The organism is Cohnella sp. GCM10012308, from assembly GCF_042649185.1.
In the GTDB taxonomy this organism is placed as follows: Bacteria; Bacillota; Bacilli; order Paenibacillales; family Paenibacillaceae; genus Cohnella.
The window spans coordinates 633,326-690,996 of sequence record NZ_JBHRYU010000001.1; the positions used below are offsets into that span (position 1 = coordinate 633,326).

Sequence of the window (57,671 nt, forward strand, 5' to 3'; positions counted from 1 at the left end):
TTCTGCCGCGAAGTCCGGGACGATCCGCCCCCGTTCTCCGCGCGGAACGGCTTTTCATTTGCCGACTCGAAAACTACGATTTGTCGTTTGACCTCCGGACTTCTATAATAGAGAGAAGCGCGATCGGATCAGATCGCCGATATTACGATGATTATTCATCCGGAACGAAGGGGTAGAGCGTATTGGACAAGGCACAGCGGAAAAAAGAAGAACGGTTGAAACGGGAAGCGCAAGCTCTCAAGAGGCGCAAGCAGTCCCGAATCTGGGTTTGGACGACGGTCGTGGCCGCCGTCGCGATTATCGTGCTGGCGATCGTATTTCGTCCCGAGCCCGAGGATTTGAATTTTAATTACGACACGCTGCCGACGGTCGGCCAGACCGATGCGCCAGTCAAGCTCGTCGAGTTCGGAGACTTTAAATGCACGACCTGCAAATATTTCAACGACGAGATCTATCCGAAGTTAAAAGCGGACTTTATCGATACCGGCAAAATATCGCTCAGCTTCATGAACTTCACGATCATCAGCCCGCAAACGGACTCGAGGACCGCAGCGCTCGCCGCGCAGGCCGTCTATCATCAGAACAACGACGAGTTTTGGAAGTTTTATCATGCCGTCTACGAGAACCAGGGCGCCGAGAGCGCGACATGGGCTACCTCCGACTTCCTCGTCAAGCTGGCGCAGGATAAGTCGCTGAATCTCGACTTCGACAAGCTTAAAAAGGATATCGACGACGCTACATACCAGTCCGAAGTGGACAAGCACAACAAGATCGCGCGCGACAACAATTTTACAGGCACGCCAACGCTGGTCCTGAACGGCAAAAAGCTGTCCGACAGCCAGGCGCTGACCTACGAAAATCTGAAAGCCGAGATCGAAAAGGCGCTGAAGGAGTCGCCGGAAGCACCGGCCGCCTCGTCCGCGACCGCTTCCGCCTCGGCCTCCTAAGGGGGACGTCAAGCGATGCGCTCGTTTATCCGGGCTAACTTCCTCTACCTGGCATGGGTCGTCTCGCTCGTCGCGACCGGCGGCAGCCTGTTCATGAGCGAGGTGCTTAATTACGCCCCCTGCAAGCTGTGCTGGCTGCAGCGGATCTTCATGTATCCGCTCGTGCTGCTGCTCGGCCGCGCCGCCATCCGCGGCGACCGGCGCATCGTAGGCTATGTGGCGCCTCTGATCGCCATCGGCGGATTGATCTCGCTCTATCACTACGGCGAGCAGAAGGTGCCGGGCATGGCCAACATCCTCCCTTGCACGGTCGGCGTTCCTTGCAACGAAGATTACTTGGATTGGTTCGGCGTCATCACGATTCCGCTTTTGGCGCTTACCGCATTTATCCTGATCGGTCTGCTGCTTTGGTTCGGAAACAGGAAACAAAATCAGGAAGGCTGGGCCGATGCCGACGACTCGGAATTCGACGAGCGTTAATCGGAGGCAATCGCATATAGCTGAAACGAAGCCGAAACAGCAAAACGGGACGAAGCAGAGGAATTCCTTGCATCGTCCCGTTTGCGTTTATGGTGATTGTCAGGCCCAATTGCCGCCTCTGAAAATAGGCACGACCGTACCGTCCTCCCGGTAACCGTCGATATCCATCTCCGCAGAACCGATCATGAAGTCGACGTGCGTGATGCTCGTATTGACGCCGCTGGCCGCGAGCTCCTCGGGCGTCATCGTCTTGCCGCCTTCGACGTTAAAGGCGTAGCCGCTGCCGATGGCGAAGTGATTGGACGCATTCTCGTCGAACAGCGTGTTGTAGAACAGAATATTCGACTCGGAAATCGGCGAGCGATGCGGGACGAGCGCCATCTCCCCGAGATAATGCGAGCCTTCGTCGGTCTCGACGAGCTGCTGCAGAATCGCTTCGCCTTCTTCGGCTTCGGCTTTTACGATCCGTCCGAGCACGAACGTCAGCTTAAACCGGTCGATAATATTGCCGGCATAACTGAGCGGCTTCGTGCTGCTCACATAGCCGTTCACCCCGTCGCGCCGCGGCGCCGTGAACACTTCTTCGGTCGGCATGTTCGCCATAAAGTCGACGCCGCCCGGCGCGACGCTCGAGGCGCCTACCCACAGATGGCGTTCCGGCAGCTCGACCGTCAGATCCGTGCCTGCAGCCTTATAGTGCAGCTTGCGCAGGCGCAGTCCGTTCAGCCAGTCGACCTTGCCATGCAGGGCACGATCGTGCGCGCGCCAGGCTTCGACCGGGTCGTCCGCATGCAGGCGCACCGCATCGAAAATTGCCAGCCACAGCTTGCTGAGCGCGATCTCGGGCTCGTCGCCGGGGAATACCTTTTGCGCCCAATCGTTCGAAGCCGCGGCCGCGACCGTCCACGCGACCTTGTCGGATTGAATGGCCCTGCGGAATTCGGCGAGCCCTGCGCCGGCCGCTTTTTGATAATCGCCGATCCGTTGCGGGTCGACGCCCTTCAGCACGTCCGGTCCGGACGAGACGAACGAGATAAAGCAAGCGCCCTTTTCCACGAAGCTGTCCCGCTTTAACGTCTCCCATACAGGGAATGCGCGGAAAACCTCGGCGTCCGCATGATCGTATTTGAGCCGTGACACCGCGTCGTCGCTCCAGTCCACGTGCACGTTGGACGCGCCGGCCTTATAGGCGGCAGCGGCGACGAGACGCGTCAGTGGCGCGATCTCGACCTGGCTGACGACAAATACTTCCTGACCTTGCTGTACGTTCGCGCCGACCTTGACGATCAGCTCCGCATACCGGGCCAACTGCTGCTCAAATGGTTCCACAGGATCATCCTCCGTATCGTACAAATGTTGGTATGCGCAAACGCGTCAGTCCGCCCAATTCCCGCCGCGGAACACAGGCACCGCCGTGCCGTCCTCCCGAATCCCGTCAATATCCATGTCGGCCCTTCCGACCATGAAGTCTACGTGGACGACGCTCGCGTTGACGCCGGCCTCGCGCAGCTGCTCGGGCGACATCGTCTTGCCGCCTTCGAGCGTGAACGGGAAGCCGAGTCCGATCGCGAGATGGTTGGATGCGTTCTCGTCGAACAGCGTGTTGTAAAATAAAACGTTCGCATTCGAGATCGGCGATCGATGCGGCACGAGCGCGACTTCGCCAAGATAATGGGAGCCGTCGTCCGTCTCGACGATCTGCCTGAGAATCTCCTCGCCTTCTTCGGCCTCGACGCCGACGATACGTCCGTTCTCGAACGTCAGCTTAAAGCGGTCGATGAGCGTGCCGCTATAGCTGAGCGGCTTGGAGCTGCTCACATATCCGCTGGCGCCGTCGCGGTGAGGCACCGTGAACACTTCCTCGGTAGGCATGTTTTTCATAAAACCGACGCCGTCAGGCTTCGTTCCGCCGGCCGTCATCCACAGATGACCCTTGGGCAGACCGATCGTAAGGTCCGTGCCCGGCGCCCTGTAGTGCAGCTTGCCGAAGCGTTGTTCGTTCAGCCAGGCCGCTCTTTCCTGCAGCCCTGCATCATGCGCGCGCCAATTTTCTACCGGGTCTTCCGCATGCAGCCTTACAGCGTCAAAAATCGCCTGCCACAGCTTGCGGACGGACACTTCGGCAGACTCGCCCGGGAACACCTTCGCCGCCCAAGCCTTCGTGGCGCTGCCCGCGATCGTCCAAGCGATCTTGTCCGACGCCGTTGCCTGCCGGTACACGGCTAGCGCTTCCCCGGCCGCCTTTTGATATTGACCGATTTTTTGAGGGTCGACGCCGCTTAACAGATCGGGATTGGAGGCATTCAGAAAAATAAAGCAGCCTCCGCGCTCCACGACTTCGTTGCGCCGCAGCTTCTCCCATTCGGGAAACTGCGCGAATATTTCCGGCGCGGCATGGTCGTACTTGAGACGGGTGAGCGCATCGTCCGCCCAATCCACGATTACGTTGCCTGCCCCGGCCTTGTAAGCATGCTTCACGACCAGACGGGCCAGCGGCGCGCCTTCGATCTGGCTGGAGACGTATACGTCTTGGCCTTGCTGAACATTCGCGCCAATCTTAACGATCAGTTCGGCGTACTTGGACAAATCGCGTTCGAATTCCGACATGTCTCACGCTCCGTTTTCAGAATGCAAACCGTTTTTTATATTGTACCGAATTCGCAGATCGATCACAAATTGAACTGACCAGTCATTTTAACGGCGAGGCAGACAGGACTTTACGGACAAACAAAAACCCCGGGGTGTCCGGGGTTCGGAAGCGAGCGGAGATCGCCCGATATTTTAAAGCTTTGTCACGCATTTAACGCATTGTCACGCATTCAGCGCTTTCTCGAGCGCAGTTAAATTTTGGTTCATCAATCCGATATAATCGAGCCCCTGCGCTTTGTCGTCCTTCGTCAGTCCCTCGATCGGATTCAGTACATCTGTCTTCGCTCCCGTCTCGCTCGCGATCGTCTCCGCGATCTTCGGGTCGACAAGCTCCTCGAAAAAGATCGTGGAGATGCCGAGCGACTTGATCTCCTTCACGACGGAAGCCATCTGGGCAGGCGTCGGCTCCTGCTCCGGGGACAAGCCGGAGATCGGCAGCTGCGTCAAGCCATACTCGCGGGCCAAGTAGCCGAACGCGGCATGCTGCGTCACGAACGTCTTATGCGACGCTTGCCCAAGCGCCGCGCGAAAGTCCGCATCGAGCTGCCGCAGCTTGGCCATGTAAACCTCGGCATTCGCTTCATAGTCTGCGCTGTGCGCCGGATCCGCTTTTGACAAGCCGTCACGGATATGTTCGACTTCCCGCTGCGCAAGCACCGGACTCAGCCATACGTGCGGGTCCATGCCTGCGTGGTCGCCGTCCGAAGCTTGTTCGCCGCCGGTGGCATCGCGTTCGAGACCGGCAGAAGCTTCGACGTCGACGCGATCTCCGCTTCCCGCGCTTGAGAGCGCCTGCTCGGCCCAGCCCTCCACGATCCCGTTGTACACGAAGACGTCTGCCTTGGACAGCAGCGCCATATCCTTGGGCGTCGGTTCCCAATCGTGGGGCTCTACGCCGGCCGGCACCATCAAGGACACCTCGGCAAGGTCGCCGGCGACCTGCCTGGCGAATTCGTACATGGGATAAAAACTCGCCGCCACCTGGAGCTTGCGCCCCGAGCCCGCGTCGGAATGCGCGTCAGTGGCGGTGTTTGTGCCGCTGTCGGAACCGCAGCCCGCCAGCAGGATCGAGACGGCCAGCGACGACAGCGCCGCCTTGGCCCATAAAGCCTTCATCCTCGCGATTCCCCCTTATCGGCGACACGCGCCGTGCTGCTGAATCGCGCAGCTTCGTACAGCGAATCCGGATCGTCGCCGGTTACGGTATGGCCGCGCCTGCTCTTGCGCTTTGCCGCGCGAAGCGCTCCCTTCTTCAGCCCGATGCCGACGAGCAGGATCGCGAGCAGGATGAGCGCGATCGTCGCACCGGGCGGCGTGCTGAACGCGTAGGAGGCGGCCAATCCGGACCATACGCCGCCAAGGCCGAACGCCATCGACAGGCCGATCGCCATCGCGAAGCTCGAGGCGAGCCGGATCGCGAGCGCCGCGGGCAAGACGACGAGCGACGAGACGAGCAGCACGCCGACGATCGGCATCGCCGCCGCGACGATCATCCCGGTGACGACGCTGAACGCAAGCGACAGCCAATTGACCGGGAGTCCGGACGTCTTGGCCGTATCTTCGTCGAACGTCATCTGGTAAAGCGGACGGCGCATCAAGATGAAGAACAAGGCCGCAAGCACCGATACGGCCAGCATGAGAATAAGCTCGGTCCGGTTGACGGCTACGACCGAGCCGAACAAATAGGACGAAAAACTTTTGTTCACGCTCTGGTTCAGATTCATGATGATGACCGCGCTGGACAAACCGCCCACCATGATGATCGCGACGGAAATCTCGCTGTATGTCTTATAGGAGCGGCGCACATATTCGACGGCGACCGCGCCGACGATGGCGATGGCAAATCCGGTCAGGGTCGGATTCCAGTGGAGATAAGCGCCGGCCGCGATGCCTGCCAGCGAGACGTGAGAGAGCATGTCGGCCATCAGCGCCTGCCGGCGAAGCATCAGATAGACGCCGAGCGCCGACGCAACGAGCGCTATGAGCGCGCCGGCGAGAAATGCCCTCTGCATGAAGTCGTAGTGCAGCATCTCCACTTGCCATCCTCCTTCCGTTCCAGCTCGACGATACGATCCAAATAAGGCGATACTTCGTCCAGGCCGTGCGTAACCATGACGACGGTGCGTCCGTACTGCTCCGTCTGCGTCTTCATGAGCTCATAAAAGCCGAACCGGCTCTCCTGGTCCATGCCTGTCGTCGGTTCGTCCAGCACGAGCAAATCAGGCTCCATCGCCAGCGCCCGCGCAATGCAAATCCGCTGCTTCTGGCCGCCGGACAGCTCGCCGATCTTGCGGTGGCGCAGATGCCACATCCCCACCTGCTTAAGCGCCAGCTCCGTTTGCTCATGATCCCGTGCATTCATTCTCCTGAGCCAAGAACCCTTGGTATATCGGCCCGAGCGCACGAACTCCAGAATGCTGCTCGGAAAACCGCTGTTGAACGCAGCGATCTGCTGCGGAACATAACCGATCGTAAGCCTCCCGCCCCCCGTGCCGCGGGAAGCCAGCTTGATCTTGCCCTTCCAGGGAGCCAGCAGGCCCATCATGAGTCGGAGCAGCGTCGTCTTGGAAGCGCCGTTCGGTCCGGTTACGGCGACGAACTCGCCTGCGCCAATCTCAAGATTCACGTCCTCCAGGCTCGGTACATCGTCATATCCGAACACGACCTGCTCCATCGCTACGAGCGCCATAGTATCTCCTCCTCGTCCTTTATCGTAAAAGTTACGCTTATATCGCATAACGAAAGCCCGCTTCTCAGCCGGCTTCGGATTGCTATCCTCATTTTATCCGTAACAATTACACTTTAACAATATAGCAGTAGGCCGCAATAGCGTCAACACGCATTATTGATGCAGCGGTTAACGGGCGATCGTCTTGACGCCTTCCTGCTGGCATTCCTCGCAGACGCCATAAATCTCAAAACGGTGGCTCAGCACGCGATAGCTGCCGGGCAGCTCCAGATCATCCTTCATCGGACAATAGTCGAACGAAAGCGTCTTCTCGCAATTCGTGCAGATGAGGTGGTGATGATGGTGCTTGGCGCAATTCGCCCTGAACTTGAGCCCGCCGTCCATAAAATAAAATTGCTCCAGCACGCCCATATCGCTGAGCATCCGGAGATTGCGATAAACGGTATTGAAGCTGACGCTCGGATACTTAACGGAGAGCTGATCGTATACGTCCTTCGGAGACAAATAGCCATCGGTATCGGCGAAAATGCGGGCAAGCGTCCGGCGCTGGTCGGTAATGCGCCATCCGGCCCTGCTCATCATGGACACCATCTCTTGGACCGTTGCGGCTTCGTTATCCGTATCAACGTCATGACCGCATGCTTCATCGTGCTCGTGTACGCTCACCTGTGTCAACCTCCTATCCTTTATGTAAAAAGCAAGGACGGATTCATTAGCGCATAATCGGAAAGCGCAACGTAAGCCGGGTTCTGTTCTTCCGGTGGTAAGACGGACCTGGTGGTCCTCCCACGGATGGAAGCGACAATCATCTATCTAGGCCGTACGTTGCCGCACGGCTCAAGCGACCAACCCGAACGCGCCCCGGGCAAGGGCCGCGGCTCAAGGCCGCTGCGTTCCTCTTCGGTCTTGCTCCGGATGGGGTTTACCAGGAGCAAAGTCGCCAGTGCTCCTCGTGGTCTCTTACACCACGGTTCCACCCTTGCCTGATCCGCGACGAGTCGCGGCCATCGGCGGTCCATTTCTGTGGCACTATCCTTCGGCTCGCGCCGACTGGACGTTATCCAGCATCCTGCCCTGCGGAGCCCGGACTTTCCTCTCGCGGTGCGAAGCCGCCAGCGATTGTCTGTCGAACTTTCCGATATGCATCGATAAGTATAACTAAAATCTCGCTTCGACACAATGGCAGGCGAATCCACCGCCGGGCGATTAAGCACGATGAGCGCAAGAGCATGCGAATTATCGGCGCTCAGCGGACCGATCGTGCACTTTTTATGTGCACGATCCTGCTCATACGCGAGTTGTCGTCATCCAACGGGCCGAGCGTGCACATTTTTTGTGCACGATTCCCACACACACGAGTTGCTGCGACTCAACAGACCCATCGTGCACATTTTTTGTGCACGATCCTGCTGACACGCGTGTTGCGACCGCTCAGCGGAACGATCATGCACATTTTTTGTGCACGATCCCCTCACACACGAGTTGCTGCGACTCAACAGACCCATCGTGCACATTTTTTGTGCACGATCCCCACACACACGAGTTACTGCGACTTGTGCACGATCCTGCTCACACGCGAGTCGTGGCCGCCCCATGTACCTTGCACGGAGTCTCAGCCATCCACTTTTTCCTTCGCACGCTCTTCCTTTCTCTGGCCGGCGTAAGCGGGGGAGGCGCGGCGACTGTTGAAGACGGCTACTTCAGCCTAAAAGGATCCGTGTGCACCTCGGAGGCGAACACTTCCGTCGCATAGCCCTTCTCGGCAAGTCGCTCGCGCAGCCACCCCGCCGTCTTGGGACGCATGATCTTCTCCGCGTAGTGTCCCGGGTCGACGATCGCGAGACCGCCCGCATCGGCGTCCTGCGCGGAATGGAAGTCGATATCGCCGGTAACGAGCACGTCGGCGCCCATGAAAATCGCCCGCTTGATATAGCTGCGGCCCGAACCGCCCAGAACGGCAACCTTGCGCACTTGCCGATCGCCGTCCCCGACGATGCGGACGAACGGCATGCCGAGACGCTCCTTGACCAGCTCGGCGAAGTCGTCCAGCGGCATGGCCGCAGGGAGCTTGCCAACCCGTCCGAGCCCAAATGAGCGGCCCTTCAAGTCGACGCCGTACAGATCGTAGGCGACCTCCTCGTACGGATGCGCCTTCAGCATCGCCTGCACGACCGCCTTGCGCGCGCTCTCTGGAACGATGATCTCGATGCGCGTCTCCTCCGCGGTTGCCAGCTTCTCTTTTTCGCCGATGAAAGGATCGCTCCCTTCTCGCGGCATGAAGGTGCCGGTGCCTTCCACGTTAAAACTGCAATGGCTGTAATTGCCGATCCATCCGCCGCCCGCACGGAACATGGCGTCGCGTACGGCCTCGCCGTGCGTGCGCGGCACGAATACGGCCAGCTTGTACAGCTTGTCCGTGTGGACTTCCTCCAGCACGTCGCGGCCTTCGAGGCCGAGCGCCTCCGCCAACCAATCGTTGAGCCCGCCCTCGGCGGTATCCAGGTTCGTATGCGACACGTAGACGGCGATATCCCGCCTGATCAGCTCGGCGGCCAGCGCGCCGGCAGGCGTATCCGTCTGCAAATGGGCAAGCGGCCGGTAAATGACCGGATGATGGGCGACGATAAGCTCCGCGCCTAAATTGACGGCTTCCTGCACGACGTCCGGATTGACGTCGAGCGTCACCAGCACACGCTTGATTTCCTTGCGCAGCGAACCGACCTGCAGGCCGATTTTGTCTCCTTCGACCGCAAAGTGCTTCGGCGCAAGCCGCTCCATTAACTGGGCGATCGTTTCTCCCCTAGCAAGCATGCCAATACCTCCTCGATCTCGGCCGTCGTGCGCGTCCAGGCTTCCAGCTTGGCCCGGGTGTCCGCAGCGTCCGATTGCTTCATGCCATTCGCGATCCGCTCCCGCTTCGTCAGTTCGCCGCGCCATTTGGCCATGAAAGCTTCGTCCGCCGAACGGAGCAGCAGCGGGCCCATCTCGTACAGCAAGGCGTGCGGGACCGCCCGGCACTTCGCACCGAGCAGCGCCGGATCGTACAGCTCCTTGTGTCTGGCTTCGGACTCTTCCGCGCTTGCCGCACGCTCCGCCCGAAGCAGCGTATAAATCTCGCCGTCTTCTTCGATAAGACGTTCCAGCGCAAGCACGTAGCGATTCGTTTCAAGCCAACGGCGTACCTGGTCCTCGGCCACATGCGGGGAGAGGATGAGCGTCGTCACGCCGGACAGCGCTTCGCCCGCCTCCTCAAGCAGGCGCACCATCAGACTGCCGCCCATGCCGGCGATGCAGACGGTGTCCACCTCGCCCGGCGCAAGCACGGACAAGCCGTCGCCATGACGGACCGACACGATGTCGCCGACGCCGGCGGCCCGCACCTGACGCCTCGCGGCTTCGGCCGGGCCGGCATTCACGTCGCCCGCGACCGCATACGATATCGTGCCCGCCAACGCCAGGTGCACGGGCAACAGCGCGTGGTCGGTGCCGATGTCCGCGAACCGCGCGCCTTGCTTCACGAGACCTGCCAGTGAGGCGAGACGCTTCGACAGCCTTGGCGCTTCCATCGAAAGCTTGCCGTTATTTTCGTTCATGCTCATGCAACCCATTCCATCCATTGTCTGCGCAGCCGGAACATAAGCGTGCCGACCAGCGCGATTTTTACGAGCAGCTCGACCTGGATCCAGTTCCGGTCCACGCCGAAAAGCGCCGAATAAACTTCGGGCATAAACCATAAAATCAGCGCCGTCGCGAACAGCACGGCGCCGGTCGCTTTAAACTTCACGTGCGAGAACCAGCTGAGCCAGGCGAACAGCAGCGCTGCGGGCACCCAGAACACCTGCACCTCAAGCCAGCTCGGATCGGGCACCTGGCGGGACAGCACCGCCGCATAGAGCGCGATGACGCCCATCCACCCGAGCCAGTGCAGCACCGCGAAGCGTTCCGCGATGCCGCATACGATCCAGATGATGGCGCTTGCGAGCAGCAGCACGAACACCCCCGGCCCGTCCAGCCAGCCTTGAACGCGGAGGATGGCCATCCCCGCGGCCGGCAGCAGCAGCATGCCCGTGCTGAGCAGCGCCAGTCCGCGCGCAGGCAGACGCTCCCTGTAGCGTGAGCCAAGACCGACAAGCCCCCCCGTACCGATGACCGCGACCGCTATTTGCAATGCCAGCGGAAACGCGCTAAAATGAAGGACAACAAGGCAGATCAAGGAAAATATGCCAATGACATACATCCATTGTTTTCCGGAAGCCTGACCGATCTGACGCAGTTTTTCGCCTGTCGCGCTCTTGGGCCGGACCGTCAGATCGTCCAAATACAAATTCAGCAGAAAATCGCAATACTGTTCCGGCAGCATTTTTGCCCGGCGCCAGGATTCGATTTCCCGCACGACCCATTTCCTCTTGTCCTCATCCAATGGAGGCATGTCGATAGCTCCTCTCGCTACGTAGCACCCCGGATGCCAAGAGGACCTTGCTGCCCATGAATCGGCGCAAGGTCCTCTGCATGAACGCAGTCCGGCGTTCGGCGCTTATTCCAGGAAGTCCTTCAGACGCTTGCTGCGGCTTGGATGGCGAAGCTTGCGAAGCGCCTTGGCTTCGATCTGCCGGATCCGCTCGCGCGTAACTCCGAATACTTTGCCGACTTCCTCCAGCGTGCGGGTACGCCCGTCGTCGAGGCCGAACCGCAGCCTGAGCACGTTTTCCTCGCGTTCGGTCAGCGTGTCCAGCACGTCCTCCAGCTGTTCCTTCAGCAGCTCGTAAGCCGCCGCATCAGCCGGCGCCAGCGCCTCCTGATCTTCGATGAAGTCGCCCAGGTGCGAGTCGTCCTCTTCGCCGATCGGCGTCTCGAGCGATACCGGCTCCTGCGCGATCTTCATGATCTCGCGAACCTTGTCCACGCTGAGCTCCATTTGCTCGGCGATTTCCTCGGGAGCCGGCTCGCGTCCCAGCTCCTGCAGCAGCTGCCGCGACACGCGGATCAGCTTGTTGATCGTCTCCACCATATGCACGGGAATCCGGATCGTCCGCGCCTGGTCGGCAATCGCCCGCGTGATCGCTTGGCGAATCCACCAGGTGGCGTACGTACTGAATTTGTAGCCCTTCGTATGGTCGAACTTTTCGACGGCCTTGAGCAGGCCCATATTGCCCTCTTGAATCAGGTCGAGGAAAAGCATGCCTCGTCCCACGTACCGCTTCGCGATGCTGACGACCAGACGCAGGTTCGCTTCGGCAAGACGCTTCTTCGCTTCCTCGCCGCCTTCGCCGCCAATCTCGATCTTCTTCGCCAGTTCGACCTCGTCGTCGGCGCCCAGAAGCGGCACGCGTCCGATCTCCTTCAAGTACATGCGAACCGGATCGTTGATCTTGATGCCGGGCGGGAGCGACAGATCGTCGTCGAAGTTGAACTCGTCGCGTTCTTCGTCTTCGCGTTCGCGGTCGCGGCCGCCTCCGATCTCGTCGTGGTCGTTAACGACCTCGATGCCGTGATCGGCCAGCTGCTCGAAGAAATCGTCGATTTGTTCGGCGTCCTGGTCGAACGGAGACAGCTTCTCCATGATGTCTTTGTAGGTCAATCCGCCCTTTTTCTTGCCTTGTTCGATGAGCAGCGACTTGACCTGCTCCAGCGAGCTCTCCGTCTCGAGTCCGGTGTGTTGATCGTTCGCCATTTCCGACTCCCTCCTCCCTGCAGCGGCGGCATCAGCTTTCCTTCTGCCGTCTCTCCAGGGCGATAATCTCTGTCAATATTTGCGCGGCGCGCAGTGGATCACCGGTACGCTCCGCTCGATTCATTTCTTCGTACAAGCTTTGCAAATCGTCCTTTTTCGTCACCTGACGTTCGACCGTACGCATGCAATCGGCAAGCTCGCGTTCCCCGAAAGGCACTTCGATCAGCGCGATGGCGCTGGTCGCGCGCTCTAGCCGGTCGTCCTGCAGCGTAGCGATAAAGCGTCCAATGTCAGGAGGATTGCCGTTCGCGTAGTAGGCATATAGATAAGCAGCGATTGCCGCGTGATCCTCGACATGGAAGCGATCGCCCAACCGTTCCTGGACGACGCCCGCCGTCTCGCCGTCCTGCAGCATCCAAGACAAGAGATACTGCTCGGCCTTGACATAGTCGACGGATACCTTGGGAAGCTTGGCCGAACTTCGGTTATCATTCCATTCATTATTCCACGATCCGCCCGGAATATCCCCAGCCGTTCCCAATTTCTCCTGCTGCCTGATCTTAAATACGTCCTGCTTCAAACTGTCCGTCGAAGCCCCGAATTCCTGCGCCAGCTCCTTCAGCATCAATTCCCGTTCGGTAGCCGACTCGCGCCGGGCGACGAGCTTGATGGCGTCTTCGAGGTATCGGAGCTTCCCGTCTTCTTCTAGCAGTATATGGGATTTCCTCAAATAGATGAGCTGAAATTTGAGGGCGGACACCGCGCCTTCGACGATCTCCCGCATGTAGGCTTCGGAGCCGTATGCCGAGATGTATTCGTCCGGGTCCATCTTGCCGGGCAGCACGCCCACCCGCACTCTGAAGCCGGCATTCTCCAGTAGCGGGATGCTCTTGCTCGCCGCGGCCATCCCCGCATCGTCCCCGTCGTAGCACACGATCGCCTCGTCCGCATAACGCTTCAGCAAGGACGCGTGCTCGCCGGTGAGGGCGGTTCCCATCGTCGCGACGCCGTTGTGCACGCCGGCCGACCAGGCCTTGATGACGTCCATGTAGCCCTCGAGCAGCACGACCTGCCTCGTCTTGCGGATCGTGCCCTTCGCCGCGTGGAACCGGTACAGCGTCCGGCTCTTGCTGAACAGCGGCGACTCGGGCGAATTCAGGTATTTGGGCTGGCCGTCCGACATCAGTCGCCCCGCGAACGCGATAATCTTGCCGTCGCCGTCGTGAATCGGGAACATGACGCGATCGCGAAAACGGTCCACGAAGCCCTCGCCTTCGTGTCGCCTCGAAAGCAGTCCGCCCCGGTCCATCTCGGCCAGGTCGTAGCCTTTCTTGTCCAGGGCCTGCGTCAGGGTATCCCACCTGGCCGGCGCGTACCCGAGCCCGAACTCCTCGATCAGCTTGTCCGTCATGCCGCGGTCCCGGAGATAGTTCATCGCCCCGGTACCGGCCGCCGTATTGCGCAGCACGGCATGATAGAACTTCGCCGTGTAGGCGTGCGCCTCCGTCATGACGGAGCGTTCCTTCTGGCGCTCGGATTGCTCGCCTTCGGGCGCCTGCCAGGAGATCGGAATTCCGGCTTCCTCGCACATGCTCCGGATCGCTTCGGGGAACGTCTCGTTCTCGATTTCCATGACGAACTTGACGACATTCCCGCCCTTGCCGCAGCCGTAGCAATGGAAAATCTGCTTCTCCGGCGTCACCGTGAAGGAAGGCGTGCGCTCGGAATGAAACGGGCACAGCCCCTTCAAATACTTGCCGTTCCTGGACAACTGAACGTAACGACCGACGGTCTCCGCAATGTCGTACCGCCGAAGAACCTCGTCGATCGTCTCTTGTGGAATCATGCCGTTATTCATATTAAGCCATCCGCTCTGCCGTTCAATTTCGGCACGTAATACAATTCGCTAAGCGAACGAATTCTCCTGCAACCTCCGAAGCAGCAATGTCAGTTTTTGTTGAAATCGGTCGCGATCCTCGTCCGTGAAAGGCTTGGGCCCTCGCGTCCGCATGCCTCCCCGTCGCTGCTTGGCCGAAAAATGCCGCTGCGCGAGCAGCCCGTCGATATCGTCCTCGCCGATGACTTTGCCGCGCGGCGTAAGCACAGCCGCCCCGCGCGCCAGGCCGAGCGCAGCCAGGCCGTAATCGCCCGTGACGAGAATGTCGGAGCTTTTAAGCGCATTGGCGATGTAAAGATCCGCAGACTGATCGCTCGCGTCCACCGTTACGACGTCGACGCCTTCCTCGGCATGGAGCACGTGCGCGTGCGAAGACACGAGCAGAGCTCTTGTCCCCGCGGCTCTCACGCATGCGGCGATCTCCGGCTTCACCGGGCAGGCGTCCGCGTCGACGACGACCCGGACCGGATGTTGCAGCATTCGACACCACCGCTCATCGATTATGTTGTGAGTCCCTATTATATACGCTACCGGCGCGATAAATCCTTCCTGCAGCCCAAAATTTCAGGCCTTGCGCCCGTAAGAAAGCAACAACCAGCCGCCTCGAAGGCATGCCGGTTGTCCGCCATTTTTGTCGAAATCCGTCTATTTCTCCAACTGCTCCATAATCAGGCTGGCCGTTTCTTCAACCGCCTTGTTCGACACGTCGATGATGACGCAGCCCAGTTTTTTCATGATGCCGTGTGCATACTCGAGCTCCTGCTGGATCCGCTCCGCCGTCGCGTACGAGGCCGTATTCGGCAGGCCGAGCGCCTTGAGCCGTTCGACGCGGATCGCGTTCAGCGCGTCCGGCCGGATCGTCAGGCCGAAGATCTTGGTCTTCGGTACGAGGAACAGCTCCCGCGGCGGCGTAAGCTCCGGCACGAGCGGTACGTTCGCGACCTTGTACGTCCGGTGCGCGAGCACCATGGAGAGCGGCGTCTTCGACGTGCGCGAGACCCCGGTCAGCACGATGTCCGCCTTGCTGACGCCCGTTACGTCGCGTGCGTCGTCGTAGCGGACCGCAAATTCGACCGCCTCGACCTTGCGGAAATATCCGGCGTCGAGCACATGGTTAAGCCCCGGCTCGTGCCTGGACTGACAGCCGAAGCGCTGCTCCATCTGGTCGATGAGCGGGCCGAGCAGGTCGATGGCCGAAATGCCGCGCCGCGCGGACTCCGATGCCATGTAGGCGCGGAGCGCATCGATGACCAGTGTGTACAGCACGACGGCACGCTCGCTCTGCGCCGCCTCGAGCACGGCGTCGATCGCCGCCTCCCGCTGGATGAAACCGGCGCGCCGGATCTGCACCTTGAGCGGGTGAAATTGGGCGGCCGCCGCCCGCACCGCGAGCTCTCCTGTATCGCCGGCGGAATCGGAGACGACGTAGACGGTTACGCTTGTTGCTTCCATGGTGCATCCCTCCGTTCGAATTGCCGCGGTGCGGCCGGCATCAGCCCGCGAGCTTGGCGAAGTCGGCGAAGCCGCGAACGTCGTCCGCGATCAGTCCGAGCAGCGCCAGCCGGTTGCGGCGGATCGCCTCGTCGTCGGCCATGACCATGACCGCCTCGAAAAACGCTGCGATCGGTCCGCTAAGCGCGGACAGCGCCGACAACGCATCGGACAGCCTTGCCTCGGCCGTCGCGGCCAGAATGTTGCCGTGCGCGTTCATCCATGCCTCGTGCAGCGCGCCTTCGGCAGGGTCCGCGAACAGCGACGCGTCCACCTGGCGCGAATCCCCGCCCTTGGCCGCGAGATTCGCGACGCGTCCGAACGCTTCCGCAGCCGGACGGAACGCCTCTCGGTCTTCGCCGATTGCTGCGGCCTGCAGCGCCTGCGCCCGCAGCACCGTGCGGCGGACGTCGTCGCAGCCCGCGCCGAGCACCGCGTCGGTGACGTCATAGCGGATCTGCTGCTCCGTCAATACGTTCTTTACCCGCAGCGCGAAAAATTCGCTCAAATCCCGCGACGCTTCGAAGGCTTCGCGCTTGCCGAGGCCTGCGGCGGCGTATACGTCCAGGGACAGCTTGAACAGGTCCGACAGCTTGAGCTCGAGCCCGTGCGCCAGCAGCGTCGACACGATGCCGGCGGCCTGGCGGCGAAGCGCGTACGGATCCTGGGAGCCCGTCGGAATGATGCCGATCAGGAAGCAGCCGACGATCGTGTCTAGCTTGTCGGCGATGCCCACGATTGCGCCCACGAGCGAGGACGGCGGATTGTCCGACGCGTTGCGCGGCGAATAGTGCTCGTTGATCGCCTTGGCGACTGCGGCCTCTTCGCCGAATTTAAGCGCGTAATCTTCGCCCATGATGCCCTGCAGCTCGGGGAATTCGTACACCATCTGCGTCACCAGGTCGAACTTGCAAATATCGGCGGCGCGCGAGGCCTGCGCCCGAACCGTATCGTCGGCCCTCAGCAGCCCGGCGAGCTTGTCTGCGGTCACGCGGATGCGGCGCACCTTGTCGGCGACCGTGCCGAGCTCCTCGTGATAGACGATGCTCTCAAGCTTCTGCAGGAAGGCATCGATTCGTCCCTTTTGATCTTCGGCGTAGAAAAACTTCGCGTCGGACAGCCGGGCGCGCAGCACCTTTTCATTGCCCTTGGCGACGGCGTCGAGCGATGCCGCGTCGCCGTTGCGCACGGTGACGAAATGCGGCTGCAGCCTGCCCTGCGCGTCAAGCACCGGGAAGTAGCGCTGATGCTCGCGCATCGACGTTATCAGCACTTCCTGCGGAATGTCCAGGAATGCCGGATCGAACGACCCCGACAGCGCGGTCGGCGTCTCGACGAGGAAAAGCACCTCTTCGAGCAGATCGTCCTTGATCGCGATCTCCCAGCCGCGGGACTTCGCCAGGTCGCCGAGCTGCGACAAAATCGCTTCGTGGCGCTCCTCTACGTCGGCGATGACGTGCTGTTCGCGCAGCTTGGCCACGTATTCTGACGGATCGGCGATCTCCGCGTCGACGCCGAGGAAGCGATGTCCGCGGGTCGTGCGGCCGGTCTCGACGTCCGTGATCGCGAACGGCACGACCGCTTCGCCATGCAGCGCGACAAGCCAGCGGATCGGACGCACGAAGCGAAGGTCGTAAGCGCCCCAGCGCATGTTTTTCGGGAACGTCATCGAGGTGACGATCGCGGGCAACGACTCCGGCAGCAAGCCGGCCGTCTCCACGCCGACGCTGGACTTGTTGGCGTAAACGTACTCGACGCCGCCGAGCTCCTTGAAGAACAGCGCCTCGGGCTCCACCGCGTTGCTGCGGGCAAAGCCGAGCGCGGCTTTGGTCCATGCGCCGCTCTCGTCAAGCGCAATCTTGCGTGCCGGTCCCTTGACTTCCTCGCTGACGTCCTCCTGGCGGTCGGCCAAACGACTTACGATGACAGCCAACCGGCGCGGCGTCGCATAGGCGGTCACGCCTTCATGCGCAAGGCGGTTGGCGTCGAGCCATTTTTCGATCTTGTCCTTGAGTTGCTCCATCGCGCCGCGCACGAACCGTGCGGGCACTTCCTCGAGACCGATCTCGAGCAGCAGATCCTTAGGCATGGTCAATCGCCTCCTTCTTCAGCAGCGGGAATCCGAGTCGCTCGCGCTCCTGCAGGAACGTCGCGGCGACCGAGCGCGCCAGATTGCGCACTCTCCCGATATAGCCCGTGCGCTCGGTGACGCTGATCGCGCCGCGGGCGTCGAGCAGGTTGAACGTGTGGGAGCATTTGAGCACGTAGTCGTAAGCCGGGAAAACGAGATTTTCGTCCATCGCGCGCTTCGCCTCGGCCTCGTAGGTCGAAAACAGATTAAACAGCATCGATACGTCCGACACCTCGAACGTATACTTGGAATGTTCGTACTCGGGGTGCTTGAATACGTCGCCGTAGGAAACGCCACCCACCCATTCCAGATCGAATACGTTTTCCTTCTCCTGGATGTAGGAAGCCAGACGCTCCATGCCGTACGTAATCTCTACCGCGACCGGATGGCAGTCGATGCCGCCGACCTGCTGGAAGTACGTAAATTGGGTGATTTCCATACCGTCCAGCCACACTTCCCAGCCAAGGCCCCAGGCGCCGAGCGTCGGCGATTCCCAGTTGTCCTCGACGAAGCGGATGTCGTGCTTCAGCGGGTCGATGCCGAGCCGCTTCAGGCTCTCGAGGTACAGCTCCTGGATGTTGTCAGGCGACGGCTTCATAATGACCTGGAATTGGTGATGCTGATACAGCCGGTTCGGATTTTCGCCGTAGCGCCCGTCCGCCGGACGGCGGGAAGGCTCCACGTAAGCGACGTTCCACGGCTCCGGTCCGATCGTGCGCAGGAACGTCATCGGGTTCATCGTGCCCGCGCCCTTTTCGGTATCGTACGGCTGTACGACGATGCAATCCTGCTCCGCCCAGAATTGCTGCAGCGTCAATGTCATCTGCTGAAAATTCAAGTCCGCCACTCCTTCGTAAATTGGGATCGAATCCGCTACTTTCCGCGGCGCCGGAACAAGGCAAAAAACTCCCGTCCCACGTCTGCCGCGCAGACATAGGGACGGGAGCTAGATCCCGCGGTTCCACCCTACTTGACGCCCGAAGCGACGCCGAGCAGGTCGGATCCGTCCGAACCGGATCGCCCTCGCGTGTCTTCGTTTGCCCGCTCTTGTAATGACTGTTCTCTCCGGAGCGCCCTTCGCCGATTCGTCGCGCCGGGCTCGCACCGCCCCCGACTCGCTTGCAGCTGCCGACAGGCAACCGGCTACTCTCTCCTTCAACGAGACCCATGTCATCGATATGCAACATTTTAGCCGATGGACGCTTCCCCTGTCAAATGCCGGCGTTTACTCCCTGATCGCGACCTTCACCGGCGAATACTCGGCGATGACCGTCTGGCCGTGCACCGAGACGCTGCCCTCTGGGGACAGATCCTTCTCGGTCATGATCCCGAGCGCGATCGTAAAGCGGTTCATCTTGACCGGCACGTTCCGCTCGCGCCGCACCTCGGTGCCGTTCAGATAAAAGACGACTTCGTCCTCGGCGCGATTGTATACGATTTTGTACGTGTTGAATTCGCGCGCCTTGAAGTTCGTATCTTCCTGGAACACGCAAAAAAACCGGGTCTTGTCCGACTTCGGCACCTCGACGCCCGGAAACGGCAGCACGGCGTAAACGGAGGCGTACTTGTCGTTGCCCGCGAAAAAGTCTAGCGCGGCGCCCGTCGTAAAATCGAGCAAATTCAGCGATACGTAGCCGTCGTACAGATCGCCTGGCGCCGTGCCCGTGCTGCGCGCGCGAATATCGAGCTCGAAGCTGACCTCGCCGTTTTCCGGCACGACGACCTCTTCCGCCGAATAGTACATATGCTTCGCATTGTCCAAAATCTGCACGCGGTCGTGACTGCGGCTGAGCGGCGCCCGGACATAGAGGATGCCGTTGCGGACGATGACGACCGCGTCTGGCTCCCGGTACTCCCAGAACGTGCCGTCGGGCAGCGGAAATCCGCCGATTTTCCAAGTCTCGCCTTCGGATAGGATGCGGTGAAAATCACCGAATACCAGCTGCTTTTCCATTGAAGCGGTCACTTCCCGTCATTTTATTGGATGAGGCCCTGGATAATGAGACACACGATGAGAACGGATCCGCAGCGATTGGCGGCCCGCACGGAAGCGCCCATGAGCGGCAAATACGCCCGCGAGCTATTCTGGTCCTGCAGTCGGCCGTACGTCAGGTACAGCGGAATCGCGGTGATCAGACCGACCAGCGCATAGGCGGGCAGTGCGCCTGCAAGCGCCGCCCCGACCAGCGACAGCGCCGCAAGGCCGAGCAGCAAACGGGAAAATTGCAAGGCGCGGCGTTCGCCCCACACGACGACCAGCGTCCGCTTGCCCGCCGCCCGGTCCGCCTGCCAATGAAGAAAATGGTGGTTAAACAAAATCAGCGTCGTCAGCAGACCGATCGGCAGCGACAGCAAGATCGCCCTGTAGTCGAACGTGGACGTTTGCACATAATAAGAGCCGAGTACCGGCAGCACGCCAAAAGCAAGCAGAATCGCAATCTCGCTGTAGCCTTTGCCCCGGTAGCCGAAGCGAATCGGAGGCGCCACGTAGAAATAAGCGATGAGACCGCCCATCGCGCCGAAGACGAACGCCCAAATCCCGCTGAGCAAAGCTAGCGCAATCCCGCTGGCGGCGGCGACCGCGAACAATCCCCAAGTGACCGCGGCGAACGTGCGCATGCTCCATACGCCGTTCGTCAGATAACCCGAATTCGTGCCGATCGCGTCCGCCGTATTTTTCGCAGCTTCGTCGGTGCCGTTTTTATAATCCCAGAGATCGTTGATCATATTCGAAAACAGATGGGCCGCGCCCGAGCCGATCAACGTAAGCAGCAGCAGCCAAATGTCGAAGACGCCGTCCCATACGTAAGCGCCTAGCGCCCCTAGCGCGACGGGCATGAGCATGACCGGGATGACGCGCATGCGCGAAGCCTTCATGAACCGTTTGAATACGTCCATCGTGCCGCATCCTTTCCTCTTTTAGTTGGCTAATTGCCCATAAGAAAACGGCTTCGCCGATCCGTCCGAATCCAGCGAACCCGTATCTTGGCTTGCATCGTGTACGTTACTTACTATATTATAGCACACTTTGTCGAATCAGGGTACCGGTTTGAAGAAATCTTCGCCCCGTTCCCACTGATCCAAAAAATGACGGGACTTCAAATTCAGCGCCAAATGGTGGTCGAACCACCTGCGCATCGCGGTCGCCAGCTGCTTGGCCGTCGATTCCTTCACGGCGACGTTGCCGAGCCTCCGCATATCCATCGCGGAAAAGACGCGGAGCAGCTTCCATACGCCGTCCTCCAGCTCCATCGCCCTCGGATCGCGGTGCCGGCATAACGAGCATAAAGCGCCGCCTCCCGCGGCGCTGAAATAAAAGGCGCCGTCTTCCCGTCCACAATTGGCGCAGGCGTCCAGCATCGGCGCATATCCCGCGATCGCCGCGATCTTCATCTCGAACAGCCGCGCGACGATCCGGGGATCCTTGCCTTCCGATATCGCCGTCAATCCGGCATGCAGCTGATAATAAAGAAAAGCGCCCGCATCCTCGTCCTGAATGGCGCGGTCGCACAGCTCGACCAAGTAGGAGGCGTAGGCGGCCTGGTCGAGCCCTTCTCTAAGCCCTCTATACGATTCGATGATCTCGCCGCCGTTAAGGCTGCCAAGACCGCCGCCCTTGTAAAAGGAAAAATCGCCGAGCGTAAACAGCTGGGCGAGCGATGCGTAACGGCTTTTCGGTTTGCGGGCGCCGCGGATGACGATGCCCTGCTTGCCTAATGTCGGCGACAGGATCGTGACGATCTTGTTGCCTTCCCCGTAATCGATGCTGCGGATAACGATGCCTTCCGTCCGATAGAGCAACGGCCTCTCCCCGTTTCTGTCGCCCCTGCAGGGCCGGGTCGCGCGCCGAGTGACGGTGCGCGACGAGCGCGTGCCGAAGCCGGTCTGTCTAGGCGACTTTAGGCTCCCGCTCCGTTCTCTTCCCCTTCGCCCTCTGGAACCGGTTCTTCCGACGCCAGGCCGGCGGCTCCGGGCTGAATCATTTCCTTGTAAAGCAGGTAGGCTTCGATATCGCCGGTCTGCGTAAACACGTGCCACGTGAAGTCCCGCAAAGCGCCACATCCTCCCCGGTGGAAATGAAATCTTCCCAAATCGCCACCGTTAGAATGCCACCGCCGCCGCGCCGGTATGCCTGACAACATTTGTCCGAAGCCCCGGGACTACGTCAAAACCGGCTGCGCTACCAAGGTTTAGTCGTGCCTGAAGCCGAGCGTCTTCAACACCGATTCCCGATTGCGCCAGTCTTCCTTGACCTTGACCCATAGTTCCAGGAAAATCTTAGAGCCGAGCAATCTCTCCATGTCGTGACGCGCCCGTTTACCGACCTCTTTGAGCGCAGCGCCGTTTTTGCCGATGATGATGCCCTTCTGCGAAGGCCGCTCCACATAGATGACCGCGCCGATGTTGACGACGCCGTTGTCCCCGGTGCCCATGCTCTCGATCTCGACGGCGATGGAGTGCGGAATCTCCTCGCGGGTCGTCTGCAAAATTTTCTCGCGGATGAGCTCCGCGCAGATGAACTGCTCCGGGTGATCGGTGATCTGATCGGCCGGGTAATACATCGGGCCCTCCGGAAGATAGCGGCCGATCTGCTCCAGGAGCGTCGTCACGTTGTTGCCGTCGCGCGCGGATACCGGCACTACCTCGGTGAAGCTGTGAAGCTTGCTGTATTTATCGATGATCGGCAGCAGCGCTTCGGGCTGGACCTTGTCGATTTTGTTCAGCACGAGGAAGACTGGCGTCTTCACCTTTTTCAGCTGCTCGATGATAAAGCGGTCGCCGCCTCCCAGCTCCTCCGACACGTCGGTCAGGAACAGTATCGCTTCGACCTCCTCGAGCGCCCCGAGCGCCGACTTGACCATGAAGTCGCCGAGCTTGGAGTTCGACTTGTGAATGCCCGGCGTATCGAGGAACACGATCTGTTTTTCGTCCGTCGTATAGACGCCGTGAATCTTGTTGCGGGTCGTCTGCGGCTTGTCGCTCATGATGGCGATCTTCTGGCCGATCACCTGATTCATCAGCGTCGACTTGCCGACGTTCGGCCTGCCGACGATGGCGACGAAGCCTGACTTGAATTTGCCTTTTTGTTCGCTCATTCTGCTATCCTTCCCTCCGCCAGCTTGGCCGGCGTAAATGCGCCGGGCAGCAGCTCGGCGACTGTCATAATCGATAGGTCTCCCTTAGCATTGCCCATAATGACCGGCATGTCCGGCCCGCCCAGTTCGACGAGCACCTGGCGGCAGACGCCGCAGGGCGTGATCGGCGCGTCGGTCCGGCCCGTGACGGCGATCGCCCGGAAGCTGCCCGGCGCATGGCCGTCAGCGATCGCCCGGAACAACGCCGTGCGTTCCGCGCAGTTGCCCGGACTGTACGCCGCGTTTTCGACGTTGCAGCCGTAATGGATCGCGCCCGTGCCGTCGACCAGCGCGGCGCCGACCTTAAAGCCCGAATACGGCACGTATGCCTTCTCCATCGCCTTGGCCGCCTCGGCCAGCAGCTGCTCCGGCGTCCAGCCGATCGCCTCTATATTGATGTCCCCCATCTGTCATCCTCCGAATCGGCCCTTGTTCGGACCGAAGTCAATTAACCCGAGAACCGCTCCCATAGGGGCGGCAGAAGCACGATCAAGCCCACGGCTGCCGCGAATACCGATGCGACAAGCACCGTGCCCGCAGCCGTATCCTTGGCCGACTTGGCCAACTCGCTCCGCTGCAGGGAAGCATGGTCGACAGCGCGCTCCACGGCCGTATTGACCAGCTCCGCGCATAGCACCGCCGTGCAAGCCGCGAGCAGCCACATCCAGTCCCCTCGCGGCAGCCCCAGCCAAGCGGCGACGATCAGCACGGCCGCGCTCGCCGCCAGATGGAACCGCATATGCGGCTCCGTCCGCAGCGCGTGCGCGATGCCCGCCAGCGCATGCCGGAACGACGCCGGCTCGGACTGGTTGCGGCTCACCGCGTCAAGCCCGCCTTGGCGAGTATCTCTTCTTGCTTCGCGAACATCGCCCGTTCCTCTTCCTCCGTGCCGTGATCGTAGCCCATCAGGTGCAGGAAGCCGTGCACGAACAGGAAGCCGAGCTCGCGCTCGGCGCTATGGCCGTATTCGGCGGCCTGCTCGTGCATGCGAGGCACCGAGATGACGATATCCCCCAGCAGCTCCTCGATACGGCCGGCGCCGGTCTGCAGCTCCTCGTCGCCAAACGTCTCGTCGTCGCCGTCATCGCCGTTCGAAATGTCGACCGTCGCAGTCTCGTAATCGTCCTCGTACAAAATCTCGAATTCCTCCGCGCCCTGCTCCCGCATCGGGAACGACAACACGTCCGTCGCCTTGTCCAGGTTCCGGTACGTTCGGTTCAGCTCGCGGATGCCTTCGTTGTCCGTCAGCGTCAGCGTGACGATCCCGTCCGCGACGCCCTCGGCCGCTCCCGCTTCATTCAGCAGGCGCGTCAGCAGCGCCGGCCACCCTTCTTCGCCTGCCGAAGCTTCCTCGCGCTCGTCCACCCATTCCAGCTTCAGGCTCATGCTTCCCGCTCCTTTTTATCCGTCTCGTTTTTTGCGGCGCTCTCTTCCGGATACTTGATCCGCGAATGGAACATGCCGATGACGGTCGTCTTCAGCGTTTCTTGGATTTGGTTAAGCTCCCGCACCGTGAGGTCGCATTCGCTCAGCTGTCCGTCGTCGAGCCGGTCCTTGATGATCTTGGCGATGATCGACTCGACCTGCTCGACCGTGGGCGCCCCAAGAGACCGGACCGCGGCTTCGACGCTGTCCGCGATGCCGACGATTGCCGCTTCCTTGGACTGCGCCTTGGGACCCGGGTAACGGAAGTCGTCCTCCGTCCACTCGTTGTCTTCGCCGGCCTGCTCCGCCTGCTTGACCGCCTTGTAATAGAAAAACTTGAGAAAGGTCGTGCCATGATGCTGCTCCGCGATGTCCCGGATCTGCTTGGGCAGCTTGTGGGCCTTCAGCATCTCCGCGCCGTCGCGGGCATGCGCGATGATGATCGACGCGCTGACCTTCGGGTCGAGCTTGTCATGCGGATTTTCCCCGCCGTTCTGATTCTCGATAAAATAGAGCGGCCGCTTCGTCTTGCCGACGTCATGATAGAAGGAGCCGACCCGGCAGAGCAAGCCGTTCGCGCCGACCGACTCCGCGGCCGCCTCGGACAGGTTGCCGACCATCAGGCTGTGGTGATAGGTCCCCGGCGTCTCCGTCAGCAGCTTGCGAAGCAGCGGGTGGTTCGGATTGGACAGCTCCACGAGCTTGAGCGCGGACAAGATCCCGAACGTCATCTCGAAAAACGGCATGATGCCGATAACGAGCACGGCGGTCAAAAGACCGCTCGCCAGCATGAAGCCGACCGATTGGACGAGCTGCGTCCGGTCCGGATCCGGGCCGACCAGCGTAAGCGCGGTCACCGCAAACGAGCCGAACAAGCTCACCATAATCCCCGCCTTCAGAATGGCGGAGCGCTGGCTTGCCCGATGGATCGCCAGCACGGAAGTGAACAGCACGACCGCGGCGACGAAGCCGAAGCGGAAATCGAACAGGCTTGTCTGCTCGACGTTCATGACGATGCTCGCGTGAATCGTGAAAAGCAGCGAGCCGACCATCGCGGTCTGAATGTCGATGAGCAGCGTCATCAGCATGCTGCCTAGCGCGAGCGGCGCAATATAGATGATATAGGGCCACGCCTCGCTGTGCGCCAGCGCGACCAAGTGCATGACCAATATATTGATTGCGAAAATGAATAAAAGCATCAACCAGTCGACGTTGGTCCGCTTCATCGCCGGTTTGGCAGCGGAAGCCGTCAGCTCCGCGTAGCTGTATAGCGCGAGCATGAACAGCACCGCCAGCATGAGCGCGCCGAGCTGCGGCCAATACGTCCGCTGCTCCTGCAGCAGGCCGAAGGCGTCGAGCCGCTCGTAGGTATCCTGGTCGATGACTTGTCCGGCCTTGACGATGACGTCGCCCTGCTTGATGACGACGAGGGGCGTATTCTGCTTGGCCTGGACCTTGGCTTCTTCGGTCGCGTCTTTGTCGTAGAACTTGTTGGGCGTCAAGACGAACCGCGACAGCTCCTGTACGATCTCCCGCTGCGTCTTGAGCGTCAGCGAGCTGCCGTTGACGAGCTCCGCCACCTTGGCGCGCGCGGCTTCGGCATCCGTGATCGGATCGGCCATCAGCCTGCGGACGACGTCCCGGCCCACCGTACGCATCTCCGCGATCTGCTCCGTCGTGAGCTTAGGCAGCTTGTAAAACGTCTCTTCGGGAATTTTGTACGCCTGTGCCAGCACCGCTTTTTTCATTTCGCCGAAAAGGCTTGCGGAGTAGACGCCCGATCCCGTGTTCGTGCTGATGAACGTTTCGATAAACTGATCCACCCGGTCCGGAAGCTCGTTGCGGTAAATCTCGATCTTCTGCTCGAGCGTCACCTGATCGTCCTGGTTGAGCTGGTCGATGCGAACGAGAATGCTGTCGATGAGATTCTCGTTGTGCAGCGCCACGTAAGGATAGATGGCGCCGATCTTCTCCGCCGCTTCCTCCTGGGCTTTGAGCGTCGCCTTCTCGTCGGTCGCCTGGTGCGGCGCCTTGATGTCGTGTTCGCTTTTTGCGCCCAGGGTAATATCGTAAGTCTCCGGCACGAGGCGCGTCGACAGGCTGAAATAAAACAGCAGGACGAACGCGAGCAGCAGCAGTCCTTTGACCGCCGCGCTCTGCTTCCATCCTGCAGCAGCAAAGGAAGATAAAGTACCCGCCGGGCCGCTTCGTGTCCGATTCATCCGGCGCTCGCTCCTTTACGTATTTGTCTCGTCGTCCTTCTGATAGGCTACGATAATCTTCTGCACGAGCGCATGACGCACGACGTCCTGCTCGGAGAAGTACACGAGGCCGATCTCGGGAATGTCCTTCAGAATGCGCTGCGCTTCGTTCAGGCCGGACTTCTTGCCCTTGGGCAGGTCGATCTGCGTCACGTCGCCGGTGATGACCATCCGGGAGCCGAAGCCGAGCCGCGTCAGAAACATCTTCATCTGCTCGCCGGTCGTATTCTGCGCTTCGTCTAGGATGACGAAGGAATCGTCGAGCGTACGGCCGCGCATATAAGCGAGCGGCGCGATCTCGATCATGCCCCGCTCGAGCGCCTTGGCCACGCCTTCGGGACCGAGCACGTCGTTAAGCGCATCGTAGAGCGGGCGCAGGTAAGGGTCGACCTTCTCCTGCATGTCGCCCGGCAGGAAGCCGAGATTCTCCCCGGCCTCCACGGCGGGGCGCGTCAGCAGGATGCGCTTGACGCGTCCTTCCTTCAGCGCCGCGACGGCGGATACGACTGCCAGATACGTCTTGCCCGTACCGGCGGGTCCGATGCCGAACACGATGTCCTTTTTGCGGATCATCGTAATGTAATGGCGTTGGCCGAGCGTCTTGGGGGCGATCGGCTTGCCTCTGAAAGTCGTCGTAATCTCGCCTTGAAACAGCGCCAGCAGCTGGTCGGCCTTCATCTCGCGGGCCAGCTCGAAGGCGTAGCGTACGTCGCGCTCTCCGACGGTGAGGCCGCTGCGGATCAATTGAAGGACGGTGTCGAAAAATTGCTGAAGAGACCGCAGGTCGCTCTCCGCGCCCTCGACGGTTATCTCCGCGTCGCGGGAATGGATAACGGCTGCCGTCTCCTGTTGGATCATGCGCAGGTACTTGTCCTGCGGACCGAACAAAGCCAGTCCCTCCGCTGCGTTGCGGAGTGGAATCGTAATGAACTGCCTGCTGTCTGTCAAAAAGCCTCATTCCCCCTGCATCTTGGGATCGGTCGCGATCGGGCGCCGTACGGCAATCGATTGTTCAATTTCAAAGAGTACACGTATCATCACTTTACCATTCTCCGTTTGTTCATGCAAAATTTTTTCCGCCTTGATGACGGCGTCCTCGCCCGCCGCGGACAACGCTTCCGCCCGCGCTTGCGCAAGCCCCGCTTCTCTCGCCGCTTCGGGCGTCAGGCGCTCGCTGCGTTTATCGACCGCCAGCTCCTTTTCCTTCAGAATGGCAAAGGGCAAAGTCCAGCCTCCCCACTTGAAAGTCCGCCAATCCGCGAACGTATTCGAATTCGCGTAAGGCTCCTGGCCGTATCCGCTTGTCTGCAGCGCCCGGTTCCCGATGACGAGGTAGGTCCGTTCCGCCGAATCGCCCGTATAATAATTGGTGCTCCGCGCCAGCGGCGACACGATGCCGTATTCGTACCAGACGAGTCCGCGCACTTCGCCTTCCGAAGCGACCAGCTTGACCCGGTCGGCCTCGCCGAGCTGTCCGGAGATCAGCGTGTCCCCCTTGCGGACGCGCGTATTGCGCGCGACCTGCGGCTTGCCGCTTTCCGCCACGATCCGCGTCACGACCGCATCCGCCTTCGCGATCAGATCGCTAGGCCCGCTCTCCTTTTTCACTTCGGGCTTGTTCGAACGAATGACGTTTATGACGTACCTCGTCCCGCTTTTCTCCACGCCCACCCATGCCGCGTCGGGCAGCCTGCGCGCGAGCCGGTGCGCCAGCTCCGTGGCGTCCGGCAGTCGCGGCGACCATTGCAGCGGCCGAATGCCTTCCGCAGCAGCGGCCTTGCGGATCTCCGCCTCCGGCACCGTGTCGTCCGTATGGACCTGCACGTCCCATACGAGCGTAGACAGCGCGAATAGCGCCGCGACAAAAAACAGCAAGCCGCCCGCGAAGGTCTTGCGCCTGGACAAGCGGCCAAGCTTGAACGGCAGGCCGCGACGCTCTAGCACGCGCGGGCGGCTGCCCGCCGCGCGAAGAATCGGGCGCAGCGAGAAAAAATCCGGCACGGACACCCAGAACGATAAGCGCCCTTCCCGGTCGTAAGCGATATCCCACAGCTCGATCCGATTCGAGCCGGCCGCGTTCAAAAAAATTCGGCTGTCCCCGCCGACGAGTCTGACGCGCACGCTGCCGCGCATGAAGCTTAACCATTGACCCTTCAACGGCTTCTCCCCCTTTTCAGGCTTGTCCTCCCGCTTGGACGCCGGCAACCGCTTCGGCGGCGCCGCTCCACGTCAGGTCTATGCGGCCGGCTCGCCGGCTTGCCGGATTGCGACCCCGAGCCTAGACGAGCACTGGCGACCCCGAGCCCGGACGAGACCTGGCGCCCGGGCGCTGCCGGCAGCGGTTCTCAATCGCCCGGATGCAGCAGCACGCCGGTGATTTTTCCTTCGACGAACACTTCCTCGCCGCCGATGAGCCGGATGACGAGATCGCTCCCCACGATCTCCAGCTCGCCGCGGTCCATCGCGAGCCGCAGCCGGTCCTGCGAAAAGTGAAGCACGCCGCGGTGATTTTCCACCGTCAGTTGGAGCCCCGCGATCATCGTAATCCGCGGCACGTCCATCACGACGTCCTGCGGCAGATCGAGGACGCGGGCCGTCCATTTGCGCAGCTTGCGTCCGACACGCGGCATGACGCGTCCCCCTCCCATACGTTCCATCTATATGCGGGGCGCGCGGGGAATATGAGAACGGGAGCATCGGGGACGGTTCGAAAAAGGCATGGCAAAAACGTGGCATTGCGGCGTTAACCAAAGCAAATAGAAGCTGTGGAGGCGTTCCTTTGCGGGACCGGCGGTCAGCCGGGCAATGAGGCGCTGGGAGGCGCTGTACAGCGTTACATGGTGGGACAAAGCGGTCAGCCGGGACGAAGAGGCGCTGGGCAGCGTTACATGGAGAGAGCGTGCGGTCATCCGGGACGAAGAGGCGCCGGGCAGCGTTACATGGAGAGGCCGAGCGGTCAGCCGGGACGAAGAGGCGCTGGACAGCGTTACATAGTGGGACCGAGCGGTCAGCCGGGACGAAGAGGCGCTGTACAGCGTTACATGGTGGAAACGTGCGGTCATACGGGGCGAAGAGGCGCTGGGCAGCGTTACATGGTGGGACCGAGCGGTCAGCCGGGGCGAAGAGACGCTGGGCAGCGTTACATGGAGAGGCCGAGCGGTCATTCGGGGCAAGAGACGCTGGGCAGCGTTACACGGCGGGACCGAGCGGTCAGCCGGGGCAAAGAGACGCTGGGCAGCGTTACATGGTGGGGCAAAGCGGTCAGCCGGGACAAAGAGGCGTTGGGCAACGTTACATGGAGAGGCCGAGCGTTCATTCGGAGCGAAGAGGCGCTGGACAGCGTTACACGGCGGGACCGAGCGGTCAGCCGGGGCGAAGAGGTGCTATACAGCGTTACATGGAGGGACAAAGCGGTCAGCCGGGACGAAGAGGCGCTGGGCAGCGTTACATGGTGGGACCGAGCGGTCATTCGGGGCGAAGAGGCGTTGGGCAGCGTTACATGGTGAGACCGAGCGGTCAGCCGGGGCAAAGAGACGCTGGGCAGCGTTACATGGCGGGACCGAGCGGTCAGCCGGGGCAAAGAGACGCTGGGCAGCGTTACATGGTGGGGCAAAGCGGTCAGCCGGGACAAAGAGGCGTTGGGCAACGTTACATGGAGAGGCCGAGCGGTCAGCCGGGGCAAAGAGGCGTTGGGCAGCGTTACATGATGGGACAAAGCGGTCAGCCGGGACAAAGAGGCGCTGGGCAGCGTTACACGGCGGGACCGAGCGGTCAGCCGGGGCAAAGAGGCGCTATTCAGCGTTACATGGAGGGAACGTCGCGGCTATCCGCCTGCCCGAGCAATAAAGGGCGAAAGCCTGCACATTTACATCCTTTTTCGTATAGGCAAGACCTTTTGCGATAAAAGATGCGAATGTGCAGGCTTTCATCTCCTTTTCTTTATGATTTCGAGTAACGCAGCTAAAAGGATGCTGATTTGCAGGCATTTCCGCTTCCGCTCGCTGAATCGGAATAAAAGCCTGCACGGATGCAGGCTTTTATTTGTTTTCCCGTCTCTTTCTTGCGTTTTATAGCTTGCTCCTGGTTCGCATAAGCAGGCATAGCGGCGCATTGCGGAACGATCAAATCGGCAAAAGAGAGTCGCGGCGATGCTAGTCACCACAATAGACGTGCGCAGGCAAGCCTCGGACGCCAGGACGATACGCGAAAACGCTGCCGGCAAGCGGTTTGTTCAGCAGCCGAGCCTCGCCAAGTCCCACTCGCGCGGTGGTGATGTATAGCACATCCAGGTCATCGCCGCCGAAGCAGCATGAGGTTGCGAGAGAAACCGGCAGCCCCACCGTCTCCAGGCATTGACCCGTCCGCGGGTTCCAGCGGCTTACGCAGGCTCCTCCCCATAAGGCGACCCACAGCATTCCCTCGCTGTCGACCGCCATCCCGTCCGGCGCTCCCCGCTCCGGCGGAATGCGGCATACGGTCCGCCGGTTTCGAATATCGCCCGTCGCGGCGTCATAATGGAAGCTATCGATCCGGTACGTGAACGTATCGATATAATACATGACGGCCCCGTCGGGACTCCAGCCCAAGCCGTTGGAGCAGCCGATACCGGTCACCATCCGGCGAACGGCGCCGTCGCCGGCCAGACAGTATAGGGAACAGGCCGGTTCGTCTCCCGAGAGCGGCATCGTTCCCGCCCAGAAACGGCCCGCCGGATCGCACTTGCCGTCGTTGAACCGGGTGCCCGGCAAATGGGCTTCCGGATCCGCAATCGGTTGGAACCGCTCCGACGCAAGGTCGAGATAATAGAAGCCATCTTGCGTTGCGCACACCAACCGTCCGCCGTTCGCTGGCGCGACCGCGCCGACCCGGCTGCCGACGGATATGCGCCTGCGAGCGCCGGTCTTCGGTGCGTAGGAATGGATGCACAAGCCTTCAATATCGACCCATATTAGCTGCCCGCTTTCCTGCAGCCAGAGCGGGCTTTCGCCGAGCGCGCACTTTTCGTCGCTCAGCGCTTCCGGCAGGTTCGCCATCCTGATTCTCCTTTCTGGTAACGGGATAACGGTGCGCGATCTGTCGATTGGATGGTGCGCGACCTTCCGATAGGGTCAGACCCGCGCGACCAAATTAACCGGAAAAAGCCGCTAACGGCCCCGCCGTTCAAGCACCTTGCACCGTGTTAGCAGGAAATGCCGGCTACCAGTCCATCAACTTGCCCTCTCCGCCGAGTTGAAAGGAAAGTCCGGCTAACGGCCCCACCAAACCTATCTACTGGAGCGAGGTAGCCGATATTCGGCTAAAGCCACCTCAAGCTCCGCCGCTACTCCCCTTCGAGCCGGCCGACGTTAAGCAAGATTTTGATTTCCTTCCCCGGCGACCGGGTCAGCTTGTCGAACCAATAAGGCCCGTCTTCGAGCGCGGCTACGGTCGTCCGGTCGCCGAGTCCCATCTTCCCGGCGGCGATCGATGCAAGCGCGTCTTCGAAGTTGCGCCTGGAATAAGCGAAGGAGCCGAGCAGCTTCAGCTCGCGCCTCACCGCGTCATTGATGTCGAGCGTCGTCTCAGCCTGATGCAGGCCGGTAAATACGACCTTGCCCCCGCTCGCCGCAGCGGCGGCGCACTGCCTTCGCGTCGAGGCAGCGCCGACCGCGTCGATGGCGGCTTGAACCCCGCGGCCGTGCGTCAGCGCAAGAACCGCTTCCACCGGATCCCGCTCCTGCGGATTTATGGCAAGGGCGCCTAGCTCCGCCGCATAGGCAAGCCGTTCTTCGCTGAGGTCCGTCGCGATGACGCGCGCCGTGCCTTGGCGCAAGACCGCCTGCATAGCGAACAAGCCGATCGGTCCCATGCCGGCGACGAGCACCGTATCCCCCGGGCCGGCCGCGGCCAGTTCCGCGACGCGAATGCCGCAGGCGGCCGGTTCGGTCAGCGCGCCGTCGCGCAGCGAAACGCGGTCCTCGAGCGGATATACGAATGCGGCGGGCGCCGCGACGAACTCGGCGTTGCTGCCGGGCAGCGCAGCGCTCAGCAGCTTGCGGTCCGGGCAGAGCGACGCCATGCCCGCCTCGCAGTAAACGCACCTCCCACAAGTGATAAGCGGGTTCGCCGTGACCCGCATCCCTTCGCGCAATCCCGTCCCCTCCGCCGCCTTGTCCATTTTCTCAATAATGCCTGAAAACTCATGGCCAAATATCATCGGCGGCTTGCGCAGCGAATTGTGGCCCAGGTACCCGCTGAGCTCGGAGCCGCAGATGCCCGAGTACGCGACCCGTATCAATACCTCTCCAGGCCCTACATCAGGAACGGGCACCTCCCGCAGCTCCATCCTTTCCGGTCCTTCGTATACCAGTGCCTTCACATAACCGCTCCTCCCGCTACTTCACCTTGCCTCTCGCGGCGATGCGCCAGGTTGCCCCAACCCGATCTCCGTCTAAGACGTGCAGTTCGTCGAGCATGTTGACGACTGCGCAGCAATGCGCCGGCACGATCTCGAGCCGGTCGCCCACTCGGAGGCCCCGCTCGCCGTCGGGCAGCTTCAATATGCCGTGCTCTTCGTTGAACCAGGCGACCTCGATCGCCGGATGCCCGACGACGTATCCCCGCCCCGTCCCGATTGCCGAATCCTCCCCGTCCATCGTGAACACCTTGGTCCCCGCGTCGATAACCGCCCGGTCGGCCGCCGGCCGGCTGACGACGGTGACAAGCACGGTCAGCGCGCATTGCTCGATGGCGAGCGCCGCGGCTTTGACCATCATGACGTCGCCGAACACGTAAGTCCCCGGCCGGATCTCCGTAACGCCGGCCATCGCCGATGCGAACCGCCCGACGGGCGTGGAGCCCGCGCTGACCGATTCGATCGGGAAGCCGAAGCCGCGAAGCGCCTCGGCAGCAAGCAGGGCGGTCCCCGCTTCATTACGGGCGATCGCCTCCCGCTCGGCATCGGTCTCCGCGCCGTACGAATGGCCCGCGAATACAAGCGCGCCGCACACGCGAATGCCCTGCAGCGGGACGAGCGCCGATGCCAGACGATCGAGATCGGCGCCGGGAAGCACGCCGGCTCTGCCGTAGCCGGGGTCGACCTCGACCCAGACGTCGATGACAAGCCCCGACTGCAGCGCCGCTTCGGAAAGGCTGGCCGCCGCATCGATGCCGTCGCAGGCGACCGTTATCTTCGCGCGCCGCGCGAGCGCGATCAGTCGCGCGAGCTTGGCGCTGCCGACGATGGGATACGCGACGACGATGTCGCGTATCCCGCCGTCCGCCATCGCCTCCGCCTCTCCCAGCTTCGCGACGGTCACGCCGACCGCGCCCGCTTCGACCTGCAGCCGGGCGATCTCCGGCGTCTTGTGCGTCTTGGCGTGCGGACGCAGCGCGATGCCCGCCGCGTCGGCATAGCCCTGGTATCGCCGGATATTGTCCAGCAGCTTGACGCGGTCGACCAAAATGCATGGCGTATCCAGCTCGGACTTACGCATGAGCCGCCCCCTCCTTTAAACTCTTTTACGCCAGCCGCCCCTTACGCCAGCTGTCCGCCGTCCGCGACGATACAGGCGCCATGCACGAATGCTGCGTCGTCCGAAGCGAGAAAAGCGAATATGCCCGAGATATCGGACGGCTGGCCGACCCGGCCGAGCGGGATGTGCGCATCGATATAACGAGCCACGAACGCAGGGTCGTCGATCGCCTCCGACATCGGCGTCTGAATGTAGCCCGGACAGACGGCGTTGACGCGGATGCCACCGGCCCCCAGTTCAATCGCCATCGTCTTGGTCAGCAGTACGACCGCGCCTTTTGAAGCATTGTAATGGGCGTACTTGGCCTCGCCGGCCAGACCGTTGGTCGAGGCCATATTGATGATGACGCCTCCGCCCCTCGCCTTCATATGCCGGGCCACGCGCTGCGCCACGTAAAACATGCCGTTCAAGTTCACGTCGATCATTTTCCGCCAGCGATCGTCCCCGATGTCCACGAACGGCTCCTCCCAGGCGATACCGGCGTTGTTGGCCAAAATATGAATGGCGCCGTGCTTGCCCACGACTGCCGCGACCGTTTGATCGACCTGCTCGGGCACGGACACGTCCAGCGGATAGCCGGCCGCCGAAAATCCCCTGCCCGTGAGCGACCTTTCCGCCCGGGCCAGCTCCGCTTCCCGGATATCCGCGAGGGCCACGTGCGCGCCCTCGGCAGCAAACCTTTCCGCGATCGAGAAGCCTATGCCTTGCGCCGCGCCTGTCACCAGCACGACGCGTTCCCTAAAACGCTCCATGGCGCGCCCTCCCGTCTCTTACTCGGTCCTGCATGCGATCGCGTCCACTTCCACTTTGATGCCGTCCAGCCCTGCCTCTACGCAGCTTCGCGCGGGGAACGGGGGATTAAAGTAGGTCCGGTAGACGGCGTTAAACCGCTCGAAGTCCGCAAGGCTGGCCAGATATACGCTGACCTGCATGACATCGTCCATCGTGAAGCCGCCCGCTTCCACGATTGTCCGGATATTGTCCATCGTCAGCCGCGTCTCGGCTTCGATATCCCCGCTCCGGATGCGTCCCTGCTCATCCAGCGGACCCTGCCCGGAGACAAACAACTGATTGCCCCTCACGACGGCCTGCGAGTAAGGTCCGCCGCCCGGCGACGCGTTCGGGGTGCTGACCGCTTTTCTCATGTTTTAAGTCGCTCCTCGCTTTTCGAATGGGGCCGCATTTTCAACCGCGGCATATGCTTCGATCGCTCCTTCTTTCACTTCCGCCGCATCATCTGCAATCGTCGCCTCGCCGCACCAGCGGAGCATCGCGCCGGCGTAAATCTCGATCAGGTCGGCCATGCTGCCGAGATCCACGAATTCGTCCGGCGCGTGCGCATGACCGCCCGATGGACCGAGAATAAGCGCGGGCGGTCCGCCGTATTCGTTGAATACAAAAGCGTCGCAGGCAAACGGCGCCCCCGTCACCTCGGCCTCTTCCCCCGTGACCGCCGCAATCTCCCGGGACAACAGTCCGATCAGCGGAAAATCCGGCGCGACCGCGCTTCCAGGCAGGAAACGGATCATGCGCGCAAAAGAGGGCGGCGCGTACGTCTTGGCATCCTCGCCGCTGCAAAAGCGCGCGTAGCCGGCAAGCAGTTCTTCGCGCAGCTGATCTTCGCTTACGCCCGGGTCGCATTCCGTCCAGATGTCGACTTCGCACGCCACCGGTCCGACGTCGCACAAGGGCATGGTCAGATCCCCTGCCGCAAGACGCGTCACGATGATCGGCAGCGCGGCCTGCCGGTCCGAGTACCAAGGTCCTGGCCCCTCACGCTTCGCGCGTTCACGCTCGTACTGCTCGAGAAACACGATAAATCGCGCCGCGTCGTTCGCCGGATTCCGCATCGTCTCCCCGCCGAACGCCAGCCCCGTCGTCCCATGGAAGGTCAGCCGCCAGAGCGCGCCTCCACGAGTCGCCGGGTACAAGGCGAGATTGGTAGGCTCGGGGATAATGACGGCATCGGCGCAAGTGCCGCGCGCGCGTCCCGCTACCGTGCCGTTCGCGCCGCCGAACTCTTCGTCCACGACGGATTCGATGCGAACGTCGCCGCGCAGCCTGAAGCCGAGCTCCTTCAGACACCGGATTGCGATCAGCGCCGCAACCATACCGCCCTTCATGTCGTAAGCGCCGAGACCGTACAGCCTGCCGTCTGCGATGCGCGGCTCGAAAGGATCGGACGTCCAGCCCGGCGCGACGGCAGCCGTGTCGATATGGCCCGAGAACAGCAGCGAACGTCCGCCGCCAGCCCCCCGCCAGACCGCGACGACGTTGGGACGGTCGCCGTAGTCCTTGCCCGGATAATAAGCTGGATGCTCGCGGAATCCGGCTACTTCCTCCGGGCTGTACATCTCCGCCTCGAGTCCGAGCTCCCGCAGCAGCGCATGCAGAGTCCGTTGGCACTCCCGCTCCGTACCGGAAGTCACGCGGTTCACGGTATCGTGACGGACGAGCGCGGACAGCGTCTCAACCACGAGCCCTTGCCGGGAAGCGATCCATTCGCGAATGCTCATGGAAGCGCGGCGGCCAGGCCGTATTCGTACCCTAGCAGCGTCTCGCGCGTCCTGGCAGCGTCCGCGGGCAGAAGCGGCAGCCGCGTCTCCGCGCTTTTGAACAAGCCAAGCTGGCGGAACAACGCCTTGGTCGTCGGGATTTCGTCGCCCGGCCCGAACATATGGACAAAGGGAAGGACCGTTCTCGCAAATACCGCGAAGCTCTCCTCCCGCTTGCCCGCAAGGTACAAATCCCAGCCTTCTTTGAAGGCTTGCGGATAGATGAGCGGCGCGATGATCATGCTGCCGTCGACGCCCGCCTCGATCGCCCGGTAGCAGACGATATCGTCGCCGGCGAAAACGGCGAGCGGCGTTTCGCGTTTCAAGCCCCTGATTTTCTCCATATTATGGTCGGTCATCTTGATCGCCCGAATCGCGGGAACGGCCTGCGCCAATTCGATCAGCTGCTCCGTCGCAAAGGTCGTGCCGGTCGTGACCGGATTGTCGTAAAAAACGATGTCCATGCCCGTATTCGCGGCCAGCTTCGCCACGTAGGCCTTCACCATGCCAAGCGAATTGGGGAAGTAATAAGGGCTTGGAACGAGCGCAGAACGAATGCCCATGTCGACGGCCGCCCGGCCGATGCGGGAAGCTTCGGCCAAATTCGTGTGACCCAGGCCGATGACGATCTGCTTGCCAGGAAGACGGTTCGCGAAAAAAGCGGCTATCTCGATCCTCTCCTCCGCCGACAGGGCGGGCGCCTCGCCGGTGCTGCCGCCGATGACGTAGCCTTCCACATAATCGCCTGTATGCAAAATCAAACGCTCGAAGTCCTCGTAGTCGATTTTTCCGTCGACGAACGGCGTCGGAATAACGGGAATGTTCCCTTTCACGGCTGTTCCCCCTATTTTTCGTAAATGTATGCCTACAGCTTTTTAACGCGGCCCTTGATCTGCGCCATATGTCGGCGGTTCCACGCGTCTCCGCCGGTGGCGTTGCCGCTCATCCAGATCGGCGGCCGTACGCCTTCCGCGGACAGCATGGCCACTGTCTCCGCGACCAGCGCGTTCAGCAAGAACGCATTCGCGAACGTGGACATCGCGCCTACCTTCTGCTCCAGCCCGTCGAGCTCTAGCACGGCGTCCCCGACGCCGATCTTGCAGTCCAGCACGACGTCTGCCAGCTCGTGCAAATTGCGTTTGGACGGATGCCGTGCCGGGTGATCCGGCGGCGTCTCCCGCGCATGCGCGGACGAGGTGACGGCGATGACCGAAGCGCCGCGCCGCTTGGCCTCCATCGCGGCGTCGATAACGGCCGCGTTAATCCCGTAGGCGTTGATGAGGATGAGAAGATCGCCTTCGCCTATGCCGTAGTCCTCGAGCACGACGGCCGCGTACCCGGAGGTACGCTCGATCGCCATCGAACGCAGCGCGCCGCCGCTAAGCAAAGTGCCTTCGTCCAAAATCGCGCTGACGTGCATTAAGCCCCCCGCACGGAAAAAAATTTCCTGCGCGCCCAGATTGGAATGTCCGCCGGGACCGTACGCGTACACGATCCGGTCCGCCTTGACCTGCTCTGCGACCAAACGAGCGGCCAGGAGGACCGCGGCATGCTCTTCCTCCTGCAATTTGTTCAAATGCGCCGTCACTAGCGCCAAGTAACGCTCGGTAGGAGATGTTGACATCCATGGACCTCTTTTCGCTGCGGTCAAAGACCGTAGCCGTAATCGTACTTTTCGTTCACGGCGACCGGCAGCTTGCCGGAAGCCCGGATCTCGCCGTACAGCGTCTTAAGCGCGGCGTCGATCGAATGCGTGCAATCGCCGTAGGCGCATAGGCAGTTGGCAAAGGGGACGAGCGACTTGGCGGCGTACGGACTGCCGAAGAGAAGCAGGGTCGCGTCTTCGCGCTTATTCCGGATCGCCTCGAGCAGGCGCAGCTGGGATTCGGGCACCGTCCCGCTCCCTTCCTTGTAGGAAAGCACGCGGACAAACGTCGCGAAAACCACCTGCTCTACGCTGTCGTCTGCGAGCGCCCGCATGACGAGCGCCGTATCTTCGGCTGTCGGATACTCGTTCACGACAAGCGTGAGCATGTCGTCGCCGTATGCCCCCGCCCGTTCGAACAGGTAACCCGCCTTGCCCTTGACGACATAGCCCAAGTCCTCGGCCTCCATGCCTTCCTCCGCGCCGCGGGTCGCGATGAGCAGCGTCCGCTTGCGGGACAGCGGCAGCGAGCTCGCTTCGAGCACCGTGACGGACCGCTCGGCGATCTCGCGCGCGACGGCCTCGTGCGCATCCGAGCCGACGACGCTTCCGGCCTCCCCGGCATCGATCGGGTCGCTGCCTAGAAGCCCGAGCCGCTCCTTCGCTGCCAGGATCCGTCCCACGGAACGATCGATGCGCGCGGGCGAGATGTCGCCGGAGCCGACGGCCTCAAGGAGCGCCGCGAACGTGATCTCCGGATCGGACTCATAATCCTGGAGAATCAGGTCGTGCCCCGCCTGGACGGCCATAACGGCCGCGCGTTCGATGCCGTATTGCATCTTGACGCCGCGCATCGTCAGGCTATCCGAAACCAGCAGACCTTCGAAGCCCAGCTCCTCGCGAACGAGACCGGTCATAATCGTCTCGGACAATGTCGCGGGCACCGGCTCCTCCCCCGGCGCCAATAGCGCGGGGAATAAAATATGAGCCGTCATGATGCCCATCAAACCTTGAGGAATCAGCTCCCGGTAAGGCCTCAGATCGGCCTCCAGCAGGTAAGCCTTTTCGCGCCCGACGGTCGGCATCGAGATATGAGAATCCTCCCGCGTATCCCCGTGTCCGGGGAAATGCTTTGCCGTCGGAATGACGCCCGCTTCCTGCATGCCGCGGACCAGCTCGCCCGCCAGCTCTACGATCAGATCGGCGCGGTCGGCGATCGCGCGCGTATTAATGATCGGATTGTCGGGATTCGAATTGACGTCGACGGTCGGATTGCTGACCATGCCGAAGCCGACGGCCCGCGCCTCCCTGGCGATGGCGGCGCCCATCCGGTAGGCCAGCTCGCGGGAGCGCGTCGCGCCGAGCGCCATCAGCGTCGGGAACGAAGTACCGAAGTCGAAGGTATCGGCCAGCCCGTTTTCCGCGTCCAGATAGAGCAGGACCGGGGCGGCCGCCTCCGCCCGAAATCGGTTCACCCATGCGACGATGTCCGTCAGCTTCCGCGACCCCTTCGTCGTCATTAGGACGGCTCCCACGCCGCCGACTCGGCCTTCCGCGTTCATATCAAGCGTTTTTTGCAAATAATCGTGCCCTCTGACGACGATCATCTGCGCGATTTTTTGCTCAAGCGTCATCTGTGCGAGCCAATCTGCGGCGCTGCCTGCCATGTCAGTCCTCCCCTTCACGCGATCGGTTCCTGCATTCGCAGCCTTAGATCCGCCTTGACGATTTGTCCGACGACGATATCCTCGACCTCGGGCACGAACGTCCCCCTGAAGCTGCCGAAGCAATAGTTGGCGTCCGCTTCATAGCCGCCTTCCGCAATCATCTGCCTGGTCGGCACATAGTAATAGTTGCCGTTGGTATAGCCGAGCACGATCGTTCTGCCGCCGGGAAACATCCGCTTAAGCAGCAGCGAGTAAGCGGTCGCGATCTCCCCCTCGAGCGCGATCAGTCGCGTCTCCTCGTCGAGATGCCAGACGGAGATGTACAGCGGCGCTCGGTCCTTGACTGTGCCGTCCTTGATTTTCCGAAGCGTGCGGACAGCGCTCTTCCTGCGATACTCGCCCGTGTCCGGCGAATCGGCGAGCCGCTCGTAAAAGGAAGCCTCCGTCTGCTCCGTATACAGCAGCGGATCGACGAGGATCGTGCGGAAGCTGCAGCGGACCGGCGCAAACGCGTTCTCTTCCGCGACGCGCACGACATCCCGCGCCAGATCCGCGCCCGCCTCCTCCATCTCGGCGTAGCTGCAGTTTTTGAAGGCGCCGTCCGCCGCGCTCTTGACCGGCTTGAGCTCCGCGCAGCAGCCCTGCAGGAACAGGGCCGTCGTCCCCGGATAGTTCTCCTCCAGCATCCGGCTCGTCGCGCCGGCAAAATCGCCGGAGACCAGATAGTTGTCCGGCCCCATAGACGTCGGGTGGCAGGCGTAATTATAGAGCAACGCCCTTAGCTCGCCGTTCTTGCCGACCAGCTTGAGCACGATCAGCTCGTCGTCGTACTCGCCTTCCGGATACGGCGCCCACTTGATGCCCGCGGCGGTCGGCTTTCTGCGGCTTACGGAGAATCGGGACGTTCCGCGTCCGAGCAGCAGCTCCCCGTCCGTCAGGTTCGCGAGGCCGTCCGCGGTCAGCCGCACCAGCGTGTCTCTTACAAAGGCGTAATACGCTTCATCCTCGGGAAGCGCGCCCGCGGTCCGGTTGAAGTCGACGCCGTCCGCCATGCTGTATAGCGTATCTCTCTGGGCATAGTCGGATCCGGTCAGCTTGACGGAAGCATGCGTATGGGAAAAGTTAATCAGCACGTCTTCGTGCGCGAGGCCGAACGCCTGCTCGAGCGCATCCTTCACGCCCACGATGAAGCTGCGGTCTGCGCCGACGGCGTCGAGCGTGACGATCAGCAGCGTCTTGTTCGCCTGCAACAGTACGATTTTCATATGAACGGGGTCGTGAACGCCCTCGCTTTTGTGAGTCCGGTCCCCGAAGCCCGCCAGCCACACTGGCCCTATCGGCGTAATATCCGCCGTTGCGACGCTGAATTTCATGCGGATTTCCCCTTTACGATTGAATGTCCGTAGTCGATCGCCGTCCCTCATTCTTCAATCCTTAGTGTCCCGACTGCGACCTCGGAACGGTCACCGTCGCGGATGCGGAGGCTTGATTGCCGGCGCGGTCGGTAACCGTGTACGTCACCGTGTAAATGCGCGCTTTTCCGCCGCCCGATTTTTCCGCGCGCACGCTGAAGACGTTATCAGCGCTGCCGATTCTGGCCCGGATATCGTCCGCGCCGCCCGGATCGCTGCTCGTGACGGAAGTCAAACGAACGTCAGCGATGCCGGAGCCCGCATCGTTTTTATTCACATACGCATGAATAGCGATCATCTTGCCGTTCGGCGGCCAAAGCACCGTCCGGTCAAGACGAACGGTTAGCCTTGGCGCAGTTCTGTCGATCTTGACCTTAAGCGCCTTCGCCCGCTCAACGTTGCCTGCGGCGTCTAAGGAGCGGTATTCGATCGCGTAAACGCCGTCCGCGGACAAAGCGAGCGGCGCCGTATAGAGACGCCATGTCCCGCGCGAATTCAACCGGTACTCGGTGGCGGCCACGCCCGTGTCGCCGTCGTCGGCAGTCAGCGCCACCTGTACGGAGCTCTTGTACCAGCCGTCCGTACCCGCCGTACCCGACAGCGCCGCGCCGGTGACCGGCGCCGTCTGATCCGGAAGCGCCAGCAGCTCGAGCTCGATGACGCCCATCTTGTAGTTCGTCGCTTCGTCCCGCTTGCCGACGTTTGCGAAGGTCAGCTGATGCGTACCCGACGCGAGCTGCGCCGAGCCGATCGGATCGAACGCCGTACCCGCGCCCGTGCTGCCGTAGAAGTCATAGTTTGCGAGCGGCTGCCCGTCGAGCAGGATCGTATATTTCCCGTAGCTCGTCGCCTTGAACGTGCGTAGTCTCACCTGGTACAGATGGGTTTCCGGCACCTCGAGGCCGAACGTAATCCGCGGCCCCTCCGTCACCGCCTCGAACTGCAGCGTCGGGTTATACAAAATCGTATTCGCCGTCTTCTCGACGACGGGCAGCTTGGCGAAGCCGAAAAGAAACGCGGCGCCCGGCTGCACTGTAATCGTACGCTCGGCCGATACGGTTTTGCCGCTTAAAGTGACGTCCGCACCGATCAGGGCCGTCCCCGGCGCGACCGCCGTAATGAGGCCGCTCGCGCTGACCGTTGCGACGGACGGATTTGCGCTCCGGTAGGCGATCGTCGCGTTTTTCATCGAGGTGGCCTTGCCGTTAGGCGAAACGCCGGCCGCCGCCGCCTGGGCGGTCTGTCCCCGGATCAAGGTGTCCCGGGACAAGGAAAGCGTGACGGAGGCCAGGGTCGGCGGCGCAATCGTGAGGGCCGTGCGGGACGACTTGGTCACGCCATCCAGCGTCACGTCTACGTTCAGCGTGTCGGTGCCCGCGGCGAGACCGGTCACGAGGCCGGCCGAGTTGACGGTGGCGACCGTTCGGCCGCTCATATAATACCGGACGGCAGCCGCGCCTAGATCCGCCGGCGCACCATCGCTCATTAGCCCCGCCACGCTAAACTGACGGGTCTGGCCCACTTCGGTTTCCGTCTCGGACGTTTGCAGCGACACCGTCTCCAGATGCTCCGCCACCTTGATGCGCAGCGTAGCGGTGCGCGCTTCGCCCGGTTCCGCCATCGTCGCCGTAATGACCGCCTCGCCGTTTGCGACAGCCGTGACGAGGCCGCTGCCGTCAACGGTCGCGATGTCCGGCCGGTCGCTCGCAAACGTCGCGCCTGACAGGTCGGACGCCGAGAGAATCTGCGTCGTTTCGCCGGCCTTGAGCGTCTTCGCGAGCGCGGTGATCTCGAACGCGCCGGTATATTCGTAGGCGCCCAAGTCGACCGCCGCGCCGACCGGCCGCGGATGGCCGTCCAGATCGGCGGCAGTCGCATAGACGGGATCGCCTGCATCGATCGCGGGAGACGACGCCTTCAGCCGGTAGTCCCCTCCCCCCGCGGCCGCGTAGTAGACGAATTGAGGATCGGCCGACACGGTGCCGGTATCGGTCAGTCCATTCTGCAGGCTGAGATTATAGGTCGCATTTTGATAGACGAGGTTGTTCGTGTACGTATTGCCCGGCCCGGTGCTTCCCTGTTCGGAAATGCCGTACGTATTGTCGTAAACGATATTGTTGGAGACATGGATTTGGTCTGCCGGGCCCTGTGTGTGATAGTAGTCTCCGCCGCCCACGACGATGCCGAACCAGGAAGAGAACAACGTATTGTTCGAGATCGTGACCGTGTTCGCGTCATGCCACAGGTGAACCGCGGCGCCGCCGATCTGATAGACGAGGTTATCGGATACCGTCCCCGATGTGCTGACGTAAATGCCCTGGATGTAGCTGCAGCCGGCAAACCCGATGTTGTGCACGACGTTGCCGGAGATCTCCGTTCCGACGCCGTAATAATAGTAATCCGTGTTGATGCCGGCGCCGCCCTGGGACGTACACGGCACGGCGCTGGCGATATCGTGGACGTGATTGCCGCGAACCGCAGTAAAGGAGCCCTCCGTGAGGATTCCGTTCAGCGTGGCCGTGCCGTTGCCGTCGATCTCGAAGCCTTCGATATCGACGTAGCTGCCCTGATTGTCCCATACGACCTTGCTCGGATTGTCGACGGGAGGCACGATCCTGGCCCCCCATTTCACCTCGGACACATAGCGGATTCTTGCCGTCTCCGTCCCGCTCGCCGAGGTACGGAAGCCGCCCTCGTACGTCCCGGGCGCGACGTGGATCGTCGAGCCGGGCGCAGCGGTCTGCGACGCTTTGAGTATGGTAAGGAACGGCTGCGCCTGCGTGCCCGGATTGGAATTGCTGCCCGCCGGCGATACGTAATAATCGGTTGCGGCATAAGCTGTGGACGGTCCCCAGTACCAGACGCCGGCCAAGAGCGCGATGCATAAAGCAAAGGTCGTTGCCCTGCGGATGCCGAAGCCGGACGCGATACCGCTGCGAACTTGCATGCCATCTCCTCCTCGTTATCGGACTACTCCTTGATTGCGCCGATCATCACGCCTTTGACGAAAAATTTTTGCAAATACGGGTACAGGATCAGAATCGGTCCCGTGGCGACGATGATCGTGGCATACTTGATCGTGAGCGCGACTTGAAGCTTGTTGCCGCCTGCGGCTGTCGTCATGCTATCGGTGCTGTTGCTGATCAAAATTTCTCTTAAAATAAGCTGCAGCGGATAGTGCCCGCGGTCCCGCATATAAATGAGCGCGTTGAACCAAGAGTTCCAATGCGCCACGCCGTAGAACAGAATCATGACGGCCACGACCGGCATCGACAAGGGCAGCACGATTCTGAACAAAATCGTGAAGTCGTTCGCGCCGTCCAGCCGCGCCGACTCCTCGAGACTGACCGGCACCGTCTGGAAGGCCGTCCGCATGATGATCAGATTGAAGGCGTTCATCGCGACGGGCAGGATCAGCGCCCACAGGTTGTCGAGCAGGCCGAGCCCGTTCACCACCATGTAGTTGGGAATCAGTCCGCCGTTGAAAAACATCGTGAACACGATCAGGAACATGATCGGATTGCGCAGCATAAAGTGGCTTCTCGAGAGCACGTAAGCACCGAGCGCGGTCATCAGCACGTTGACGAGCGTGCCGACGACGACGACGAACAGCGTATTGAAATAGCCGGTCATGATGATCGGATTGTTGAATACCGCCTTGTACGACTCCAGGCTCAGACCGTGCGGCAGCCAGATCATGCCTCTTGTCTCGGCGATTTGGCCCGGATCGCTGAAGGAAGCCGCCAGCACGTACCAGAACGGATACAGGCACGCGAACATTAAAAGGATCATAAAAGCGGTGTTGCCGATATCGAATAGCCGTTCTCCGGCGCTCCGATGATTCATTGACCGCCGCCCCCTTACCATAGCTTCGTCTCCGATACGCGCCTGCTGACGGCGTTGGCGACGATGAGCAGCGCGAAGTTGATGACCGAATTGAACAAGCCGATCGCGGCGCTGTAGCTGAAGTTGGCTTCCAGAATGCCCTTGCGGTACACGTAGGTGCCGATGACGTCGGCAGTGCTGTAGGTCGCCGTATTGTACATAAGCAGAATTTTGTCGCTGTTGATGGACATGAGACTGCCGATTTGCAAAATGAAAAGAATGATGATCGTCGATCCGATGCCCGGCAGCGTAATGTGGAGATTTTGTCTCCACCTGCTGGCGCCGTCCACCTTGGCCGCCTCGTAGAGCGATGGATCGATGCCCGCGATCGCTGCCAGGTAGATGATCGTTCCCCAGCCCACATTTTGCCAGATGCCCGAAGACACGAACAGCGTGCGGAACCATCCGGCCTCGCTTAAGTAAGCATGTCTTTCCACGCCGAACGCCGCGAGCACGTCGTTGATCAGGCCGTCTCTGGCCAGGAAGTCGACCATAAGACCCACGACGACGACGAGCGAGATAAAGTAAGGCAAATATGCGACTGTCTGAACGATCCGCTTGAACGCAGGACTGCGCAGCTCGTTCAGGAGAAAGGCGAGCAGAATCGGCGCCGTAAATTGAAAAATAAGATCGTAGGCGCTAAGCAGCAAGGTGTTGCGAATCAGCCGCCCGAAGTAAAAACCGTTGAAAAACTCGCGGAAATACTGGAACCCGACCCAGGGGCTATGCCACATCCCCGTGCCGGGGGAGTAATTTTTAAAGGCGATCTGGATGCCGTACATCGGCGCATAATGGAAGATGGCGTAATACAGAACGACGGGCAAAATCATGAGGTACAAGAAGCGGTTGACGCGAAAATCGCGCATGAGGCGAAATCGGAAGCGCGGCTTTTCGGCTGGCTTTTCGGCCGGCTTTACGGTTGAAAGCGGTTGTAGGGGCATCGCCGCTTGGACAGGGAGCGGCTTCGCATCAAGCGGTGGCGGCATGGGCATTCCTCCTGACTCAGAATTAACCGTGGTCGGCCGTACGGAACGGGCGGCGTACAGGTCCGTGCCCGGGCGAACGGCCCGGGCGCGGCTTACGGAAGATCGGCCGTCTTATTTGGATGTGAAGCGGTCGTAAGCGCCCTGATTCAGCTTGATCGCCTCCTCTATTCCCAGCTGCTTCAGCGTTTTGACATAGTCGTCGAACTTGCTGAGCGGCTCCTGGCCCATGATGAACTTGTTGGTCATCTCGCTGTTGTAGGTGTTCAGGTCGGTCATGATGCTCGCGAACTTCGCCTGCTCGTCGGCGCTAAGCAGCGAGCCCGGCAAATCCTTGGAATGGTCGGCATCGGCCCAGACGGCCATCGCCTCCGACTGCTCCGGATCGGAGTGCCACTGCCTGTCGGCTTCGGGATCGGAGGCGAACGGGCCGCCCGACGTCTGCAGCGCATAGGTGGACAGCGCCTGGGAGACGGATAGATTTTTCGGATTGTGCAGGATGAGGTCCGTATATTGCGGCTTGCCGTCCACGAGCTTGTAGCTCTCGCCTTCTACGCCGAAGTTGTAAAGGAGGCTGCCGTCTTTGCCGTAGCCGTAATCGAGCCAGGCGGCGATTTCTTCCGGATTTTTAACCGACGCGGAGATTGCCGTACCCAGGCCGGTGATGACCGCGGTACCTTTGGAGATCGCCTTTTCGCCCGGCTTAAGCGACGGGAACGGGGTGCCGACGAGCTTGAAGCTCGGATCCTTGTCTTTCTTAAGCTGCATATAGCCGCCGAGGCCGCTGCCCGCCCATCCGGCGAGCGCGCCCAACTGATCGCTAAGCACCTTGTTGTCGCGAATTTTCGTATCGCTTGTCAGGTAATCCTTGTCGATGAGACCTTCCGAATACCACTTGTTCATCAAGGTCAGATAATCCTTGTACGCCGGCTCCGTCGGACCGTACTTGACGGTGCCGTTTTCTTGGAAGAAGCCTGGCGCGATGCCGTAGGCGCCGATAAACGGATAGCTGCTCTCGACGTCCGTCTGGCGATAGAAGTAAGGAATTTCGTCCTTTTTGCCGTTGCCGTTCGGGTCGCCGTCGCGGAAGGCCATCAGCGCCTTCTCCCACTCGTCGATCGTCGTCGGCACGGCCAGATTCAATTTGTCCAGCCAGTCCTTGCGGATCATCAAGCCGTTGTAGGCGTACACGGGCGGATCGGTGCCGATAAGCGGGAAGGCGTAAATGTTGCCCTCGTCGGTCGTGATCAGCTTGCGGATATTCGGCTTGTCCTTGAGGATTTGCGCAAGGTTCGGAGCGTATTGATCGATCAGCTCGTTCAGGCGGATGATTTTGCCGTCTTTGATCGCCTTGTCGGGGGCGTTCGACGCCCAGTTGGTATAGATCGCGTCCGGCAGCTTGCCCGTCGCCATCATCAGGTTGAATTGATCCTTGGTTTGGGCTTCTCCGGCGGGCGGATGCTGGAATTCCACGTGGGTTCCCGTACGTTTTTCCAGTTCCTTATACAGTCCCATCTCGTTGTAATCCTTGATCGTAACGGCGGCGTCCGTCTCCATCGGCACCCAATACGTCAAGGACGCGGGATACTTAAGTCCTGCGCTCGCTTCGGCCGACGTTTCGGACGTGGCGCTTTCCGATGCGGCACCGCTTGAACTTGCAGCCGTATCTTCGTTGTTGCCGCTGCATGCGGCGGTAAGTCCGACCAGCATCGCGACCGACAAGCCTGCGATTAACCCTTTTCCTCTCCATCTCTTCATCGATCTTAACCCTCCCCAAGAGTCTGATTGGCCTTTTGGCTCGCCTTCACTATACGAAACGGACTTTTGCGCTGCCTATAGCCCGATTTAAGCATTCATTATCTCCATTACATTTTTCGTGTTACCTTTTTTGACATACGTGTATCCGATTATGGATCGGAGACCGGAAGAGCGATTTTTCTCAGCAAATCGGCGGCTGCGGTCCGTATCTTGCGTTCGATCTCGGGCGAGAAGGGACCCGGCAGTCCGAAATAATAAATCGACTCCAGCGCTTCGTAACCGCCCTCGACGAGTTGGGCGGCGGTCGGCACGTAGCCGATCATGCCGTTGCCGTAGGCGAGCGGGAGCACGCCGCGGCTTTGCCGTTTGAGGAATAGCCCGTAAGCGACCGTCAGCTCCCCGTTCATGGCGACCAGTGTCAAGCCATCCGCCAGGCGCACGGCGTTCATCCGGAGCCGGATGCCTGCGGCGAGCCGGCTCGGATCGCCGAGCAACAGGCGGCTCCACTCGCCGATCATGCCGGGCCTGTCGCTCCCGGCGACGAGCTCCCCGGTGTCGGGCAGCCGCGCGAACGGCAGCGTCGTGTCGGCGGAACCGGAAACGAGCGGACTGTCCGGCAGCGCTTCCATCGGACGGTTCAGGATGCCAAGCACGACATCGGCCAGCCGGTCTCCCGCAAGACGGACATCGTCTATGCCGCCCCGGTAGAATTCGCCGTCCCGGATCAACTTCGGACGAATATCCCCGCAGCAGCCCTGGAGAAACGACGCGATCGCCCCGCCGTCGAGAGCCGCTTCCACCCGCTCCATCGCAACGCCCGGATATTCGGCAGACACCGCGTTCGCATCCGTCACTGTCGGGTGGCACGTATAATGGAACAGCACGCCGACGTCCCGTGCCGACGACCGCTCGCGATACCGGACGACGCGAACTTCCGGATCGGTCGGGCCTTCGGGATTCGGCGCCATCGTCATTCGGCCCGCGATGAATTTGCGTCTGTTGATCCCCAAGTCGAAGTCGGCCGCGCCCTGCTCGGCGACGACGGGAACGAGTCTTCCGCACGCTTCCTCAACGCCCGCCAGCAGCTGCGCTTCGAGAAAACGGACGTACGCGCCGTCGGCGGGATGCGCCAGATCTACCGTCCACGGTCCACCGTGCGTATGACTCGCCTGTAGAATGACCGCGGAGGGCGGCAGCCCGTACAGCGCCTCCAGCTTGCCGAGGAGAAAATCCATTCTTTTCTCGTTCCACGCTAGAATGTCCGCCTGCGCCAACAGCGCCCTGCTTATCCTGCCTGCGGCATCCTTGCGCTCAAACAACCATACCTTTACGTAGAGCGGCAGCGCCACCATCTCGAAAACGCCCGTCCGGTGACCGAAGCCTGCCAGCGGCATCGGCCGCTGCGGCGAAATCTCCTTCTTGGCCGTTCCCAGCCATAGCGGATTCACGTTCTCGTCCCTCCTCCATCCGGGAGAGGCGGCCGAGCCCGAGGTCGAGGTCTCCCATCTTCGTCTCAAAACGGCTTCGCTCCTTTCGCGGCTACCGGCTACCGCCAATATAGCCGGCGCCAGACGGGCCGGATATAGTCGGATTTATGTATCGGTTATCCGGATTACTTCATATGTAAAAAAGAGAATTCCCGCCGAATCGGCAGGAACTCTCATTTGGAAGTGGTTACGAATTGGATACGGTCTGGCTTACGGAAGCGTCGTCGTTGTTCGATGAGCCGGTGCTGCCCGGGAAGGATAGCTTCAGGGAGCCGGTGCCGCTGTTTTTGACGGCGGTATCGACAACCCCGTCAAAGGCCGCAAGGTCCTCGGCATATGTCCAGCCTGTCAGCGAATCGAACCCGCCGTTCGTCAACGTCAATCCGCCGATTGCGACCTGATCGACATTGAAGGCGACCGGGTAATTGCTGACGCCGATCTTGCTGATGAGCCGGAATTGCAGAACGAAGCTCGGTGTCGTAGACGTGAAGCTGACTGTCCTGGACTGCCAGCCGGTCCCGTCGGTTCCGACGTCCTGTTCCCAGACGACAACCCCGTTTACGAGTGCCTGCTTGAACCAGTAACCCGCCGTCGTCGGCGAAGGAATATTGTCCTTTTCGTAGAAAGTGAGCGTTCTGGTCAGCGAGGCTGCCGGCACCGTCTGGGTGATCGAAGCATTGGCATCGATCGCTGAAACCGTCGAGCCGGGGAACGTGAATTGATACGACGCCGAGCCTGCGTGCGGAGAAGAAGTACTCGTCGCGGAACCGAAGGCGGCAAGCGTCTGCGCCGCAGTCCAGTTCGAAGCGCCCGACTCAAAGCCGGCATTTTGAACGGTGAGACCGCCGACCGCCACATCGTCGACATTGATGGTAACCGGGTAATTGCTGACGCTTTTCTTGCTGATCAGCCGGAATTGGAGAGTAAAGTTGGCGCTCGGCGTCGTAATAGGAACGCTCTGCGCCTGCCAGCCGGTTCCGTCGGTGGCTACGTCCTGCTCCCAAACGACCGTCCCGTTGATCAACGCTTGCTTGTACCAATAAGTGGCCGTCGACCCTGTGGGAATGCTGTCCTTGTGATAGAAGGTAAGCGTAGTCGTGCCCGAGCCCGGCGTCGTGAACTCGTAGGCGCCGATATCGACGGCCGTTGACGGCCGGCTGTTGCCTTCCAGATCCGTCGCGGGAGCAAGCGTCGAGGTGCCCGCATTGATGGCGTTCGAGCCCGATGCGAGATGGAAGTCGCGCGCGGCGTAGTTGACGAAGCCCGGAGCGGTCGTCACCGTGCCCGAGTGCGTGTTCCCGTTAAGCAGCGTAATCGGGGCGATCGAGCTGGTGTTGACCAGGTTGTTGTAATACTCGTTGTGCGTGCCGACCTGGTCGTACTCGTAGATTCCGTACGACGTGTCGTAGAAGATGTTGTTGATGACGTTCACGTAATCGACGACCTGACTCGGCCAGTGGTAGTGGGAGCCGGCATTGGACGACACCACGACGCCGAAGGTGGAGGCGGCGACGGTGTTGTTGACGATATCGACGTCGTAAGCATCGTGGTACAGATGAATGCCGGCGCCGCTTATATCGTAAGCCACATTGTTGTAAACCGAAGCCGACGTGCTGATGTAGATGCCGTGGTATTTGTTGCAGGTGCCGACGCCGACGTCACGAACGATGTTGTTGAACACCTTGGTCCCCGTCATTCGAACGGGACTGGACGGATTGTCCTGATAATAATCGAGAATATTGATGCCCGCGCCGCCTTTGCCCGAGCAGCCCATCGTAGAGACGTTCGCGATATTGTGTATATAGTTGTTCTTCACCTCGACGTAGGAGCCTTGGTTCATAATGCCGTTCGGCGGCGCCGTTTTGCCGGTTCCGTCGACCTCGAAGCCGTCGATCTCCACGTACCAGCCCCGGTTTTCCCAGATGCCTTCCGGATCGGTAATGCCATCCGAATCGGCGGCAATCGGCACGAGCTTGGCACCCTCAGATACATACCGGATCGGATTTCCCGGCTCCCCATCCGTATCCGTAATAAATGCGCCGGCATACGTTCCGGCCTTCACATGCACGGTCGTGCCGGGCTCCGCCTCCTGGGACGCTTTCAGAATCGTTGCGTAAGGTGCGCCCTCCGAGCCGTCGCCCATCGTATTGCTGCCTGACGGCGATACGTAAATGTCGGGGACATCCGCACTGGCGACCGGCGCTACAAGACCTGCAAAGCCTGCAAGCAGCGAAAAGCTTAAGGAGAAAGCCAACATTCTTTTCAACATTATCTTCACTCCTCCGATTTTTTGGGTATGCGCTTCCCACTCGCTCCCTCCGTTCCGCCTCCTTTCTTTGTTGATGCATCAGCCATCGCCTAGCTCTGCGCCTATAACGAATAACCGACTGAATCCTTGTTCCGGAATCGGCAGGTTAGAGTGGGCACCGTGCAGCCGCCGTGCAGCAAGTCATGCAGCTAGTCGTACATCGAGTCATGGGGCATATGGCATAAACTTGTAATTCGAGTCCCAATATACTAACCTTTTCCTGTTTTTGTACATAGTCGAAATTACTGATCGGTTATCCGCCTTACGCGGGCCCCGTTAACCGTTTTCGATTATCCGATTTTGACCAAAAAAGGCCGCCTCGGCAGGCGCCGAAGCGGCTTTACGCGATTTTACCTTTCCAGATATCTGTCGTAAGCGGTCTGGTAAATCGCGACCGCCTCTTCAATGCCCAGCTGAACGAGCTTGCGCCTAAAATCCTCGAAGCCGTCCAGCGATTCGGCGCCCATAATGAATTTATTGACCATCTCATCTTTGTACGTATTGAGGTCGGTCATAATATACGCATACTTCTCCTGTTCCTCCGCCTGGAGCAGCGAGGCCGGCAGCTCCTTCGAGTGATCCGCCTGCATCCAGGCCGACATCGCCTCCGCTTGCTCAGGGTCCGCATGCCACTGTCTGTCTGCCTCGACATCCGAGGCGAAAGGACCGGCGGAGGCTTGCAGCGCGTAGGCGGCCAACGCTTGAGAGATCGAGAGGCCGTTCGGATTATGAAGAATGAGGTCCGTATACTTCGGTTTTCCGTTCACCAACGTATAGCTCTCGCCTTCGACGCCGAAGTTGTACAAAACGGAGCCTTCCGGGCTGTATCCATAGTCGAGCCATGCCGCGATCTGCTCCGGATGGCGGGCTGAGGCGGAGATCGCCGAGCCTTGTCCCGTGACGAGCGGTGCCGGCTTCGAGAGTGCCGTCCCTCCCGCCTGCAGCGCAGGAAAAGGAACGCCGATCAGCTTAAACGCCGGATTCCCGTCCTTTTTCAGCTGCATATACGCCCCCATATTGCTGCCTGCCCAGCCGGCCATCGACCCGAGCCTGTCTCCGAGCATTAGGCCGTCCCGCACTTTGGTATCCGAGGTCAGGTAATCCCGGTCGATCAGGCCCGTCTCGTACCACTTGTTCATAAGCGCCAGATACGATTTGAACGCCGGCTGCATCGGCCCGTATTTGACCGTGGCGCCATCGTGATACATCCCTGTCGTTATGCCGTAAGCTCCTATAAACGGATAACTGCTCTCCATATCGGTCTGCCGGTAAAAAAACGGGATCTCGTCGCGCTTGCCGTTCCCGTTGGGATCGCCGTCGCGGAAGGCGGTCAGCATTCGCTCCCAGTCGTCGATTGTAAGCGGCGGCTGCAGGTTCAACCGGTCGAGCCAATCCTTGCGCACCATCAGGCCGTGATAAACGAAGATTTGCGGATCGTCGCCGATCGCCGGAAACATATAAATGTTGCCCTCCGCGCTCGTGATCGCTTTCTTCACGTAGGGCTTCTCCTTCAGCAGTCTGGACAGATTCGGCGCGTATTTCTCGATCATCTCGTTCAGTCGCAGGATTTTACCGTCCTTGATCGCCTTGTCCGGATAATTTTCCGTCCAGTTCGTATAGACTGCGTCGGGCAGCGCGCCCGTGGCCATCATCAGACTGAACTGCTCGCCGAATCCGGCCGCTTCGGGATGCTGGAATTTGACGCGGGTGCCCGTCGCCTTTTCCAGCTGCTTGTACAGCCCCATCTCGCCGTAGTCGCGCAGCGTGACGGCCGCATCCTGGTCCATCGGCACCCAATACGTCATGGAAGCGGGATATCTTGCGTCTACGCTGCTGCGCTCCGATTGCGGGCGGGACGCTGCATGGCCGCCGGCATCCTCCCGTCCGTCGCTGCGGCAACCGGCCGTCAAGCAGCCGAGCAGCGCCGCGGCCGACAGCAGCGCCGCATATCTTTTGATCATCGGCGGCTCTATCGCTTCTCACTCCCGTCGCGTTATCCATTTTCCGCGGCTCCCGACATGCCTTCGCCGCCATGGCGCTCGAGCAGCTCCCGGTATTTCCCGGGAGGCACGCCCTCCGCCTTTTTAAAGAACCGGACGAAGCTGACCGCGTTCGCGTAGCCGATTCTGACCGCGATATCGCCCATCGTGATCGACGGGTCGGCCAGCAGCTCCTTCGCTCTCCGGATGCGAACGGCGGCAATATAATCGGTTATGTTTTGACCGCTGTGTTTTTTGAAAAAAGTCGACAAGTATTGCAGGCTGATCTGAAAGTGATCCGCCATCAGCGATAGGCTCAGGCCGCTGTCATCGTAGTGTTCGTTGATATAGTGACATATTCTGGCGTGAAGGCGGTCTCCGTGTTCCGTCTTTTCTTCCTTCGTGAACTTGCAGATCAACCGGTACGACGCCTTGATCTGATGCATCATCTCTTCCGCCGTTGCGGATGCCGCAATGACTTTGACGGGATCGATCTTGCTCTCGAGCCGTTTTTTATCCGGAAGCGGCAGCCCGTTCATCACCTTGACCAGCGTGCTGAGCAGATCGATCATGAGGAATTTGCCCATCTCGGGCGTGATGCCGTTGGACTGAAAATTCGCCTCGTACGTCTGATCCAGCAGCCTCTCGGCGCTCGCGTAATCGCCGCCCTTGGCAAAGTTCATCAGCTGAACTTCCGATTCGAGCGGGTAATGATACGACTGCTGCTCGAGATTCGCGATTTCTTCATGATAAATGACCGTGTTGGCGCCGCGGATCATCCGGTAGTCCAGCGCGGAGAGCGCCTCGCGATAGCACTTGCCGATCTCCTCGACGCCCCGATGATACTGGCTAACGGCGGTCGTAATTCTGACCGGCACGCGCGCTCCCGCAGCCTCCAGCAGCTGCTCGATAAACGCCGACCGCTCCCGATAGGTTTGCTCGGACGGCAGGGGCGTGTTGGTCAGAATCGCCAGCCTGCTGCGGTCCAGCTCCACGATATAGCCGCGCCCCTCCAGCAGGCTGATGCCGAGATCGGACAGAATGAGCCGGACGTTGGCCCATTCTCGCTCCGCATCCTCCCTGAGCCATTCCCGGCAGTCCTCGATCTCAAGCAGGATGACGCCGAAATATTCATGCTCGAACTGCAGTCCCATGAACTTGAAAGCATCGTCCTGAATCGAGGAAGCCTCGATATGACCCTTGATGAGTCTCGATAGGAAATTGGCCTGTATGACCGGCGCCTGCCGGGACAACGTCTGCCGGAGCTGGTTTTTTTCGCCTGCCGAGCGAAGGATGGATTGCTTGATGTAATCGTACTCGTTGTTATCGTTTCGCTGCGTGTCGTTATTGTCCTGCATAATGGTGCGCACGACGTCGCGGATGGGACTATAATTCCGGTAAGCCATAACGTAGGCGGCCACGATACCGGCGAGCAGGCATAATAACAGCAGCGTGAGCGCCATGTTTTTTACGGTCGCCACTTGCGCCAGCACCGCTCTTTTCGGGACGACGGAAACGTACTTCCATCCGTTTTGGCCAGTCGTATACGAGAGCATCATCGCTTTGCCGTCTTCCGCGAACGCATTGTCGTCGTAACCGCTGACGCCGTTCAAGCTCGCGAGCAGCTCCGGGCTAAGCCGGCGATCGTTGTCCGTCGACATAATGATCTGCTGCTTGTCGTCGACGATCGAGATGGAGCCGTTGTTCACCTTCTCGATCCGCGCGATCAAATGGTCGAATTCCTGTTCCTTGATGAACACGACCAAGTAGCCTTTGACGTTCACCTTCTCCCCGATGGGAAGCGACTGCACATAGGTGATGACATTGCTCGTCCGTTCGCCTTCTTTGATCGAGGAGGCTGGCAAATACGCAGTGTCCGTATTGCCCGTGAGCAGGTTTTTCTTGACCCAGTCGACATCCTGCTCTTGATATTTGAGGATTTTGCTGAAGAAAAAGGGGGAATCGTATTTGCCCGCCGTCGTCAGGACGGAATCGGTATTTTTAAAGTAAACGAAAAAGCTGTCGATAAAGCTGCTGACTTTGTTGACGTTCCGGAAATCCTTCATGATTTCCACCAGGTTGAACTGGCTTTTCGTATAGTCGTTCTCGTAGTTACTGAGAGCCCACTGGAGCTTGGGATTAAACGAGAGCTGGACGGAGAGGCTGTCGACCTCGGCGAACCGGCTCTCCGCGACGAGCTTGACCTGGTCGAGCAGCCCGAGATTGGCGCGATTGGCATTGTCCGCCATAATGTGCTCGACGCGCTGGTACAAAAACGCGCCGATCGCAACGGGTAACAACAGAATGGCAATATAGGAGACGAGCAGGGTGGCAAAAATGCTTTTTCGTTGATTGGCCTTTCGGAGCAAAGTCATATCTCTTCCCTCCTGCCGCTGGGACTCCGTACGCTTGCTGCCTCTAGCGACCGGCTCCATCCTCGCGGACGTGCCGAACGAGGTTTTTCAGGATAGCCGCATCCTTCAAGAACTGCCCGATGTCTTCGTCCTTTACGAACTCCAATAATAAATAACGCGGTTTTTCCGTACTTCGCAAGACATCCGCATAGGATCGCCATGCCGCTTCGCCGGCTTCGAGCGGCTGCTGCCTTCGCCGTTCGTCGTATTGGAATACATGCACGTTGGAGAGCCATGGCAAAAATGCGGTCAGCGTCGTCAAGTTATTTTCCGGGGACACCCCGATTTGGGGCTGCCAGTATAAGGACACGTTGTCGCAGGCGATCGACCGTATTAACGCGACGGACGAAGAGACCGTGTCGGCCAGCGTGCCGTCGTGAAATTCGAAGGAAAGTCCGATGCCTCTCTGCCGCGAACGGTCCGCGAGCCGGCCAGTTTCCTCTACGACCCGCCGGTACGACTCGTCGTCCGCTTCGGAAGAGCCGACGCTACCGGCCCAGATCCGGATGCTCGGGGCGCCAAGCGCTTCCGCGGTATCCAGAACGCACGAAAAGTTCGTATCGCGGCCGACCCGGAAATAGGAACCGTAAGAGGACACCTGCAGCCCCGCGGCCTCCGTCATGGCTCGGACTTGCCTGGCCAACGGCAGATCGCCGGGCGGTACGTGAACGTCTCCTCCCCATTCGATCGCATCCAGGCCGGCTTGCACGGCGAGCGCTACGATCTCCTCGGGGGACAGCTTGCGGAAGGTTACGGATACGATGCCGGTGGATAAGATAAAATCATTCCTTTCAGCCCATAGGGCGGAAGCTGATGCCTGGAAGACGAAACCATATACTAGCAGTTTATACGATACCGGGAGCGTGCAAAAGAGAAAATCGCGTCCGGCGCCATTTCTGCCGGCTGCACGGTCACTTTTTCCGGAACAGGCTCCACCCGCCGAGCTCCGGGGGATTGCCGGCGTCGTTTACAAGCAGCTCCCGATAATTTTCCGCGACCTTGCGGTACGCCTGCGCATACGCTTCTATCGCTTGGGGACGATCGTGCTTGAACCAGGGAACACTGAACACCTTGTGCGCGATCCCCTCGCTCACCGGCAGCGAATCGTCCAGCGCTCTGACGTCCCGGTGCGCATTGGCGATCCGAGTCGGCTTGCCGTGTCCGTATACGTCTGCCGTCTGCAGCAGCGCGTGTCCGTGCAGCGGCAGGTTGCATCCCGGGTGACAGCCGTCCACGCCTTCCGCCCGCACCGCCTCGCAGAAACGCGTCACCGACAGACCGCTCAGCT

At 60.8% G+C, this 57,671-nt stretch carries 51 protein-coding genes and 1 other RNA gene (1 of these 52 cut by a window edge); 4 read left to right on the top strand and 48 right to left on the bottom strand.

Annotated features, from left to right (window positions below; genetic code table 11):
• Positions 1-182 precede the first annotated feature (182 nt).
• Entirely contained in the window at positions 183-947 is a 765-nt protein-coding gene (locus tag ACFOTD_RS02900) for a DsbA family protein (protein ID WP_378115522.1), read from the top strand.
• A gap of 15 nt (positions 948-962) precedes the next feature.
• Positions 963-1,427: a disulfide oxidoreductase gene (locus ACFOTD_RS02905; RefSeq protein WP_378115524.1), complete on the top strand. Its 465-nt coding sequence runs from the start codon at positions 963-965 to the stop codon at positions 1,425-1,427.
• A 99-nt stretch (positions 1,428-1,526) separates the two neighbouring features.
• Here the strand turns inward: ACFOTD_RS02905 and ACFOTD_RS02910 are convergent, their stop codons facing one another.
• The 28 genes from ACFOTD_RS02910 to yqfC all read right to left on the bottom strand — a co-directional run bounded on the left by ACFOTD_RS02910 (position 1,527) and on the right by yqfC (position 29,406).
• Positions 1,527-2,756 carry an aminopeptidase gene (locus ACFOTD_RS02910; RefSeq protein ID WP_378115526.1) on the bottom strand — a complete coding sequence of 410 codons (1,230 nt, stop codon included), beginning with the start codon at positions 2,754-2,756 and terminating at the stop codon, positions 1,527-1,529.
• A 45-nt stretch (positions 2,757-2,801) separates the two neighbouring features.
• Positions 2,802-4,034: an aminopeptidase gene (locus ACFOTD_RS02915; protein ID WP_378115528.1), complete on the bottom strand. Its 1,233-nt coding sequence runs from the start codon at positions 4,032-4,034 to the stop codon at positions 2,802-2,804.
• Positions 4,035-4,238: 204 nt separating this feature from the next.
• Positions 4,239-5,192 carry a metal ABC transporter substrate-binding protein gene (locus ACFOTD_RS02920; protein ID WP_378115530.1) on the bottom strand — a complete coding sequence of 318 codons (954 nt, stop codon included), beginning with the start codon at positions 5,190-5,192 and terminating at the stop codon, positions 4,239-4,241.
• The gene (locus tag ACFOTD_RS02925; protein WP_378115532.1) at positions 5,189-6,112 is read right to left on the bottom strand and encodes a metal ABC transporter permease; all 924 of its coding nucleotides are present in this window, start codon (positions 6,110-6,112) and stop codon (positions 5,189-5,191) included. The genes ACFOTD_RS02920 and ACFOTD_RS02925 overlap by 4 nt, the downstream gene beginning before the upstream one ends.
• Positions 6,055-6,765 (bottom strand): metal ABC transporter ATP-binding protein, encoded by a 711-nt coding sequence (locus ACFOTD_RS02930; protein WP_378115533.1) that lies wholly within the window; start codon positions 6,763-6,765, stop codon positions 6,055-6,057. Before ACFOTD_RS02930 ends, ACFOTD_RS02925 begins: the two co-directional genes overlap by 58 nt.
• 168 nt (positions 6,766-6,933) lie before the next feature.
• A complete protein-coding gene (locus tag ACFOTD_RS02935; protein ID WP_378115535.1) occupies positions 6,934-7,431 on the bottom strand; it encodes a Fur family transcriptional regulator in 498 nt (165 codons plus the stop codon).
• 57 nt (positions 7,432-7,488) lie between these two features.
• Positions 7,489-7,900, bottom strand: an RNA gene (gene rnpB, locus ACFOTD_RS02940) — RNase P RNA component class A.
• Positions 7,901-8,460: 560 nt separating this feature from the next.
• A complete protein-coding gene (locus ACFOTD_RS02945; RefSeq protein WP_378115537.1) occupies positions 8,461-9,576 on the bottom strand; it encodes a Nif3-like dinuclear metal center hexameric protein in 1,116 nt (371 codons plus the stop codon).
• Positions 9,543-10,364: a tRNA (adenine(22)-N(1))-methyltransferase gene (locus tag ACFOTD_RS02950; protein WP_378115539.1), complete on the bottom strand. Its 822-nt coding sequence runs from the start codon at positions 10,362-10,364 to the stop codon at positions 9,543-9,545. The genes ACFOTD_RS02945 and ACFOTD_RS02950 overlap by 34 nt, the downstream gene beginning before the upstream one ends.
• Positions 10,361-11,194, bottom strand: coding sequence for a hypothetical protein (locus ACFOTD_RS02955; protein ID WP_378115541.1), 834 nt, complete (start codon positions 11,192-11,194; stop codon positions 10,361-10,363). Before ACFOTD_RS02955 ends, ACFOTD_RS02950 begins: the two co-directional genes overlap by 4 nt.
• A gap of 105 nt (positions 11,195-11,299) precedes the next feature.
• On the bottom strand, positions 11,300-12,436 hold the full coding sequence (gene rpoD / locus ACFOTD_RS02960; RefSeq protein ID WP_282909440.1) for an RNA polymerase sigma factor RpoD: 1,137 nt from the start codon (positions 12,434-12,436) through the stop codon (positions 11,300-11,302).
• Positions 12,437-12,467: 31 nt separating this feature from the next.
• Entirely contained in the window at positions 12,468-14,294 is a 1,827-nt protein-coding gene (gene dnaG / locus ACFOTD_RS02965; RefSeq protein WP_378115543.1) for a DNA primase, read from the bottom strand.
• Between the two features lie 48 nt (positions 14,295-14,342).
• Complete coding sequence (locus tag ACFOTD_RS02970; RefSeq protein WP_378115545.1) at positions 14,343-14,813, bottom strand: YaiI/YqxD family protein; 471 nt, start codon at positions 14,811-14,813, stop codon at positions 14,343-14,345.
• Between the two features lie 165 nt (positions 14,814-14,978).
• Complete coding sequence (locus ACFOTD_RS02975) at positions 14,979-15,785, bottom strand: pyruvate, water dikinase regulatory protein (RefSeq protein WP_378115547.1); 807 nt, start codon at positions 15,783-15,785, stop codon at positions 14,979-14,981.
• 40 nt (positions 15,786-15,825) lie between these two features.
• Positions 15,826-17,913: a glycine--tRNA ligase subunit beta gene (glyS, locus tag ACFOTD_RS02980; RefSeq protein WP_378115549.1), complete on the bottom strand. Its 2,088-nt coding sequence runs from the start codon at positions 17,911-17,913 to the stop codon at positions 15,826-15,828.
• Positions 17,906-18,793 carry a glycine--tRNA ligase subunit alpha gene (glyQ, locus tag ACFOTD_RS02985; protein WP_378115551.1) on the bottom strand — a complete coding sequence of 296 codons (888 nt, stop codon included), beginning with the start codon at positions 18,791-18,793 and terminating at the stop codon, positions 17,906-17,908. Before glyQ ends, glyS begins: the two co-directional genes overlap by 8 nt.
• Positions 18,794-19,180: 387 nt before the next feature.
• Positions 19,181-19,909: a DUF6081 family protein gene (locus ACFOTD_RS02990; protein ID WP_378115553.1), complete on the bottom strand. Its 729-nt coding sequence runs from the start codon at positions 19,907-19,909 to the stop codon at positions 19,181-19,183.
• 23 nt (positions 19,910-19,932) lie between these two features.
• Positions 19,933-20,853 carry a prenyltransferase gene (locus ACFOTD_RS02995; RefSeq protein ID WP_378115555.1) on the bottom strand — a complete coding sequence of 307 codons (921 nt, stop codon included), beginning with the start codon at positions 20,851-20,853 and terminating at the stop codon, positions 19,933-19,935.
• Positions 20,854-20,991: 138 nt separating this feature from the next.
• Entirely contained in the window at positions 20,992-21,756 is a 765-nt protein-coding gene (gene recO / locus ACFOTD_RS03000; protein ID WP_378115556.1) for a DNA repair protein RecO, read from the bottom strand.
• 98 nt (positions 21,757-21,854) lie between these two features.
• Entirely contained in the window at positions 21,855-22,007 is a 153-nt protein-coding gene (locus tag ACFOTD_RS03005; protein ID WP_090115089.1) for a YqzL family protein, read from the bottom strand.
• Positions 22,008-22,145: 138 nt separating this feature from the next.
• Positions 22,146-23,051, bottom strand: coding sequence for a GTPase Era (era, locus tag ACFOTD_RS03010; RefSeq protein ID WP_378115558.1), 906 nt, complete (start codon positions 23,049-23,051; stop codon positions 22,146-22,148).
• On the bottom strand, positions 23,048-23,497 hold the full coding sequence (gene cdd / locus ACFOTD_RS03015) for a cytidine deaminase (RefSeq protein WP_378115560.1): 450 nt from the start codon (positions 23,495-23,497) through the stop codon (positions 23,048-23,050). Before cdd ends, era begins: the two co-directional genes overlap by 4 nt.
• 41 nt (positions 23,498-23,538) lie before the next feature.
• On the bottom strand, positions 23,539-23,910 hold the full coding sequence (locus ACFOTD_RS03020) for a diacylglycerol kinase family protein (protein WP_378115561.1): 372 nt from the start codon (positions 23,908-23,910) through the stop codon (positions 23,539-23,541).
• Positions 23,907-24,476 carry an rRNA maturation RNase YbeY gene (ybeY, locus tag ACFOTD_RS03025; RefSeq protein ID WP_378115563.1) on the bottom strand — a complete coding sequence of 190 codons (570 nt, stop codon included), beginning with the start codon at positions 24,474-24,476 and terminating at the stop codon, positions 23,907-23,909. Before ybeY ends, ACFOTD_RS03020 begins: the two co-directional genes overlap by 4 nt.
• Positions 24,473-26,737, bottom strand: a complete 2,265-nt coding sequence (locus tag ACFOTD_RS03030; protein WP_378115564.1) for an HD family phosphohydrolase — start codon at positions 26,735-26,737, stop codon at positions 24,473-24,475. Before ACFOTD_RS03030 ends, ybeY begins: the two co-directional genes overlap by 4 nt.
• 15 nt (positions 26,738-26,752) lie before the next feature.
• Positions 26,753-27,724 carry a PhoH family protein gene (locus tag ACFOTD_RS03035; protein ID WP_378115566.1) on the bottom strand — a complete coding sequence of 324 codons (972 nt, stop codon included), beginning with the start codon at positions 27,722-27,724 and terminating at the stop codon, positions 26,753-26,755.
• Positions 27,725-27,730: 6 nt separating this feature from the next.
• Positions 27,731-28,933 carry a sporulation protein YqfD gene (gene yqfD, locus ACFOTD_RS03040; protein WP_378115568.1) on the bottom strand — a complete coding sequence of 401 codons (1,203 nt, stop codon included), beginning with the start codon at positions 28,931-28,933 and terminating at the stop codon, positions 27,731-27,733.
• Positions 28,934-29,121: 188 nt separating this feature from the next.
• Positions 29,122-29,406, bottom strand: a complete 285-nt coding sequence (gene yqfC / locus ACFOTD_RS03045) for a sporulation protein YqfC (protein WP_378115570.1) — start codon at positions 29,404-29,406, stop codon at positions 29,122-29,124.
• 175 nt (positions 29,407-29,581) lie between these two features.
• Here yqfC and ACFOTD_RS03050 point away from each other — a divergent pair, with 175 nt between their 5' ends.
• Together ACFOTD_RS03050 and ACFOTD_RS03055 are read left to right on the top strand one after the other, a co-directional pair.
• Positions 29,582-29,770, top strand: coding sequence for a hypothetical protein (locus ACFOTD_RS03050; protein ID WP_378115572.1), 189 nt, complete (start codon positions 29,582-29,584; stop codon positions 29,768-29,770).
• 149 nt (positions 29,771-29,919) lie between these two features.
• Positions 29,920-30,282, top strand: coding sequence for a hypothetical protein (locus ACFOTD_RS03055; RefSeq protein ID WP_378115574.1), 363 nt, complete (start codon positions 29,920-29,922; stop codon positions 30,280-30,282).
• 645 nt (positions 30,283-30,927) lie between these two features.
• Here ACFOTD_RS03055 and ACFOTD_RS03060 read toward each other — a convergent pair.
• The 20 genes from ACFOTD_RS03060 to ACFOTD_RS03155 form a co-directional block, all read right to left on the bottom strand.
• Positions 30,928-31,809 (bottom strand): SMP-30/gluconolactonase/LRE family protein, encoded by an 882-nt coding sequence (locus ACFOTD_RS03060; protein ID WP_378115576.1) that lies wholly within the window; start codon positions 31,807-31,809, stop codon positions 30,928-30,930.
• 287 nt (positions 31,810-32,096) lie between these two features.
• Positions 32,097-33,134, bottom strand: a complete 1,038-nt coding sequence (locus tag ACFOTD_RS03065; protein ID WP_378115578.1) for a zinc-dependent alcohol dehydrogenase — start codon at positions 33,132-33,134, stop codon at positions 32,097-32,099.
• 16 nt (positions 33,135-33,150) lie between these two features.
• Positions 33,151-34,251, bottom strand: coding sequence for an alanine racemase (locus tag ACFOTD_RS03070; RefSeq protein ID WP_378115580.1), 1,101 nt, complete (start codon positions 34,249-34,251; stop codon positions 33,151-33,153).
• A gap of 41 nt (positions 34,252-34,292) precedes the next feature.
• Positions 34,293-35,042 carry an SDR family NAD(P)-dependent oxidoreductase gene (locus ACFOTD_RS03075; protein WP_378115582.1) on the bottom strand — a complete coding sequence of 250 codons (750 nt, stop codon included), beginning with the start codon at positions 35,040-35,042 and terminating at the stop codon, positions 34,293-34,295.
• A gap of 18 nt (positions 35,043-35,060) precedes the next feature.
• On the bottom strand, positions 35,061-35,435 hold the full coding sequence (locus tag ACFOTD_RS03080; RefSeq protein ID WP_378115584.1) for a RidA family protein: 375 nt from the start codon (positions 35,433-35,435) through the stop codon (positions 35,061-35,063).
• A 3-nt stretch (positions 35,436-35,438) separates the two neighbouring features.
• Complete coding sequence (locus ACFOTD_RS03085; RefSeq protein WP_378115586.1) at positions 35,439-36,806, bottom strand: M20/M25/M40 family metallo-hydrolase; 1,368 nt, start codon at positions 36,804-36,806, stop codon at positions 35,439-35,441.
• Complete coding sequence (locus ACFOTD_RS03090; RefSeq protein WP_378115588.1) at positions 36,803-37,678, bottom strand: dihydrodipicolinate synthase family protein; 876 nt, start codon at positions 37,676-37,678, stop codon at positions 36,803-36,805. Before ACFOTD_RS03090 ends, ACFOTD_RS03085 begins: the two co-directional genes overlap by 4 nt.
• 32 nt (positions 37,679-37,710) lie before the next feature.
• The gene (locus ACFOTD_RS03095) at positions 37,711-38,469 is read right to left on the bottom strand and encodes a sugar isomerase domain-containing protein (protein ID WP_378115590.1); all 759 of its coding nucleotides are present in this window, start codon (positions 38,467-38,469) and stop codon (positions 37,711-37,713) included.
• 23 nt (positions 38,470-38,492) lie between these two features.
• A complete protein-coding gene (locus ACFOTD_RS03100; RefSeq protein WP_378115592.1) occupies positions 38,493-40,157 on the bottom strand; it encodes a glycoside hydrolase family 3 protein in 1,665 nt (554 codons plus the stop codon).
• A gap of 14 nt (positions 40,158-40,171) precedes the next feature.
• A complete protein-coding gene (locus tag ACFOTD_RS03105; protein ID WP_378115594.1) occupies positions 40,172-41,530 on the bottom strand; it encodes a neutral/alkaline non-lysosomal ceramidase N-terminal domain-containing protein in 1,359 nt (452 codons plus the stop codon).
• 61 nt (positions 41,531-41,591) lie between these two features.
• Positions 41,592-44,516, bottom strand: a complete 2,925-nt coding sequence (locus ACFOTD_RS03110; RefSeq protein ID WP_378115596.1) for an Ig-like domain-containing protein — start codon at positions 44,514-44,516, stop codon at positions 41,592-41,594.
• 23 nt (positions 44,517-44,539) lie between these two features.
• On the bottom strand, positions 44,540-45,415 hold the full coding sequence (locus ACFOTD_RS03115) for a carbohydrate ABC transporter permease (protein ID WP_378115598.1): 876 nt from the start codon (positions 45,413-45,415) through the stop codon (positions 44,540-44,542).
• A gap of 14 nt (positions 45,416-45,429) precedes the next feature.
• A complete protein-coding gene (locus ACFOTD_RS03120) occupies positions 45,430-46,320 on the bottom strand; it encodes an ABC transporter permease (protein ID WP_378115700.1) in 891 nt (296 codons plus the stop codon).
• Between the two features lie 231 nt (positions 46,321-46,551).
• Entirely contained in the window at positions 46,552-48,195 is a 1,644-nt protein-coding gene (locus ACFOTD_RS03125; RefSeq protein WP_378115600.1) for a type 2 periplasmic-binding domain-containing protein, read from the bottom strand.
• A 149-nt stretch (positions 48,196-48,344) separates the two neighbouring features.
• Entirely contained in the window at positions 48,345-49,712 is a 1,368-nt protein-coding gene (locus ACFOTD_RS03130) for a hypothetical protein (RefSeq protein ID WP_378115602.1), read from the bottom strand.
• Between the two features lie 157 nt (positions 49,713-49,869).
• A complete protein-coding gene (locus ACFOTD_RS03135; RefSeq protein WP_378115604.1) occupies positions 49,870-51,951 on the bottom strand; it encodes a choice-of-anchor Q domain-containing protein in 2,082 nt (693 codons plus the stop codon).
• A 389-nt stretch (positions 51,952-52,340) separates the two neighbouring features.
• The gene (locus ACFOTD_RS03140; protein WP_378115606.1) at positions 52,341-53,951 is read right to left on the bottom strand and encodes an extracellular solute-binding protein; all 1,611 of its coding nucleotides are present in this window, start codon (positions 53,949-53,951) and stop codon (positions 52,341-52,343) included.
• 32 nt (positions 53,952-53,983) lie between these two features.
• Positions 53,984-56,344: a helix-turn-helix domain-containing protein gene (locus ACFOTD_RS03145; protein WP_378115608.1), complete on the bottom strand. Its 2,361-nt coding sequence runs from the start codon at positions 56,342-56,344 to the stop codon at positions 53,984-53,986.
• Between the two features lie 43 nt (positions 56,345-56,387).
• On the bottom strand, positions 56,388-57,092 hold the full coding sequence (locus ACFOTD_RS03150; protein ID WP_378115610.1) for a sugar phosphate isomerase/epimerase family protein: 705 nt from the start codon (positions 57,090-57,092) through the stop codon (positions 56,388-56,390).
• A 202-nt stretch (positions 57,093-57,294) separates the two neighbouring features.
• Positions 57,295-57,671 carry the 3' portion of a DegT/DnrJ/EryC1/StrS family aminotransferase gene (locus ACFOTD_RS03155; RefSeq protein WP_378115612.1) on the bottom strand. Its footprint extends 958 nt past the window's final position, so only the last 377 of its 1,335 coding nucleotides appear in the window; the start codon falls outside the window, past its right edge — the gene reads right to left on this strand; its stop codon occupies positions 57,295-57,297.

Excerpts from the sequence above, each read along its gene's own strand:
- ACFOTD_RS02905 (WP_378115524.1), top strand. The coding sequence starts at position 963 with ATGCGCTCGTTTATCCGGGCTAACTTCCTCTACCTGGCATGGGTCGTC.
- ACFOTD_RS02915 (WP_378115528.1), bottom strand. The coding sequence starts at position 4,034 with ATGTCGGAATTCGAACGCGATTTGTCCAAGTACGCCGAACTGATCGTT.
- ACFOTD_RS02920 (WP_378115530.1), bottom strand. The coding sequence starts at position 5,192 with ATGAAGGCTTTATGGGCCAAGGCGGCGCTGTCGTCGCTGGCCGTCTCG.
- ACFOTD_RS02930 (WP_378115533.1), bottom strand. The coding sequence starts at position 6,765 with ATGGCGCTCGTAGCGATGGAGCAGGTCGTGTTCGGATATGACGATGTA.
- ACFOTD_RS02945 (WP_378115537.1), bottom strand. The coding sequence starts at position 9,576 with ATGCTTGCTAGGGGAGAAACGATCGCCCAGTTAATGGAGCGGCTTGCG.
- ACFOTD_RS02950 (WP_378115539.1), bottom strand. The coding sequence starts at position 10,364 with ATGAGCATGAACGAAAATAACGGCAAGCTTTCGATGGAAGCGCCAAGG.
- ACFOTD_RS02955 (WP_378115541.1), bottom strand. The coding sequence starts at position 11,194 with ATGCCTCCATTGGATGAGGACAAGAGGAAATGGGTCGTGCGGGAAATC.
- rpoD (WP_282909440.1), bottom strand. The coding sequence starts at position 12,436 with ATGGCGAACGATCAACACACCGGACTCGAGACGGAGAGCTCGCTGGAG.
- dnaG (WP_378115543.1), bottom strand. The coding sequence starts at position 14,294 with ATGAATAACGGCATGATTCCACAAGAGACGATCGACGAGGTTCTTCGG.
- ACFOTD_RS02970 (WP_378115545.1), bottom strand. The coding sequence starts at position 14,813 with ATGCTGCAACATCCGGTCCGGGTCGTCGTCGACGCGGACGCCTGCCCG.
- ACFOTD_RS02975 (WP_378115547.1), bottom strand. The coding sequence starts at position 15,785 with ATGGAAGCAACAAGCGTAACCGTCTACGTCGTCTCCGATTCCGCCGGC.
- glyS (WP_378115549.1), bottom strand. The coding sequence starts at position 17,913 with ATGCCTAAGGATCTGCTGCTCGAGATCGGTCTCGAGGAAGTGCCCGCA.
- ACFOTD_RS02990 (WP_378115553.1), bottom strand. The coding sequence starts at position 19,909 with ATGGAAAAGCAGCTGGTATTCGGTGATTTTCACCGCATCCTATCCGAA.
- ACFOTD_RS02995 (WP_378115555.1), bottom strand. The coding sequence starts at position 20,853 with ATGGACGTATTCAAACGGTTCATGAAGGCTTCGCGCATGCGCGTCATC.
- era (WP_378115558.1), bottom strand. The coding sequence starts at position 23,051 with ATGAGCGAACAAAAAGGCAAATTCAAGTCAGGCTTCGTCGCCATCGTC.
- cdd (WP_378115560.1), bottom strand. The coding sequence starts at position 23,497 with ATGGGGGACATCAATATAGAGGCGATCGGCTGGACGCCGGAGCAGCTG.
- ybeY (WP_378115563.1), bottom strand. The coding sequence starts at position 24,476 with ATGAGCCTGAAGCTGGAATGGGTGGACGAGCGCGAGGAAGCTTCGGCA.
- ACFOTD_RS03030 (WP_378115564.1), bottom strand. The coding sequence starts at position 26,737 with ATGAATCGGACACGAAGCGGCCCGGCGGGTACTTTATCTTCCTTTGCT.
- yqfC (WP_378115570.1), bottom strand. The coding sequence starts at position 29,406 with ATGCCGCGTGTCGGACGCAAGCTGCGCAAATGGACGGCCCGCGTCCTC.
- ACFOTD_RS03050 (WP_378115572.1), top strand. The coding sequence starts at position 29,582 with ATGAGGCGCTGGGAGGCGCTGTACAGCGTTACATGGTGGGACAAAGCG.
- ACFOTD_RS03055 (WP_378115574.1), top strand. The coding sequence starts at position 29,920 with ATGGAGAGGCCGAGCGGTCATTCGGGGCAAGAGACGCTGGGCAGCGTT.
- ACFOTD_RS03060 (WP_378115576.1), bottom strand. The coding sequence starts at position 31,809 with ATGGCGAACCTGCCGGAAGCGCTGAGCGACGAAAAGTGCGCGCTCGGC.
- ACFOTD_RS03070 (WP_378115580.1), bottom strand. The coding sequence starts at position 34,251 with ATGCGTAAGTCCGAGCTGGATACGCCATGCATTTTGGTCGACCGCGTC.
- ACFOTD_RS03075 (WP_378115582.1), bottom strand. The coding sequence starts at position 35,042 with ATGGAGCGTTTTAGGGAACGCGTCGTGCTGGTGACAGGCGCGGCGCAA.
- ACFOTD_RS03080 (WP_378115584.1), bottom strand. The coding sequence starts at position 35,435 with ATGAGAAAAGCGGTCAGCACCCCGAACGCGTCGCCGGGCGGCGGACCT.
- ACFOTD_RS03085 (WP_378115586.1), bottom strand. The coding sequence starts at position 36,806 with ATGAGCATTCGCGAATGGATCGCTTCCCGGCAAGGGCTCGTGGTTGAG.
- ACFOTD_RS03095 (WP_378115590.1), bottom strand. The coding sequence starts at position 38,469 with ATGTCAACATCTCCTACCGAGCGTTACTTGGCGCTAGTGACGGCGCAT.
- ACFOTD_RS03100 (WP_378115592.1), bottom strand. The coding sequence starts at position 40,157 with ATGGCAGGCAGCGCCGCAGATTGGCTCGCACAGATGACGCTTGAGCAA.
- ACFOTD_RS03105 (WP_378115594.1), bottom strand. The coding sequence starts at position 41,530 with ATGAAATTCAGCGTCGCAACGGCGGATATTACGCCGATAGGGCCAGTG.
- ACFOTD_RS03110 (WP_378115596.1), bottom strand. The coding sequence starts at position 44,516 with ATGCAAGTTCGCAGCGGTATCGCGTCCGGCTTCGGCATCCGCAGGGCA.
- ACFOTD_RS03115 (WP_378115598.1), bottom strand. The coding sequence starts at position 45,415 with ATGAATCATCGGAGCGCCGGAGAACGGCTATTCGATATCGGCAACACC.
- ACFOTD_RS03120 (WP_378115700.1), bottom strand. The coding sequence starts at position 46,320 with ATGCGCGATTTTCGCGTCAACCGCTTCTTGTACCTCATGATTTTGCCC.
- ACFOTD_RS03125 (WP_378115600.1), bottom strand. The coding sequence starts at position 48,195 with ATGAAGAGATGGAGAGGAAAAGGGTTAATCGCAGGCTTGTCGGTCGCG.
- ACFOTD_RS03135 (WP_378115604.1), bottom strand. The coding sequence starts at position 51,951 with ATGTTGAAAAGAATGTTGGCTTTCTCCTTAAGCTTTTCGCTGCTTGCA.
- ACFOTD_RS03140 (WP_378115606.1), bottom strand. The coding sequence starts at position 53,951 with ATGATCAAAAGATATGCGGCGCTGCTGTCGGCCGCGGCGCTGCTCGGC.
- ACFOTD_RS03145 (WP_378115608.1), bottom strand. The coding sequence starts at position 56,344 with ATGACTTTGCTCCGAAAGGCCAATCAACGAAAAAGCATTTTTGCCACC.